This is a genomic window from Bacillus sp. NH11B, from assembly GCF_001884205.1.
Classification (GTDB): Bacteria; Bacillota; Bacilli; order Bacillales; family Bacillaceae_G; genus Bacillus_A; species Bacillus_A proteolyticus.
Genome location: NZ_MAOG01000138.1, coordinates 57672 through 112029 on the forward strand (window position 1 = coordinate 57672; position 54358 = coordinate 112029).

The following is a 54358-nucleotide window of genomic DNA, read 5'->3' on the forward strand; positions in this document are numbered from 1 at the left end:
TTGCTTGCCTCTTTCTAAACAGAATATTTTTAGTTCATTTGAATTAGGACAACATCACAATCCTTCATTTTCACAACAAAAATAAGGTCCTCCTGACTAGGAGAACCTTATTTCACACTTTTTTAATATTGGTAAATTACATAATAAATAAGTTTATTTGTAAAATTTTCAGCCCACTACCACTCCGACACTTTGCATATTCTCTGGCAGGAAAATTGTCGATTCACACCGAACATTCCTGATTATAACAATACTTATGGAGGCCAATATGAAAAGATTAGTCATCATCACAGTAGGAAAAACACACAGCGGAAAAACTACATTTGCAAAAGCATTAGAAAAAGAGTTACCCCACTCTTTCGTTATGGATCAAGATAACCAAGCCGAATTTATTAACACGCATTATGAAAAATTACAGCCGACTAAGGGCCCTAATACATTTAAGCATGGTCTTTCAAAATTCATCGTTGATTATGCAAAAGAATATACAAATTTACACCTTATCATTTGTAATTCCAATCGCAGTAAAAACGGAAGATTATATTTACTAAACGAATTATTTCCACAAAACGAATATGTACGTATATTAGTACATTTTGACATCCCAGATGATGTACTTTATGAAAGAGTGGCTCGAAGCACGCGAAGTACAAATATTTTTAGAGGTAACTATTCCAGCTTCAAAGAAGTTCTCAATCGCCAACAGGCTGAATCCCTTCATGAAGATGTAGTAGATCCTGTAGAAAACGAGGCTGATTATTTGTTTGTTATTCGCAATAATAAAGATGTAAACTCTACTATCGAAGAAATTGTTCATCTTGCTGAAGATTTATCCCCTATCCAAAAATAAGAGACTATAAGAATTACATAATCACAGATTATTATGCAAATACTTCCTCTAAGCGCCGAACATGGTATATAATGATATAATAATCTGCTTTTATATGCTCAATTTTACACAATAGAGTTTATTCATAGGAAAGAGGTACAAAAATATGAAAACAAAACAAACAATCGCTGCGTCTACACTAGCTTTAGCAATGATTGCGGGTTCTACCCCTACTCATGCAGAAGTAAATGATGCTACTCCCCAGCAAAGTACTGGAGATCGATTAGCTGAAATTAAGCAACAGAAACAAGAGTTAGATGCGAAATTGCAGCAACACAAAGAAAATGTGGATCAAACATTAAATGAACTTAACCAAGTTAAGGAAAATGTTGATACAAAGGTTAATGAACTACATGAACGTAAACAAGTTGCAGATGAAAAAATCGGCGAGATTAAGCAACAGAAACAAGAGTTAGATGCAAAACTTCAGCAAGATAAACAGATTGCTGAGGATAAAATTGCTGAAATTAAAGAGCATAAAAAACAAGTAGATGACAAAGTCGCTGAAATTAAAGAGCATAAGCAAAATATCGATACAAAGGTTAATGAGCTTAAGGAACATAAACAAACTGTCGATGAAAAAGTGAATGAAATTAAGCAGCATAAAGAAAACATCGATCAAAAGGTTAATGAGCTTAAGGAAGTAAAAAAACAAGTAGATGAAAAATTAGCCGAGTTAAAGAAAGCGAAACAAACTGCTGAGGACAAACTTGCTGAAATTAAAGAAAACAAGCCGAATGCAGGTAACACGTTAGAAGAACTTAAGAAAATCAAACAAAATTTAGATGGTCTTTCAGCTAACTTAGAACTAGCTAAACAAGATGTGAAAAACAAACTAGCTGAGTTACAAAAGGCTAGACAGGACTTAATAAATAAAATAAATGAAATTAAACAAGCAAAACAAACTGTTTCAGACGATTTAACAAAGAAAAAACAAGACCTAGATATTAAAATAAACGACTTTAAACATACTGAGAAGAAAATTGACGACAAATTAGCTGAGTTACATACAACGAAGCAAAATGTAGATAACAAAATTACTGAAGTATCACAACCTAAACAAACGACAGCGGATAATAACAATACTACTGTTCCAGCGAAAAACAATACTAGAGAACTTCCTAACGCTGGTAGTGAGCAATCAAGTAATATGGCTTTAGGAATGTTATCTATTCTAGGTGGACTTTTATTAGTAACACGCAATAAAATTAAAACGTTATTCTCAAAATAATGCTATTATAACTACCTTAAATTATTAATAAAAAGGACAACAGCGTTTATATGTACTGTTGTCCTTTTTCATTGTTTAATTTTGTATTAACTGTCCATCTCTAAGCGTCAATATACGATCACATACATCAAGCATTCTTTCATCGTGTGTAATCATAATTGCTGCTTTTTGACTTTCTTTCACTTCACGTTTCATCATTTCAACAACTTCACGTGCACGTTTTGAATCTAAGCTTGCAGTCGGTTCATCCGCTAATATTAAATCTGGATTGTTCATGAACGCACGAGCGATTGCTACCCTTTGTTTTTCCCCACCAGATAGTTGATTTGGATAATGATTTTTTCTTTCTCCTAATCCAAATGCTGCTAATAAGTGATCTGCACGCTTTTCAGATTCTTGTTTGTTGTCTTTTTTAAGCTTTGCAATATAAAGCAATTGTTCTTTTACATTTAAGTATGGAACAAGATTTGCGAATTGGAAAATGAAGCCGATTTTTTTCAAACGAATGTCTGTCATTTCCTTTTCTGATAACTTCGTAATATTTTGTTCACGAATGTAAATATCCCCTTTTGATGGTGATAATAAAGCACCCGCGATTGATAATAACGTACTTTTCCCTGATCCAGAAGGACCGACGATTCCGATAAACTCTCCAGCTTTCACATCAAGCGATATCGGATGAAGGGCCGTTACTTCAGTATTCCCTTCTCCGTACACTTTACTTACATTGTCTAATTTTAATAATGAAGTCATTACATCCCGCCTCCAATTGCTTCTAATGCATCAACTTTTAATACTTGATATAACGAAATAAGTGTTCCTAAAATACTAATTACGATAAAGATTGCTGCATATTGTGCAATCATCGGTGTTGTTAATAAGAACGGCATACCTGCTGGTAAAATTTGTTCTAACCCTTGTACAAGAACAATACTGATTATCATCGCCACAACTGATAAGAATAACGCCTGTACGACTAAGCTATTTGCTAAATAAGTGTTCTTTGTACCGATTGCTTTTAGTACACCTAATTGCTGTGTTTTTTGTAATGTAATTACGTAGAAGAATACACCAATTAGTAACGCAGCGATAACAAGTAAGAACGCAATGATCATCGTTAATGTTCCTTGTTCTTCTTTAAATCCTGGAATACTTTGTAATACTTCTTTTTTGTCGATAACATGTGCATTTTTAATGTCTTTATCTGTATTAAGTGCAATTGCACTATAATCTTTTTGGTTTGGTTGTGAAATAGCGCTCCATACATCTTCATTTACATAAACAACTGGTGTATGGCTAAACATTTGATCTTTCGTAAATCCAACGATTATAAATTCTTTCTTTGAAACAGGATCAATAATTGTATCCCCAATATCGATTCCTTTTTCTTTAATTGATTCATCAGCAACCATTTCATTGTTTGCTGTACCTAATTTCTCACCTTCTACAATTTTCGGTTCTAAAAATGAATCGCGTTCACTTGAGAAAATAGCGACATCAACTTTTTTCGAACTATCTTTCTTTTCATAAGTTGAAATTTTTACACGAAACGGAACGGCCTCTTTCTCGCCTACTTGATTTACTACGTTATCTACATCATCTTGCTTAATTTGTGAACGAAGTAATTTATTTTCCGCATCATCTGCTAAAACGAACTTATTTGCCTCCATATTTTGAATCGATGAAGCATTATCATATGATAATCCGTTTGCTAATCCTGAAATCACAAGGACTAAAAATGATAATAACACCATAATAAGTCCGATTAATCCGTATCTTAATTTTGATTGTTTCAATTCACGCAGAGCTAAAAACATTTCGCTCGCTCCTTCCTCTTACTTTCTATGCACTAATAATAAAAAAGAATTATGAACGGAATATGAACAGAAGATTACATTACAAAGATTAAATTTTCTGAAAGTATTGAAAATAAATAATATCCTTGATACAATTCAGTCAAATAATATTGACCGAGTAATTTAATTTGAGGAGTTGATCATTTTGAAGCCCATGTTAACACTAACTACTTATAACCAACTAAAAGCAATAAGCGATCCACTACGTGTCGAAATGATGATGCGTCTATGCGAACGTCCTTATACGGGACAACTACTATCTGAGAAATTCGGCATTTCAAGGGCGAAAATTCATTATCATTTAAAAGAATTAGAGAAAAATGGTTTTATAGAAATCGTTTATACAGAAGAAAAGAATGGCATCGTTCAAAAATTTTATCAATCTGTCGCTAAAGGCTTCACCCCTGCCGCAGATCTATTACCTCATTTAGAATTATTAAGCGAATCAGGTCGCCAAATCTTTTTACAAATGACGGAAATGACGAAAGGCCATATTCTCGCTGCACCAGAAGAAGCTTTTACATTACGAAAAGTAAGTAAAAATCCAGCTGAGTGGAATTACGTTTCATCCTGCTGGGAGTTTGATGCCACGCCAGACCAATTTCAAGTGTGGGTGAAAAAGTTTTATGAATTGATGGCTGAATTAAACGAGATCACAAAAGACGCGGAGAAAGATCCAAATAGTAAATCTTATTACATTTCTACTACTGCACTACAAATCGACGAACGAGCTATGCAGCGATTTGTAAAAAAAGAAGAAAAATCGTAATACGATTTTTTTTATATAAACGGTCAAATTTATTTTACCGAATAAATTTATTATAAAGGAGTAGATAAAATGGACATATTAAAAAACAGGAATTTCCTCTTATTATTTTTAGGAAGAATTTTCACCAACATAGGAGATAGCTTATACTATGTAGCCGCGATGTGGCTCGTATATGAGCTGAGTGGTAATCCTTTTTATTCTGGATTAGCAGGTTTTCTTACGTTATTACCTTCTGCACTTCAATTTCTTACTGGTCCATTCGTTGATAGATGGTCCATTAAAAACACCCTCGTTATCACACAAGTTTTGCAATGCATTCTTATATTAATCATTCCTATTACACACTACTTCGACCTATTAACAGTCCAACTACTACTCATCATTATGCCAATCGTAGCCTTTATCGAACAATTCGCCTACCCGGCACAGTCAAAAGCTTTACCACTTCTACTGCATAAAACACAATTATTAAAAGGAAATTCACTCTTCTCATTTGCATATCAAGGCATCGATTTAATTTGTACGACTCTTTCTGGAATATTAGTAGCACTATTTGGCGCCATTACTTTATATGTAATCGACTCTTTTACATTTGCGATTACTGCCCTTTTGTTCTTTTCATTAAAAATGCCAAAGCAAGCAGAAACCAATACATCACTTTCAACTAAACAATATTTCTCTGATTTAAAAGAGGGGTTTTCGATCGTCTTCCGTTCATTAATGGGCGTATTCTTAATTGGTTCAGTTGTTGCCAATTTTTCAATCGGTATGACGATGGCCATACTCCCTTCTTTCGCTGATTCTTTAGGAGGCGTGAAATCATATGGCTTCTTCTTAGCTGCTATATCAGCAGGTAGTTTAATTGGAGCAGTATTCAGTTCATGGGTTGGCAAACGTAACGTTGGCCGTGTCTCTATTATTGGCTTTGCGACTGGTGCTATCTTTTGGTTTCTCTCTACGGTTGTACCGTTTCAATGGTTGTCTATTTTTTTATTCGGCCTAGCTTGGGTACCGATTGGTGCAACCAACATATTATTTGCGACAATTAGTCAAATTGTAATTCCAAATCAATATATTGGACGCATCAACTCAGTTATGCGAAGTATGGGCACAATTGCGATGCCATTTGGTTCTTTAATTGGCGGATACACCGCAAATGTATTTAGTAGCCAACTCATTTTCGCACTCGCTAGCATTGGGATTTTCTTCATTTCTCTCGTATGGCTAATTCATCCGAAATTACGAGCATTGCCGAAAGCTGAAGAAATTACAGCGGATACTTTTGGGGTTCGGTTTAAGGAAGAGTGTGGGAAAGGTGCGGCTTTATAGTAGGAAGTCAGTACGTGAAATTTATATCGGCGATTTTTTAGATATATCAGCGATTTTCAAAATATATCGACTTTCCGACAAAAAAAGAGGCCGTTCCGTAACAGCCTCTTTCTTTCCATCTATTTCGGAAGCTCAACCTGAACGGTCGTCCCTTCCCCTTTCGTACTATACACTGAAACATTTCCATTATGCAGTTCCACAATCTTCTGCACAATCGATAATCCTAAACCACTACCTTCTACGTTTCTTGCTCTTGCTGTATCTACTTTGTAAAAACGATCAAATATACGGTCCATTTCTTCTCTTTCCATACCAATTCCATTGTCTGATATAGAGATCATCACGCTTGACTCTAATTCTTCTACAACAAATTCAATCGTTCCGCCGTCGTTTGAAAACTTAATGCTATTCGTAAAGATGTTACTCCATACTTGATGAAGTAAGTTTTCATCACCCTGTATTGTAATATCCGGCACATCAAATTCAACGGCGATATCTTTTTCACGCCATTTCCATTCAAGCATAAAAATAACGTCTTTAATTTGCTTTTGTAAGTGAAACTCTTTAATTTGTAGAACTTTCTCTTCTTTATCTAATGAAGCTAGCGTAAGTAACTGTTTACATAAACTAGACATTCGCTTACTTTCGCCCTCAATAATTCGTAAGTAATGATTTCTTTCTTCTTCACTCATCTTTTCTGTTTGCAATGTTTTCGAAAAACCTTGTATAGAAGAAAGCGGTGATTGAAATTCATGCGAGACGTTCGATACGAATTCCTGTCTCATTTCATCCAATTCTTTTATACTTTTCGTCATCTTTTGAAAGTTTGTAGATAACGTACCAATTTCATCTTTTCTTTTTACGTCCAATTCAATTTCATATTCACCACTCGCAATTTTTTGCGTAGCCTTCGTAAATTTACGAATTGGACGAACGATATAACCTGCTGCAATCGCTATAAAAATAATGCTTAATAACACGATAAAACCAAGTAATACCGCTAAGAAAATTCGCATCTCGCCAAATTGGTTTTGAATGTCAGGACGAATAAATAAAGCGTACTGTTTATCACCGTGCTGCACCGGTACACCGACACTATTTATTAATTCATTATCGAAAAAACCAGTAATAAATAGGCGGGTCGGATATGTGGAAACGCCATTAAATGTTTCGCCTTGCAATACTTTATGAACAGTATCATCACTAATTGTCGTCTTACGAAACGCATTACCGATACGTTTTCCATTCTTTTGGTCATCGACAATATAAATTTCATATCCTAATTTCGCAATTGACTGTAAATATGCCTCTTTATTCTCTTCACTTTGCTTTTCATATAATGATTTTACTTCCTCAGCATACATTAAAATCTTTTCACTATTGTACGGTTTTAACTTCACCTGATAATATACATTTGTTAATAAAAAGCCAATTATACTACTAAGTAGCATAATCCCAACCGTCATAAAAACAAATCTAGAATACAATGATTTCATCTTATTTCAACTCCAACTTATAACCGAGCCCGCGCACTGTTTTAATTTGAAAATCATCTGTTCGTTTTGAGAAACGGTCTCTCAGTCTCTTCACATGAACGTCGACTGTTCGTTCATCCCCTTCAAAATCCATTCCCCACACTAATTCAATTAGCTCTTCTCTTGAAAATGTTCTTCCAGGATAACTAGCAAGTTGTGATAATAATTCAAATTCCTTCAGCGGTAGTAAAATCGTTTGACCGTTACACTTTACTTCAACACCTTTACGATCAATTGTCGTTCCGTGAAGTGTAATAATGTCAGCGCTCAGCATTTGATAACGGCGTAATAAAGCTTTCATACGAAAAATCACTTCAGCTGGTTCAAACGGTTTTACAATATAATCATCCGTACCAGAAACGAACCCTTTTTCTTTATCGACTAGCTGATCTTTTGCAGTTAATAAAATCACCGGTATATCATGATACTTCCGGATTTCTTCACATAACGTATAGCCATCCACAAACGGCATCATAATGTCCACTATCGCAAGATGAATATTTTCCTTCTCTAACACGCCTTGCGCTACCTTTCCATCTTCCGCTTCAAAAACTTTAAACCCCTCTTTTTGTAAATGGTAATGTAATAACTCTCTAATATGCTTATCATCATCAGCTAATAAAATATGTATCATCTTCATTAAACCCTCTCTCGTTCATCCTTCTACATCCTTACATTAAGAAACAATTGTACTTTTTGCAAGAAAAAGAAAAACAATTACAGCATTAATTTTTTCATGGCAATGAGCTAAATTTTAAAATCCATTAAGTGAAATTATTGAGGTTATCAAAGATACTACGCATTAGAACCACAATACAGTACAACAGATTGTATGATAATGTAGCTTTGGAATAAAGGTTCATAAATAATACCTACAAGCCAATATTTTACGATAAATAAAAAGAATCCATTTTGAAATAGATTTTAAATAGACTAAACTAAGAAGAGGATATTACGTTCAATATATGAGCATATATCCTCTTTTCTTATAAACATTAGATTACTTATACAGATAATAAAAATAAAACTCTATATGTATACCGAATCCAGAAAAGTTTGTATAATTTAGATAACTAACGTATCTCGTAACGGAAAGCGTTGTGAGGTCTTTAGACTGAGCGTTAATTGCTTTAGGCGTACAGTGCTATGAGAGTACAAGAGGCTCTCATAGAGAATAACAACAAAGGATACATATTACTGGATCAAAAAGGATTCCCTATAATAAATCATTTAGGAGGTGACGATTATTAATGAAACAACAAGAACGTATTATCTTTCGTGAGGTTCAGCGACCACAACAAATTTGGGTATGGATACTCATATTGGGGATTTCCGCACTGATGTGGTATGGATTCATTCAACAAATTATCCTTGATACCCCGTTTGGAGATAAACCAGCTCCCAATGGTGTGTTAATTGCTTTGTGGTTGTTTTTTGGGATTGCCTTTCCTGTATTAATGCTTGGGGTATTGAAGCTAATCATAGAGGTCCGTGAAAAAGGTCTTTATGTTCGTTTTGTTCCTTTTCATTTTCAATATAAACAGTACCTTTTCAAAAATATACATCACTATGAAAGCATTACTTACAGTCCACTAAAAAGATTCGGAGGATGGGGAATTCGTTTTAACCTTAAGGGTGAAACGGCCTATAATATGAATGGAAAGAAAGGTATTGAGTTAAAGTTGAAATATAATACAGTGGTAATCGGCACTCAAAAACCGGACGAATTAAAAAAAGCATTGGACTCGGCACAAAAAGCATAATGAAAATTAATCGTCAACAAACGGGCATCATTGTGGAATAAGAAAGGACATTACATATTTAGTCATATAAAATATATAATGTCCTTGAATTTATTTGTTTTTTTAAATTTAGGTCTTGATAATTAAGTGATCAAAATAGATTCTCATATTTTCGCATTAAGATTATTTCAATAAAAAATATTGCTCATTTTCTGCCTTTTTAAAAACTAATTCTAATTCTTATTAAGCCTTAGAAATATCAACAAACCCTTCTCCAAACACATCACGAACATCGTGTATAGCGATGAACGCAGCCGGATCCGTAGTTTGAACAATCCGCTTTAGCTTCACTACTTCTTGCTTATTAATAACAATATAAAGAATTTCCTTCGGAGTTTTCGTGTAATAGCCATGACCTGAATACACAGTAACCCCTCTGCCCATTAAGGTAGTCACCTTCCCGGCAATTTCATTCGGGTTATCAGAAATAATCGTAATGGCCTTTTTCGGATTCAAACCTTCGATTACAAATTCCATTACTTTCGTTCCTACATATAGCATAATAATCGTCAGCATCAGCTTTTCTGCACCAATGATGAAATACGATGAAAAAGCAACGATTAAATCGAAAAACAGTAGACCGTAACTAATACTCCATCCTAAATACTTATGCGTCATTCTCGCTAAGATAGTAGTACCTGCTGTCGTTCCACCAACGCGAATGATGAGACCAATCCCGCACCCGATAAATATTCCACCGAAAATAGCATTTACGAGCATTTCATCTGAAGTAATCGTCCATCCTTCTGTCAAATGAAGAAATAGTGAGTTGGTAACTACAGCGATAATCGTATAAATTGTTGTGATCTTATTTAAAAATTTATAGCCGGCTATTAACAAAATCGCATTTAAAATTAGATTGACTAAACCTGGTGACCACTCAAATAAATAGTAGGTAATAATCGTGATACCTGTTACCCCGCCCTCACCAAATTCATTCGGAATAACAAACAAATTGACACCTAACGCAAAAAGAAATGCACCAATAATAATAAAAATAATGTCTGTCGTTCTTTTTTTCATAAAGTACCTCACTTCTTATGTAAATATTTCTTCAGATATAAACTCTCACCATTATATCGTGGAATATTCAAATCGAACAGTGGTTTATTTTTATTTTAATATAGGTTGATAAATCAACTTTTTCCTATTTCCACATGTAATTAAAAAAAGATAACAACTGTATTTATTATGTGCTACAAATAAAATTTTGATTTCACATGCAATTCACGCTAAAAAATGAATAGGAACACCTACTCGCGCAAACTTCGAATAAAAACATCACGCAATCCAAAATTCTACGGTAAATAAAAAGAGACCATTTTGAAAAAAATTAATCCAAATACTTTCTTTTTGCTTGGTTAATCATTTCTCTTTATTTCTTCCGAGCAATGAACTCTTTTCTTCAAACAAAAAAACTCCATTGAATTTGCATACTTAGTATGCGAATTCAGGAGTTTTTTTCATTTACTACTATTCAGATTCACTTCAAATGCATATAACTCATTTTTTATACCTTACTTTACTCATTCAAAATTAGCACGAGGTTCCTCTAACCCTTTCTTACTTCTCCAGTTAAATAAGCTTTCAGTCTTCGTTTGCTGCCCTGGTCTTACAAACAACATTGCCCCCATTGCAATAGCGGCCAAAATAGCAGCTACGATAAACATAGAAGGATAGCCATAACTTACAACTAAGTATCCAGTTAAAGTCGGGGCTAAGATTGTCGCGATATTAGCGATGAAATGCATAATTCCACTATATGTTCCTGAATAAGCAGGAGCTGTATCGACAATAATTGCCCAAAATAATGAACTCGGTAAAAAAGCAAACGCATTTCCAAGCGACATAAGCGCTAATACAGCTACATAATTGTCCATCGCGGGAATGAAACTAAAACAAATCGCTGTAAGTAATAAAGCAATAATCGGTAACCCTGTTCGAGCTAAACGAAGATTCCCTGTTTTACGTAAAATACGATCAGATAGCTTCGCCCCTAGCGGCAATGTTATACAAGCTCCAAGCCAAGGAATCATCCCAAGATACCAAAGGGAAGATAATTGAAAATGGAATACATCTTGCAAATATTTCGGTGTCCAAGTTAATATTAAAAAATTGATATATTGGAAACAAAAATATGCTATCGTAACCATAACGAATGTCGGAACTTTAAAAAAGGAGTACCATGGCTCTTTTGGAATTTCTTTCTCTGCTTTTACTGATTGAAGCACACCTTCCGTACTTCGTATTTCTGCTAGTTCTTCTTTTGTCACTCGTGGATGATCCTCAGGCATATTCGTAAAAGTAAAATACCAAATAATCGCCCATACAATCCCAATTGTACCAAGGATAAAAAACATTACTTTCCAACTAGTGAAAGATAGTAAGAAGACCGCTACAGGTGCAGTTAATACTGCTCCTAACGGAACGCCAACAAAACCAAGGGATGTTAGAAAAGCTCTTTCTTTTGGAGCTGCCCAGTTTGCTGCTGTCTTATTCGAAACCGCGAAAGATGGCCCTTCTGTTAATCCAAATAAAACGCGGAAGATAGCAAATCCTATTAAAGCAGACCCTCCAAAAACAGCAATCCCTATTTCTCCAGCAAAAGCGGTCGCAATTTCAAAAATAGACCAAGCGGTTGCTGCTATGATCCATACAAATTTCGGCCCCTTTTTATCTGAAAAAATACCTCCTAATAAAGAACCAATCATGTAACCGTAACCAAAATACCCTAATATAGCTCCCCACTCCTTCGGGTCAAAGCCATATTCTTTTATAATGAAAGACTGCGCATAAGCGATGGCCCCTCGATCAATATAATTCACCATCGTAATAAACGTGAGCATTGTAAAGACATAATAACGAAATTTATTCTTCATCAAAATCCCCACTCCCCCTCGTATTCTTTTGTTGTTCTCTCTAATCCTTTAATAGAATGACATGAACCTTTCCAGGGCCATGAACTCCAAAAGCTAATTCCATCTCAATATCACCTGTCCGGCTAGGCCCAGTGATAAAATTAATACAGGCGGGTAATCCATTCAAAACCTGTTCATGAACTCTAGTTACCCCTTCTGTTAAACGTCTATAAATTGTATGTTCTGAGAGAATCGCAACATAAACTGCTGGCAAAACGCTAACTAAACGTCCACGTCCACCACCATTCCATAAAACAACTGTTCCAGTCTCAGCGAGTCCCATTTCGGCATATGTAATTCCCATATCTACTTGAGCTGCATAATCCCGTAGTTCTCTTTCACCTTCTTTACTTTGCCAAATTCGATGAGAAACGAAATTTCCTGTTAAATGCTTTCCTATTTCAAGCTGATGTAATCTATCATCATCCCAATACAACGCAGATTGAACATTAAATTTATGTACAACGTACTGAAGTGCACTCTCTATTTCTGAACGGTATATATGACTTACTTCTGTATGTAAGGTATGCAAGTTTGTAATAAACTGCTCTATTAAGCTTTCGTGATCTATCTCTTTAGGAAAGTGGCTGAGTGGATCGTTTTTCCATCTGGGAGGAGTTACCCCCGAGCGACGTTCCCGGTTTAGTTTACGTGCGATATTGTTTAAAAAAGATTGTTGTACATCCGTATTCATATTATGAATCCCTCTTTTCTTTTTTCCACCAATCACGGAATGATTGTTTCGCAGGTTTTGGAAAATCTCTACTTTCTGTCCACCCTTTTAATGGGCCTGGGCCATTCGCAATATAGCCATCTTTTGCAAATATTGATAAACCTGTGTGTGCCATTTTAATAGCTTTCTCATAAACGAATGGATGACCCGCCATAAACGTGAAACCTTTAAAGGTCAGCTGCTCAAATTTCGTTATAAACCCTTGTTCCACCACATCTTTACGATGTACAATGAGAAGGTCATGTAATGGAATTTTCACGGGGCAAACATCTGTACATGCTCCGCACAAACTTGATGCAAAAGGTAATTCTTTTAATTCTTCATATCCTTCTAATAAAGGAGCTAGTACTGCCCCAATTGGTCCGCTATAAACACTTCCATAAGCATGTCCCCCAATATTACGATACACAGGACAAACATTTACACAAGCTCCGCACCTTATACACTTTAATACTTCTTCATAAGCAGTTCCTAAAATATCAGAACGACCATTATCTAGAATAATTAAATGAAATTCTTCAGGTCCATCCATATCTTCATGTAAACGCGCCCCATTAATTCCAGTTACATAAGATGTAATCTTTTGGCCTGTAGCACTTCTTGTTAACATTGAAACGACTACATCAAGATCTTTCCACGTCGGAACAAGGCGTTCCATCCCCATAATCGCAATATGAACTTTTGGCAATGTCGTAGTAAGGCGAGCATTTCCCTCATTACTTATAAGAACAACTGATCCAGATTCCGCTACCGCAAAGTTACAACCGGAAATACCAATATCAGCTTCTAAAAACTCTTTACGCAATTGCTCTCTAGCAAATTGTAGTAATTGATTCGTATCAACTGGGATCTTTCTTCCAGCTTCCTTAGAAAAAAGCTCTGCTACTTGTTCCTTCGTCTTATGAATGGCCGGAGCAATTAAATGGGATGGAGCTTCTCCAGCTAGTTGAATAATATACTCTCCAAGATCAGACTCTACTACTTTCACCCCTATCTCTTCTAAGTTTTTATTAAGGTGTATTTCTTCTGAAACCATGGACTTTGACTTAATTACTGATTTCGCTCCTTTTTTTCTTGCGATTTCAGAAACATAAGATACGGCATCTTCTGCTTTGAAAGCGAAATGAACATGCCCCCCCTTTTTTCGAACATTAGTAGCTAATTGTTCCAAATAACTATCTAAATTTTCAATTGTATGCATCCGAATTTCAGATGCTGCCTCACGCCATTCTTCAATATTCCCTAATTCATGTATAGCTTGTTCTCGTCCCATCCGAAGCCTATCTTGTGTAAATGGAACCGCACTTCTCATCTGCGGATTGTGCAACGCTTTATCTACTCTTTTCAAAAATCCTTGTTCCCCCGCCACACTCATTTATTCAGCCCCTTTGCCAGTACTTCTGCTACATGTAACACTTGAATATTTTTATTTTTCCTGCGCAATCTTCCTCCAATATTCATAAGACATCCCATATCTGCTCCAATTAAGAGATTTGCTTCTGCCGCCTCAATATGTTTTATTTTTTCATCAACCATCGTTTCAGAAATCGAGCTCATTTTTACTGCAAAAGTACCACCAAACCCGCAGCAATCTTGGCAATATGGTAATTCTTTTACATCTAGACCTTCTACTTGCGATAATAACTTCAGTGGTTCCTCTTTTATCCCGAGCGCACGACTCATATGACAAGATTGATGGAAAACAGCTTTCTCAACCAACTTAGATTTCAAATCACTTTTTCCAAGTACATTCACTAAAAAATCCGTCAACTCATACGTTCTATCCGCTAAATGAACCGCTTTTTCATACCATTCACTATCATCTTTAAACATCTCTTTATAATAAAGATGAACCATGCTAGCACAAGAACCTGAAGGAGTCACAATATATTCACTATGTTCAAACGCTTTGATCATTTGCTTTGCTGCTAGTTTTGCTTCTTCATGATATCCGCTATTGTAAGCTGGTTGCCCGCAACAAGTCTGTCCTTCAGGGAAATCTAGTTCCACTCCACATTGATTCATAATTTCTACGACACTCTTACCCACTTGAGGAAAAAACACATCTGATAAACAAGTAATAAATAACGAAACTTTCATAAAAATCCCCCCCTCAAAGCGATACAATCTATTTTTAAGTTATTCCTTTTCTAAACAGAATTTTAAATTTTTAGAATTTTCTATTTTTAAAACTTTTTGTTTATGATATCATGTGGGATATTATATGAAAACTATCTATAAGGTTGTTTTTGTATACAAAAATGGTATAGAAAGGGACTTTGACATGGATATAAGAAAACTTCGTTACTTTATTGTAATCGCTGAAGAAAAACAACTTACCCGTGCTGCCCACCGACTTCATATGGCACAACCACCTCTAAGTAGGCAACTATCGCTACTAGAACAAGAATTATCAGTAAACTTATTTGAAAGAAACGGTCGAAATATGCATTTGACTGAAGAAGGAAAAATTTTATATACGAAAGCCAAAAACATTATTCATCAATTAGAAGAAACCATTACGGAAATTAAAGATACCGGTGAAGGGCTAAGGGGCAATCTATCTATTGGAGCATTTCATTCATGTATTCCTTTTCTCTCTGAAAAAATCCGCTATTTTCAAGATAACTATCCAAATGTGAACTTAAAAATATGGGAAGGTGGCCCTTTATACTTAATAGAGCAATTAGAAAATCGGTATATCGAACTTGCTATCTTGCGTACACCCTTTAATAAAGATATTTTTTCTAGCATTTGTTTATCAAAGGAACCTTTCGTATTAGTCATGCCTGCTAAATGGGAACTATATCATTCACACCTTCCAATCCCTCTAACCGAATTAAGTCATATTCCCCTTTTACTTTTACATAAAGATAAAGAAAACAGCTATCATCAGCTCGTCATCGATGAATGCAAGCACCTTGGTATAACATTAAATATAGCATGTGAATGTCCTGACTCAGCATTTATTCTTATGCTTATCATGACTGGAGTCGGCGCCTCTATCTTGCCGAAAAGCGCTGTATCTCATATCCCGCAAGAATTTATAAAAATAGTAGATTTAATAGATTTCCCCTATCAGTCCGAATCATCGATTATATGGCTGAAGGATCGGAAGCTTTCTAAAAGAGCTCAACGATTTATAGACTGTACATGAATTCATTTTAGAGGTGTAGCGATGGATCCCTTCGCTTCTCTATCACTATTACCTCGTTTACAAGAATATTTCTCCTGTTATTATCATTGGACATGTTATATTCGCCGCTTATGTGAATATAGGAATGGCTAATTAATCCTTCTAAAAAGTAAAAACAAAGACGCGAAGTCATAGAAGAGACTTCGCGTCTTTGTTTATTTAAAGCAATTTATATGAATGTAAATCCCCAGTAAAGTCTTTACCACAACCGTCACACCTCACTGCTTTCTATCCCATTTTTCTAAACAGACGTAGAACAATACCCCCTCCTCAGTATTATTTTGAAAATAGAATGATCAAAACGGATTTACTTATCTTTCTCCATATATTCTTTAATCTTTCGTTCTTCCCACTCTTTTCCGAATATCCCAAATGGAAAAGTTGTCAAACCGTGTATAACGATGCCGATTCCCCAACCTCCAAGTGGATATAAAAACCATAATTTACTTGAATCAGAGCTTACATTTATAAAAAAAAGCATTAAGTTAACTAGTATATAAACCGTTAAATGAATGTAAAACGCTTTTAAATTTTCCACCCTTTTTTTAGCTCGTAAATAAACCTCATCTCGCTCCATATATAAACACCTCTTTCATTATTGTATTTTTTAAACTCGCTCTGATTTAAACATCATATTCTAATCGAAAATCCCTTATTCTCAAAAAAACACAAAATAAAAAATACCCATCAAATTGTCATACACATGATAATTTGATGGGTACTGCATGATACATTTAGTTTTTACATTTATTGTTTAGAGTAAATTGCAAATAACGACTTATCCTCGCCTTATTAAGACCAAATCCAAACATCATCATTATTTTCAACGTTGCTCTTTACCTCATAAACCTTTTCAATATGATCCGTTGTGTTCCAGTTAATAGAACTTCCGCCCCAACCTACATACTTCATATCAATTTTCATTTTCTCACCCGTATTAAATACTTGTCCCTTTGTTAAGAAAACATCAATAATAACTTTCTTCCCGTTTAGCGATGGATACTCAACTACGACATATTTAGTAGCGCCGTCTCCCTCATCTTCCATCGTTCCTACTTTTGATACTTCCCCAATTACATAATCAGGCGAACCGTCTTCTTTCATGTGCATACCTAACTTGTTTGATGTATTTTCAACTACGGTTGCAACCATATATTCTGTAAAATTACGCATCATAGGTCCAGTAGCTTTTACTTCATCTCCTACTTTCACGTTTGAAAGAGAATCTAGATACACACTAACAGGTTCTTCGTATTGCTTAGATTTTACGACAATCACACCGTTATCTACTTCTACTACTCGCCCTTCTAACGTCGGGAAATTCGATTCAATAAAAGCAGCACTCGCTTTTGCCAGTTCTAATCCTGGTAAATTCGTTCCTGATAATGCTGCGATCCCTAAAGCACCTGCTAAAATCATTTTTTTCATACCCATTATGTAACATCTACATTCATGATGATTTTATTTGTTTGATTGGATACGCCCAACCTGTAACCATTGTAGTTACAAATTATAAGAAATAGCAACCATCTTTCACATGCAATGTTGCATACTGTGATTTTCAAATTTAAATCGATTATTCCTATATTCAACACTAATGCCAAATCCTTGAATATCAGCAGGTATACGGATTGATGCTGAAGAAGTTAATTTCATGCAGCATATTTTTCAATGCTACAGTTTGTATAATCGTAGTCCATTAAATTATCTAGGAGCGGAGTTAAAATGTTAATTAAACCAAAAAGATTACAGCCAGGAGATATTGTGGCGACAGTAAGTGCTTCATGGGGAGGAGCAGGTGATTCTAAGCTACGATGGCGTTATGAGCAAGGAGTAAAGAGATTAGAAGAAGTTTTCGGCCTTAAAGTTATCCCCATGCCAAATAGTTTAAAAGGTAGCGAATACCTTTATAAAAATCCACAAGCTCGCGCGGAAGATCTAATGACAGCATTTAAAGATACGCGCGTTAAAGCAATTATTACGAATATAGGTGGAGAAGATAGCATCCGTTTACTTCCTTATATTGATTTCAATATTATACGTGAAAACCCAAAAATTTTTATGGGGTACTCTGACGATACCGTTTCACATTTGTTTTGTCATAAAGCAAGCCTTTCCTCTTTTTACGGTCCTGCAATTTTAACCGATTTTGCCGAAAATGTAGAGATGGATTCATATACAATTGCGACGGTAAATCGTACTCTCTTTTCAAATGAGATGATTGGCGAAATTCAACCAGCTAATGAATGGACGAGCGAGCGTTTAGAATGGATAGAATCGAATAAAAATCAAAGGCGTACGATGCAGCAGAACACTGGATATGAGGTACTTCAAGGCTCCACTACTGTACAAGGGCGTTTGATTGGTGGTTGTATTGAAGTACTGGAATTTGTAAAAGGAACGGAACTTTGGCCTGAGAAAAAACATTGGGAGAATAGTATCCTTTTCTTTGAAACATCTGAAGAACATCCAGAACCAAGTTATATAAAGTATTGGTTGCGAAATTATGCAGCTCAAGGCGTTTTGGAAAAAACAAATGGGATTATTTTTGGCAAACCAAAAGACGAAAAATATTATGAAGAATATAAACATGAAATACTGAAGGTTATGAAGGAAAATAATTTAGAACATTTGCCTATTCTTTATAATTTAAATTTTGGCCATACCGAACCAAAGTTTATTTTACCTTACGGTGCGATGGCAGAAATTGATTGTGAAAATAGGTCTTTCTCTATTTTAGAAAGTGGAGTGGAGTGAAACTTTAAATAAGTAGAGCCATAAGTTTTATAATTATGTTTTCCTGATCCTATTTTTCATTTTAGGGAGTATTTTATTTTGTTAGCTTGATAGCGATATGGCAGGAATCCAATAAATCAAAACACTCCTATGAGATATGACTCTGAATTGGTACTTTTTAAATGATATGGATATTACTTATCTAATGATAAAGGGGGATTTACGTGTATGGAAATAACATTTACAGTAAGTAAATGGGATGAAAAACCAATTGATGATACTAGAAAAGATTTCCCTATTAATATTGCTCATGTTGAATATGATATTGATGGTGAATTAAAAGGAAAAGCTTTTGTTGAATACTTATTATATTATTTAGACTCAAATATAAATGATGGTCATTTGGCTACTGCTAAAATTTCTGGATTTTTACACTTTGAAGGAATTTATAAGGGGCAACAAGGGACATTTACAGCTATAGAGCAAGGTATATTTGATAAAGGAAATTTAGATTCCCCAGGAACAATTATCAAAGCTACCGGTAACTTAGAAAGTCTGAGAGGATCCTATAATTATCAGTTTACAGGTCAAACTAGTAAACTGATTTTAGAGTTTGGATTTTAGCAAAATATCCTATGATTTAGTGGAAAGGACATTTCTTGTAATACTAGGAATGTCCTTTTTGTTGACGAGCTTATTCAACTATTTTCTAATAGTTAAGAAAAGAACAGAGTATATTACATAACGTCTTATTATCAGTATTCAACGATACATAAAATTTTCGTTATGGGGGAATTAAAACTCTAAGCCTGAGAGGCATGGCCCCCCACTTATTCATTACTTTTCCTACCAATTAAAGAATAATCCCCGAAAAACTCCCCTTCATTACTTCTTTTTCAAGTTGATTCTTACATGTAAATAGCGCAATAATTTTTGTGCGATTTTTTTCATCGGACTCAAATTGTTCAATGGTTACATCGCAACGAATGGTATCACCACTAAAAACAGGACGTAAAAATTCAAAATCCATCTTGCGAGCTAATACGTTATGATCACCACCGACTTTCGTAGGCAGTGTTGATGTTAAAAGTCCTTGTACAACAAATCGACCTTGTTCATCTGGTGTAACATGGTGGATTCCCTCATCCTTAGATACCTCTGTAAATAAAACAACATCTTCTTTTGTAAAAGTTCGTTCAAAGGTGATTTTTTCGCCTACTTGCAATTTCATCGATACTCCTCCTCAAAAACACTTTTAAAATAAGAAAAACCGAAACTAAAAATCATTTCGGTTTTTCACTCTAAAGAAGTCTATTTATTTTAATGAATGAACAAACAACCCACTACGCAGTTTCGGTTCAAACCACGTTGATTTTGGTGGCATAACTTCCCCTGCATCTGCGATTGCTAATAAATCATCCATTGACGTCGGATATAACGCGAATGCAGCTTTATATGCACCGCTGTTCACAAGACGTTCTAGTTCTTCTAGCCCGCGGATTCCACCGACAAAATCGATGCGTGAATCAGATCGCGGATCATGTATTTCAAGCACTTGGCTTAATAAATGATCTTGCAGGATAGATACATCTAAACCTCTAACGAGATCATTCGCATCAAATGTTTCCTCTTTCACAGTAAGCTTATACCACTTCTCGTTTATATACATGCCAAATGATTTTGGCTCATTTGGTTTATATGGAGAAACATTTGCTTCTTCTACATAAAAGTACTGCGCGATTTGCTTTAAAAACTGTTCTTCAGATAAGCCATTTAAATCTTTCACAACTCGGTTATAGTCCCAAATTGATAATTCATCGTGAGGGAATAAAACGGATAAGAAGAAGTTAAATTCCTCTTCTCCTGTGTAATTCGGATATTGTTCTCTTCGCATAAGTCCTACTTTTGCAGCTGATGCAGAGCGGTGATGTCCATCTGCAATATAAAGATTAGGAATATCTTCAAATGCGTTTACTAAATTCGCAATTACATCTTCATCTTCAATCTTCCAAGCAACATGCTCAACGCCATCTTCTGCTGTAAATGTATAGATTGGCGCATGTTCTTCTTTCCAGCTTGCGATGATACGTTTCACATCTTCTTTTGTACGATACGTTAAAAAGATAGGACCCGTATTTGCATCACACACATCTACGTGGCGAATACGATCTAGCTCTTTTTCATGACGCGTTCTTTCATGTTTTTTAATTGTATCATCTTCATACTCGTCAATAGATGTACAAACGACAAGGCCTGATTGTGTTCGTCCTTGCATCGTCAGTTCATAAATGTATAGTGCTGGCTCTTCGTCTTGAATGAACACTTCTTCTTGTATAAATCGATTTAGATTTTCACCTGCTTTTTCATATACGCGATCATCGTATGGTGAAAGTGCCGGATCTAAATCGATTTCTGCTTTATCGACATGTAAAAAAGAATATGGATTCCCTTTTACAACTTCTCTTGCCTCTTCACTATTTAATACATCGTAAGGTAAAGCTGCAACTTGCACTGCTTTTTCTTCTACTGGACGAATAGCCCGAAACGGTCGGATTTTTGCCAAGTTCCTCTCTCCTTTACACAATCATTCGAACGGCTACAACACCTGTAATTTTGCTTATATTTTCTACAATATTCTCTTTAATTATATCATCAATTCCGTTATCAATATCAATCATTGTGTATGCCCAAGAATGTTTACTACGATTAATCATATCGGCTATATTAATATGATGTTCTGCTAAACATCCTGTAATTTGTCCTACCATGTTCGGAACGTTTTGATGCATTATTGTAATACGTTTCTTTCCTATATACGGCAGTTCGACGTTTGGATAGTTTACTGAATTACGAATATTTCCTGTCTCTAAATATTCACGTAATTGACGTGCTGCCATGACCGCACAATTTTCTTCCGATTCAGATGTAGATGCACCAAGGTGAGGCGTCGCTGTTACATTTTTCATCTTTATAACATTTTCATTCGGGAAGTCCGTTACGTAATGTGTAATAATATCTTCTTCTAACGCTTTTTGAAGAACCTTTTCATCCACAAGTTCTCCTCTTGAGAAATTGAATAGACGCATACCTTTTTTCATCTTCTCTACAGCGTGTTCACCAATAATTCCCTTCGTTTGATTCGTAAGAGGAATATGCAGTGTAATATAATCACATGTTGCAAAAATTTCATCTAAACTAAATGCTCTTTGTACATGTGTAGAAAGGCGCCAAGCTGTTTCAACTGAAATGTAAGGATCATATCCGACAACGTCCATCCCTAAAGCTAACGCATCGTTTGCAACTAAAGCACCGATTGCGCCAAGTCCAATAACCCCTAAACGTTTCCCTGCAATTTCTGATCCAACAAATTGTTTTTTTCCTGATTCAACAAGCTGAGGTACTTCTTCACCCTCTAAATTTTTCGTCCAGCTTACTCCATTAATAATATTACGTGAAGACATAATAAGGCTGGCGATAATGAGTTCCTTTACTGCATTGGCATTAGCTCCTGGTGTATTAAATACTACAATCCCTTTTTCTGTACATCGCTCGACAGGAATATTATTTACACCAGTACCAGCTCTTGCAATCGCCTTTAAGTCTTTTGAAAACTCTTCTTGATGTAAAGAATAGCTGCGAAGTAAAATGCCATCTGGGTATTCCATTCTATCCCCTACTTCATAACGCTCTCCGCCAAGAACTTGCAAACCTTTTTCTGCAATTTGATTTAACGTTTGAACACGAAACATATCCCCATCTCCCTATCTATTCTCAAGCTCAAATTCCTTCATATAATTCACTAATTGCTGCACACCGTGTGCTGGCATCGCATTGTAAATACTTGCACGCATACCACCTACTGAGCGATGTCCCTTTAGCGTAACAAGGCCGCGTTCCTTCGCTTTTTGTAAAAACCGATTGTTAAGCTCCTCTGATGGTGTTGTAAACGGAATGTTCATAAGTGATCGATACGTAGGATCAACTGGTGAAGTAAACAATTTTGATTCATCTAAAAAATTGTAAAGAAGTGAAGATTTCATTCTATTTTGTTCTTCAATCGCAGATACGCCACCTTGCTCTTTCAACCACTCTAGTACAAGTTTCGTTACGTAAATACTAAAGGATGGCGGTGTATTATATAGGGAGTTATTTTTACTGTAAGTTTCATAGTTTAACATTGTAGGACAAAAACGATCTGCCCCACCAATTAATTCTTTTTTTATAATTACAATCGTTAAGCCCGCTGGCCCTAAATTCTTTTGCGCACCCGCATATATGAGGCCAAACTTCGTAACATCATATTGTTCTGATAAAATATTTGAGGACATATCCGCAACAAGCGACACTCTTTCTAAATGTGGAATATCCACATATTTTGTCCCCTCAATTGTATTGTTCGTTGTAATATGTACATAATCTAGTTCTTCATCATTTGGTAAATCATCCATTTTAGGAATCGTAGTAAACTTCTCTTTTGCAGAAGAAGCAATCACTTGTACTTCCCCTACTTTTTCGGCTTCTTGCAGCGCCTTTTTAGACCATGATCCTGTCAGTACGTACCCAGCTTTTTTATACGTACTCATTAAATTTAACGGTATCATTGAGAACTGTAATGACGCACCACCTTGTAAAAATAAAACTTCATACTCATCAGGAATGTTCATTAATTCACGAAGTAAGCTGCTCGCTTCATCAATAATACTTTGGAAATAAGAAGATCTATGGCTCATTTCCATAACAGACATGCCTGTCCCGTTATAATTTACAAGCTCCTTTTGCACTTTCTCTAAAACTGGCAAAGGGAGTATTGATGGTCCAGCTGAAAAATTATACACTCTCTCCATCACCCTAATAACCTCCCTATTTCTCATTCGATTATTTTTTAAACTTTCTGAATTATAACCCATATACAATATACGGTCAATTTGTTTTCCGTTATTATGGCGTAAGACGCAATGGAATCGCTTGCATGTGCACCCTATTTTTTATAAACATACAAAAAAGTGTTAAGTACATAATCATACTTAACACTCTAGTAATAAAGTATAATAGCTACTTACTCGTAAAGAACCGATCAAAAATTTGATAAATAGCTGAAAGACCAAAGAGCCAATAAATGGTATCCACAAGCGCCGGCATAGAACCAAACCATTCCTCAACTACATTGTAATCTAACGCCACAAACAACCAATTCAAACCGCCAAGAATCACCAGTATTACTGTAAGGTAAGACAAAAATTTCATTATGATTGCCCCCTAGGTGATAAGATGGTGAAAGGCCTTTCACTAAAATATATGTAATAGATTCTAAAACTTACCTATTTTATAAAAATTATTTTCGATACCATCCATTAATAACTGCCTCTGCTTCTTTACTATGTATTTGATACGAATGATTACTATCATTAGAGCCAATAAACCATATTGAAAACCCTTTAAAATACGGCTTCGGTTCTAATACATCACGGTAAGCACGCCACCCGTTAAGTTGTACATCTTTTGAAAACACATTCGTAACATCTGGGTTCCACGGATTTTGCAGTCCAAGTTCACGCGCTGGCACGTTAAATCCGCCAAAGTACACTGGCTTTCCTGTTGTTTTATGTAATTTCTCAAGTTGCTGAACGACATTTTGGCCACGATTATATACTGTCGTCGCAAATAAACTTTGTTTTACTTCTTCGTACGATGGATTTCTTTTTCCTGAAACTTCAAACCAACTATCAATACTTACGATGTCCACCTTTTTTAAATACGGACGATTTATTTTTTCCAGAAACTTCGCTTCATAAGATGGATCAAAGCTTGCAGTTAACCACCAGTTCATTTGATACAAAACATTTCCTTCATACTGTTTACGAACAAAATCAATTGTATCGCTCCAGTATCCTTCTGCATATTCCATATTCACGAAATTAGAAGCAATCTTGAGTCCATACACATTGTATTTACTAGTAATGGAATCAAAAATATCTTGTAAAACAACCGTTTTCCAATTCCAGAAGAAATCGTTAATATTACTCGGGTTCCATTCCGTCTCTCCAATATTTCCTTGCTGAATAAACGGGAACGGCTCCACTATAACTTGAATATTACGCTTTAATAATTCTTGAATTAAAATAATAGCTTGTTTCTTTTGCACCTGATTAATTACCATATTAGCAGAATTCACATTCGGAATATCAACTTGGATCGGTACATTCACCGTATTTAAATTCAAACGCTCCACATCTGCTAACACTTTCTCTACATTGCCTACTTCCCATACCGTTACGTTTCCTGATTTTATTTTTCCAGATTGAACAGTATTTACATCTGCCTGTACATTTCCCTGGAAACAAAAAGAAAACAACATGATACACACTCCTAAAAAACTTATTAAACTCTTATTTTTTTTCACAACTTTCCCCCATAATTTTTGACTTTCTTGATTATTTTATACAACATTTAACATATATTCCAGAAAAATTAAATACATTTCCATTAATTAAAGTGTTATCCATATAATCTCCCTAAAAATAGTAAGGTAAATAAAAAAAGAGACCCTTACATATAGTAAGAGTCTCTTCACACATCATCTCGGCTTTAAAGTTAATACTTTCCCTTCAATTCCGTCTGTATTTAAAGTAGTCGTATGATACTCACCATTTACCCAATCATCTATTTGATCATGATACCAATCACTTCTAAAATGTCCTGATTGTCCTGGACCTACGATATGGTAACCGTTTGACATATCTTTCGTATCAATTACGAATCGCCAAGAAGCTCCGTGATTGACAATACCGTTATCTCCGTAACTCGCTGCTTGAACGGTAACTTGACTTCCGCCTATTGGAACTGGTTTCTCACGATTAAATGCAAGTAATGCTAACATATGAGATGATTTTGAAATTGGATGTGTAAACGCAAGTTGATGGTAATCGCCCCACTTCCACTCTGCAACATCGGGTCCATATTCCTTCTGTAATTTCTTCATTACATTCTCGTACGATGTATGCACAACTTTCGTGAAACCTCCGTACTTCGTAAACCAAGCGCTATTTTCTCCCGCTACTTCTTTTCGAATCAATTCATCAACAACTTGTGACTTCCCTTCAAATAACTCCATCACATCTTTCGGTATTTCTTTTGAAAATAACGTATTTGAAATCTCTTTCATTAACAAATGGAAAATTAATGGTGCCGCTTTATCTTTACTATCGTAAAAATTCCACTTCGATAATTGTTTTACGCCTTCTTTCTCTACTTCATTTAAAGATGCTTTATTTAACTCTTTTAACAATATAGGAGTAAACTCTTTCCCATATAAATTCTTTTGATCCATCTGTAAATCTTCTAAATCTTTCACCGTATACTTTTCCTTCTCTTGCAAAAACTCTTGAATACGCATTTGCCTATATGGCTGTGCCCACGTATTACTAATATGGTACGGATAATTATCATCAACAATTTTATTATTCGCAGTTGAAATAAACCCTTGTTCTGGATTTATTACTTTTGGAAGCTGCTCAAATGGAATATACCCTTCCCATTCATACTCATCTGTCCATCCAGGAACTGGCAAACTACCATCGCCTTTTTTACGCACTGGTATATTTCCATTTGCTTTATAAGCAATCGTGCCCTCGTTTGATGCAAACACAAAATTTTGAGTTGGTGTATGAAAATCTTGAAGAGCTGTTTCAAACTCATTCCAGTTTTTTGCTTTATTCATATTTAATACTGCCTTTAATTCAGCGGAAGGCTCCAAAGCAGTCCATTTCAAAGCGAATACTGTTTTCGTTTTCTCTTTCCCTTTATCTGCAAACTCTGAAATGACTGGACCATGCCTCGTAACCGTCACGTTATACGGAATTGTTTTCCCGCCTTTTACTTTAATAGATTCATCAACAATAGTAGCCTTTTCCCACTTATCGTTATACAAAAATTCATTTTCATTATTAGGATTTCGCTTCTCAATATATAAATCTTGCACATCAGGACCTGTATTCGTAACGCCCCATGCTATTTTGTCATTGTGGCCTAATATAACACCTGGCACTCCGGCGAAAATAACGCCACTCACATTTAAGTCTTTCATTTCAAGTTTCGATTGATACCATATTGAAGGTGTCGCAAGAGATAAATGAGGATCATCCGCTAGAATCGGCTTACCAGACACACTCTTTTCACCGCTTATCACCCAGTTATTACTACCATTAAACTCTGGTGGAATGACCGTTTTTGCAAAACTTTGTGCTACGTCCACATTTGTATTTTTCAGTTCAGCTAGCAATCTAGGTGCATCTTTTGGATATGTAGGAAATAGCTCATTTGCTTGCTCTTTCGGTAGGTTTTTCAGCGCCCAATATCGAAATGCCTGCCCGTGCCAATGTCCCCCCAAATCAAACGCCATATACTTTCCAATCGTTAAAGAATCCACGATTGACCACTCAGCAGGCTCATAGCCTAATAAAGTAAACTCAACTGGCAATTTCTTTTCCTCTTTCGCCTCGCGTATAAAAGCGTTTACGCCATCAGCAAATGACTGCAGGGCATATTTCGCTTCTCCGTCATATTGACTAACAGACGCTTCTGCTGCTCGCCGTAAACCGAGCGTTCGAAACAACTTATCTCGATCAACAGCTGCCTCCCCTACAACTTCACTCAACATCCCAGAAGCTTGTCTTCTACTTAAATCCATTTGAAACAAACGATCTTGTGCTTGTACATACCCTTGCGAGAAATATAAATCATGCGCATTTTCTGCTTTAATATGCGGTACACCTTTACTATCTCGCTTTACCGTAACAGCATGTTGTATATCCTCTAGCTTTATCGTTCCATCTATCTTTGGCATAGATTTAAGCGTATATATGTTCAAAAAAATCGCTGTACAAATAACTAACAAAAGAACGATACTACTAGACCAAATAAAAATTCTCTTACCCCTAGTTCGTTTTTTCTTTATGACGACTTCCATATCCATATAACCCCTCCTTTCTCAAACTATTCGCTTCTATTTAAGGAAGAACCTTTTAGAAAAGTTGAAAAACCCCCTTCATTTTCCTACAAATGAAGGGGGAATTCTTAACGTTTGTTACGCCAGCTTTCATTATGACCAAGATTTGACTCGGTCGCTAATTGCACATCATATAATACTTCACTAAAGAAGCGCTTATCTACTTGTTTTGGTACAATGCGTCTCTCATCATCAATTTCGTCGTATTCATATGAACCGCGGTTCACAGTGCCCGCTTTATAAAATTGAATTTCAAATACACATACATCCTCTTCAACTTCATATCCAATCGACGCTCCGCTAAATGAAAGTTCCGCTCCTAATCCAGTTCGAGTATCTTCTTTATAAAATGTATAATAAACACCGCCATCTTGAACCGATCCGCGAGTCCATCCAAGTTTCGTCATCTTACCAAATAACGAGCGACCATTTAATAAAATACCGCCAAATCTCTCAACAGCAATCTCATCATTCTCTTCTACTACAAACACTGGACGTTCAATTTGTACAAACGGCTGAACAATTCCCGCAATTGTCAGTTGCCCTTTCCACAATTCCTTTTCCGCCTCGGATAATTCTAACGGATGAATTAAACCAATAACAGTTCCAGATGAAAGTTCATGATTCTCTCCTATCATTGAATAAAACGTATCATCCTCCGCATAACGGAACGTTTTCAGCAACTTTCCTTCCGTATATTCACCCCAAATAAGTGAAATGGCAAATTGCTTCATAATTGGATTTTCCAAAAATACCGGCTTCCACGTATCGTATGACCAATAGCGCTTTAGTGATAGAGCAGTTTCCAAGCGTTGTTTCTGCATAGAAAGAGCACTTCGGAGTTCCTTCTTTAAAGAGGATAACTCTTTCTTAGCCTCCTCAGCTTTTACTACATCATCTTTTGCATTCGGCTTCGGAAGTGACTTCATACGTTTTCCTTCTTCTGTCTCTAATTCAATTTTCGAATCTGAAGTTAAAATAGCAGTAAAAATTCGATTCCCAAAATCAATCGGCTTTTCACCACGTATAGTAAAACCAAGATCCGGTACTAGTTGATCTTCCAGCTCTTCTTCCGTTATACCACGTGTTTTCGCAGCAAGACTTAGTGCTTCTTTTGCCGCATTACGCACTAATTTATGCTTATATTTAAATGTCATCGCTTGAATAGACACAAGTGCAAGCTTAGATGAGGACAACCCTAGAGCCCGAACAGCATCTGCTGCAATCTTTCCTCTCATATGAAGCACCCATTCATCAATTTGCTTTTTAAGTATGCCGACCATTTTATCATCGCTATACATTCCATATAATGAAAGGATTCCGCGTTTCTTCACATCTGCATCTTGAGAAATCCATATTTGATATATTGTTTGCACATACTCTTTCAAGTCTTGCTCATTCAAAGTACCACCAATTACTTCAGCTGCCTCTTTCTTCTCAATAACAGAATCTGAAATATACTGTTGTAAATAGGCTAACGGAATTGTTGCATCTGCTATTTCATTTGAATTACGAAGACGGATTTGTGGTTCGTTCCCCATCCATTGCACAAATGAATTTCTTTTTTGTTCCGTTACTATACGACTGCAAAGTTCTTCTATATTTTCTGAATCTCCACCCACTTCAAGTAACGGAGCAAATTTCTCAACAAAAGAAGCATTCTTCTTTTCTTGTAAAGCTTCCTGTACAAGTTGCATATACTTTTCAATCTTATAATCTATTAGTATTTCCATCACATGTTCACGGACAATTTTCTTTTTATTATTAAGTTCGGCTGCTACATCTTCTGCCGACTCTACATCTTTCGAAAGCAGTCTCACTACAGACTCACGAATTTTTTTAGAAGAAGCACCTAAGCTTTTGATTAAAATCGGACGCATTTTAACCATGTTTCCCCTCGCTAATTCATCCAAAATATATGCTTTTGCCTGAGCAGAATACTCATCAAATCGTTCAATTATGTACGCTTGTTCTTTTACAATGACATGAACAAGCGCTTCCTTCGCCTTGTTTCTCTCTTCACTGTAGCATGCAGCTTGTTCAACTGCATAAGTGATAAGCTTTGCCTTACTTAATCCATACGAAAGAAGATCTTCTAATACTTGTTTCGGTTCTATCCCTCTGACAGAACATTCGTACAGAAGTTCGTATAAATTAACGTTATATTCATCTCCGAATTGCAGTGTAATTACAGCTTCCCTCTTCGCTACATCATCTACATCCCAAAGGAGTGTAACCTCTAATACTGGCATCCCCCAATACATACTTCTATACTTAGGATCTTTAAGTATTTGCTCCATATCCTCAAGTGACAATTTCCCTAGTAAATAATCACGATATGTATCACGTATTGTAGACAATTTAATTTGCAAAGCAGCGACAAAAAATTCTTCTCGCATTCTCCCTCTATTTAACTCATACCCTTTTCCAGCTAACGTTCGTGCGATAATGAGATAATTAATTTTACTTACATATTGCAAAGTACGTTGAACAAATTCAGGATTTTCTTCCGCCACGGAGCATAACATTTCATATTCATACGTCTTACAAAATCCTTCATTATTTAAATCATGTTGCCTCAGCCGGTGTGCAAAGAATCTTTCCTCAGAAATCCAAAACTGTTTACAAAAACTTTGAATTTCATCATAGGTTTTCTTATTTACACTCCCTGTTCGTTTATAGTTTTGAGGCTGATTGAGAGCTTGACACACGTAACGCGTAGCATGATTCATAAAACCCCAAACGTTTTTCTTCGCTAATATTTCAACATATCGCTTCGCAACATTTGAATACTGATGAATACTAAATAATAGCCGCCAAATGTATTCTGGTAAGCTTCCACCTAAAAATAATTCCCTATCACTTTCACCTTTTATATATCTTTCAACTGCTTCAATCTTTTCCTTTTCTCCATTCAAATTCAATATAAATTCAGCATGTTCTTTTAATCTCTCGTCCAATAAAGAGCTATATGTACAGAATCTCTCATAATCTACTTCAAACATTACGAGAAGTAACGATAATTGCTGCTGATTTGGTAAAATGTGTAATTGTTCCTCTATATAGTTCGGGTTCTCTTTTGTTAGCCCTTTAAGAAAAACATACGCTTCATCCACATAACTCGAAATATTAGTTAAATATTTACATGCACTTCCCACAAGTTTATCTAAAGGCAGTACACTTTTTTCTAAATAAATCTTCATATTAGCAAAATCCACATATTTAAACCTTATTATAAGAACATTTAACAATTGCTCCCCTAGCAAATAATAAAATAACCGAAAGAAAGCCGGATTTTGTTTATGCACTTTCCTAAAATCGTTTATAAATTGCTCCGCAAAATCGGCTCTCTTTTGATCTCTAATTGTCGTTAGTTGAATATCTTTTAAAATCGCTTCTTCTCTCGACTCTAAATATCGCAGTGATAATTGTTCCTGCTCTTCTGTCATATTCATATATTGAAACAACTTTGATGTACTAGTTATCAAACTCTGTTCCTCCCGCACCTTTTTATCTATTATAAAAGCAAAATACCCATATTTTTTCTCTATCATTCAAAAATAGTATAGCATACACCCCACCGAATACGAACGTATATTCTGTATTAAATTTATGCAAATTAAAAAACACTACTCAAAATACTTCTCCTTCGCTCTAAACTTCCTATTACACACTTTTCCTCACTAATATCCCCACACCAATTCCTCAAAATCCCCTTTACATAAGCGAACGTCCCCTTATTATTTTCAAACGCAATTTTAAGTGCCTCTATTACTCTATCTCCTGAAATCCTTTACATCCATTCCTTTAATTCCTTCGCGATATATGGAGATAGATTACTAATGTTTTGTTCGTAAAACTTATAAACTTCACTATGCGGAGTGGCATCCTCTACTCTTTCTACCTCTTCTGCCTCTTCCTTCTCTTGAATAATCGCTTGTTGCGAATTACTACTAACCTCTTCCTCTGGCATTCCAAAATGTTGAAGTAATAACGGAATCTTGCATTCTTCTTCAATACATTTACGTAAAAACATATGCAGGAACTCTTTACTTTTCACCATTTTCAGCTCACGTAATACACATTTCTCTATGTTCATATTAAAAATAGGATTATAGTGTAACCAATTTATAATGAATAACTCTTTCGTTTCCGCATCATATAAAATCTTCCCGTATTCCACAAACCGGTTCAATAACTTCTCAACCGTCTCCATACTGTAACCATTTTCAAGCTCTGCCAAACGCTTCGGTAATATATAAATACCACATTGCTTCGTTTTCGTACCAGTTAACAAATATATGTAAAAATAACGCTCTTCTGGCGTTAAATCTAAAATAAATTCATCTTGCCAAAAGTTCACCTGCACATTGCGGTACACCGCCATCAGTTTCCCCTCCGCTCTTTACTAGTAAAAAGGAAAATTCCAATCCTTCAATATAAATATAGGAATGAGCAAACGGTTTTGGCATTCGAGTTCCAAATTTTTTTACTACTACTACTACGCCGGTTTTATTTTTTCGCACTTGTTTTGTTCTTGTAATTGTTTTTGTTTTTGTTTTTGTTTTTGTTTTTTCTTAGTGATTTATTACTTGGTAGGTGCTTATGAGGGGCTTTGAAGGGGCTTATATAGTGTTTTCATTCCCCTCTTATCTAATATCTAATTACAAATGTCTCCAACAATCTTCATACATTGCAGACAACCATTATGATTCACCTGCTCATATTTACCCGAAAACAAAAAGCACTTGTTGCCTTCATAGACAATTCAGTGCTTAAGGTTGAAAGTTTATAAATAAGAGTGTCTATAATCAACATAGTTGATTGAAATATTTATTTTAGTAACGATAATATGATACATACCGTATTATCTACAACCGAACGTTCTGGGCGAGATTTCATTAACACTGTTAATCCAATTAATGAAGTGACTAGCGTTTGTGCTAAAGCTTTAGCATTCACATCACTTTGCAGTTCTCCAGACTGAATACCTTTGGCGATTAATTCTTGAAATATAATTGAAAGGTACATTTGATGTTCTCTAGTCAACACTTCAAATTTTTCATTATGAGGAGAAAGCTCAACCATTGTGTTAATACAAAAACAGCCTTTATTTGATTCTCTTTTATATTCCTCTTCCACCATATTTTCAAAAAATGTACGAATGGCCTCTTTTATAGATCGTTCTTTTTGAAGTTTTGTTCGAATGCTGGTCGCGTGTATATTTGTGTATCTCCGTAATGCAGCTTCAAACAGCCCTTCTTTATCACCAAATGCCGCATATAAACTCGGTCTTTGTATTTCCATTTTAGCAGTTAGATCACTTAATGAAGTAGCAGCGTATCCTTTTTCCCAAAAAAGTTGCATAGCAGCATCCAAAGCTTTTTCTTTATCAAATTCACGTAGTCGAGCCATTTAATCCCTCCTCTTTCTTCACCTGTTTTCTAAATTATAAATCACGTTTTTATGTACTAATCAGTATATTATATATCGTATTAAATTATAAATGATATGTCAAAATAAACTGAAATCAATTCACAATTCACTTGACACAATAATTTATCCCTGGTTATATTTTATTTAATAAATAACATACCGTTCGGTACATTATTTAAAAAACAAAAGGAGATGATATTATGGATGCTAAAGAACAAATGACAACTGCTCTTACACAGAATAATGATCAGTTCCAATCAACTATCAATACAATCATGCCCCGCTATATAACTCTATTATTTTCAATAGCTTGCGGGATGGCTGTGGCGAATATATACTTCGCTCACCCTCTACTTGATTCTTTATCAAATGAGTTTAAGATCAACCATTCAACTATTGGTGTCGTTATTACTATTACTCAAGTTTGTTATGCACTCGGATTACTTTTATTAGTTCCACTTGGTGATTTGTTAAACCAAAAAAGACTTATTATTGTTCAAATGCTTTTATCCGTTTTCGCTTTAATTGTAATCGGAGCCGCTCCTTCAAGTACCGTACTTTTTATAGGTATGGCCTTAGTCGGAATTCTTGCGACTGTTACACAGACACTCGTCGCATACGCATCCATTTTAGCTAATCCAAAAGACCGTGGGCGAATAGTAGGTTCCGTCACGAGTGGTGTCGTAATAGGAATTCTACTTGCACGTACATTTTCCGGAACATTAACAGATCTAGCCGGATGGCGTTCCGTTTATCTTACCTCTGCTGTACTTATGCTCTTCGTAATTGGTTTGTTATATCGTAATTTACCTAATTTTGAAAATAAAAAAACAGCTATGACCTATCGTAAATTATTACATTCCGTTCTCTTATTATTTGTAGAAGAGCGCCACTTACGCATTCGCGGAATATTAGCATTGCTCATTTTCACTTCATTCAGTATTTTATGGACTTCATTAGTTTTACCTCTAAGTGCTGCACCATATAATCTATCACATACAGCTATCGGAGTATTTGGTCTTGCTGGAGTTGCAGGTGCATTAGCTGCCAATAAGGCCGGACAACTTGCTGATCGCGGATTCGGAGAAAGAACTACTGGCATAGCCTTATCCTTATTATTACTTTCATGGATCCTAATTAAATTAATGAACCATTCTCTATTCCTACTAGTTATCGGCATTATCCTTTTAGATTTAGCTGTGCAAGCTGTACATGTAACCAATCAAAGTATGCTGTTCACAGTGCGTCCCGAAGCAAGAAGTCGACTCACTGCCAGTTACATGATTTTTTATTCTATCGGTAGTGCAACAGGTGCAATTCTTTCAACAAATATGTATGCAAAATATGGTTGGGATGGGGTATGCATATTAGGTGTATCTGTTAGTGCTTGTGCTCTTTTATTTTGGATAATTACCTTTCGGCGATCATCACAGCTGAACGAAGAATAATTCATTTATGTTAAATACGTGTTTTTCTACAAGACTATAAAATAGTATTTACTTTTTAACACAAATCAACGGCATTTTTATATAAAAAATGCTGTTGATTCACAATTTCATGATAAGAGATCCTATACTATCGAAATACATCTATTACAAACTCCCTTTAACGTTTTCGACAATCTCATTTATTGTATTTCGATCAAACTTATCACTAATTTCGTATGTATCACGATCTCCTACTAGTTGTACGCCTACGATATCGTTGCGGTCCTTACCAAATTGCACTTCAATAATAGACCCCTGCTCTATCTGTTTCCAAATGTAACCTGCTTCATCTTTATTATCCAAAATAATACAGTCCTCAATATTTTCATCAATTCCAATTAACTTGTTATCATCTATAAACCCAACCTCATATTGTTGACGTTCTTTCGCTTTGCCGCTTACTAATATACCTTTGCTACCATATGAATAATCCATATAGTTCTTTTTCTCAGATTGTACCGCTTTCGTCTCTTGTGCTTTAGTTTTTTCAGCGTTCCCACAACCCATGATAAGACTAATTGGCATCACCAAAGTTAGTACTACTCTAGTAAATTTCTTTATCATTTAGAATCAACCTCACATATTTAATGCAAAACTCCATTTATTACCTTATTAAAGGATAACATGATACTACAGCAAAAGCGTCAAAGAGAAAGCATTATTTACATCCCCTCACTATGTGAAGAGCCATACATCCGTATTATTTCTTCCCCCTTTTATCTTAATGTTGTATCTTCACAACAATAAATAACTAACTGAATTATCAATAAATTACAGAATGTAGACATCCTACTCACATAAGATTTAAAATTGGAAAGTATGGAAGACATGATAAAAGATATAGGCTAACTCGCAATTAAAATGGTCTTTATATTAAGGAAAAAAGTGCACAGCTTTGGATTTTAAAACAGTTATGCAAGAGCTTGAAGCCCTCGGTAAGGAATGAACGAAAAAAATATACATATCTAACGGTGCACATGAGCCAATTTTCGGCGTAGCTACGGGCGCTATGAAACCAATCGCTAAGAAAATAAAATTAAATCAAGAGTTAGCTGAGAAACTTTATTCCACAGCTAACTACGATGCTATGTACTTTGCAGGTATTATTGCCGATCCAAAAGCTATGAGTGAATCGGATTTTAATCGTTGGATGGATGGGGCGTATTTTTATATGCTATCTGATTATGTTGTGCAGTAACTTTATCGGAGTCAAATATTGCACAAGACGTTGCTGATACATGGATTGCAAGTGGGGACGAGCTTAAAATGTCTGCAGGCTGGCGTTGCTACTGCTGGCTTTTAGGCAATCGTAAAGACAATGAATTTTCCGAAAGCAAAGTTTCCACTATGCTTGAAATGGTGAAAAATACGATTCATGATTCGCCAGAACGAACAAAATCCGCTATGAATAATTTCCTAAACACTGTAGCAATTTCATATGTGCCACTACACGAAAAAGCAGTCGAAATTGCAAAAGAAGTTGGTATAGTTGAAATAAAACGTGAAAATAAAAAGAGCAGTTTGCTAAATGCTACAGAGAGTATTCAGAAAGAACTTGATAGAGGAAGACTTGGTTTCAAACGTAAATATGTTAGATGATCAAAAAGGTGTCAATCTAAGCAAGATTGACACCTTTTTGATGAGAAAAACGAATGAACTCCCCTAGGAAATTATTCATCCCCCCTGTACACCTTATCCGTTAAAAACTTCTTCATTCAATTTATAAACCCTATCTCTTTTCTCATCACTTTTGACAAAAATAAGCTTTCCTTCTTTAACAAAACCTTCTAATAGTAAGCATACTTGTCCATATGCTTTCGGCTTATTCGTAGTGAATCTTTCATCGGGTATTTTACCAGCTCGTATTAATTGTTCGCACAGCTCCAGTGCACTGATTTCTTCAGAATTAAATAATCCTAATATATCTTGTTGCAATGGCGATAAAGGTACTGGTATTTCAGCTACCTCCACCTTTTCTTTTTCTTTTTCTTTTTCGTTTTCTTCTTCAAATAAATCTTCAAATGAAATTTGATTCATTACTTCTTTTCCTTTCTAACGATTGATTTGTATAACATGAACTGAATCCTATAAAGAGTAGTTATTGTTATGTATTACTTACCTTATTACATAAATCTCAAACTCATGTACATCGTTTCATATAGTATGTTTTGATTATACCAAATATACGTTCTGTCTTCTATCGTAGATTGAAAAAAGAAGCATTTTACTGTCCACAAATAGCGAAAAGGTATTTAGATGTTTTTGTTGAATGGATTTATAAAAGTAAATTAAGCAAAAATAACTTCAAAATCAACTTTTATTGTATATTTTTGAGTTACTTTACATTTCACTCTATATACCATTTTTAAATAGAGATGAATATTTATAGATATTATGATTAAGTTTCATGCAGATTAGTAAAATAGATATTTATTCCATAGAAATTTATGGTAAATACTTATCGTTTATATGTTATAATCACGATGTAAATATTTAATATAACAGGGGGGTTCCAAAATGGGCTTTAAAACAAGTAAAGTTAAAAATTTTTTCGGATTAGTAATAGCTGCAGCACTAGCAACTACAACGATGGTAGGCACAGTAAATGCAGAAACAACTACGAAAACAAACTTTAATGAAAATAGCTATAAGGTAGTTAGCAATAATGACACTGTATTTACAGATGTACCAAAGGACCACTGGTCAAAAGATGCTATTGATTACTTAGCGGCAGCAGGGCTTTTTAAAGGATATGGAAATGGGAAATTTGGTTTTGGGGACAATGTTACTAGAGGACAGGTAGCTTCTTTAGTCAATCGACATTTAGGTTTAATAGCAGACGATAAACAGGCGAATATGTTTAGTGACATTACAAATCATATGTTTGAAAAGGATATTAAAGCCATTGCGCAAGCTGGAATTATGAAAGGTGATGGAACAGGTACATTTCGTCCAGATGATGTATTAACTCGGTATGAGATGGCAGTAGTGTTACAAAAAGCATTTCAATTAAATTCAAAAGGACAAGAGAACTTTAAAGATGTACCAAAAGGTCATTGGGCCTACGAATCTGCCAATGCACTGCGTAGTAACCGTATAGCACAAGGTGACGAGGCAGCTAATTTTAATGGCAACATGCTTGTGAAGCGTGAACAGTATGCACAATTTTTCTATAATGCAATAGCAAAGAACAGATCTTATAATTTCAACATCAATTCAAAAGAAGAACTGAAACAAATGTTAACAACAGCTTTACAGAATGGGACGTTTGGTCCATTTAAATTAGATGCACTAGGTAAAGATATATCTGAGGTAAAAAAAGAATTTGGAGCGCCTGATGTTTGGAAGCAAGCACCATGTACAGAATGTGATGCACCTAATACAGCGGTATACGGAGATTATAATATTGATATGTACCCTTCGGACGCTAGATATATATGGGTGAAAATGGATATCTCTATCAACGAATTAAAAGAGTGGTTTGGTGAACCAGATGGAATCGGAGAGGATATGACTAGTGAAGGCTTTATATATAATCGAGGAAGCTATTCTCTTTATTTCAGCTTCTCTGATGGTTATATTCAACGCGCTGAAATTTCTAAAATTGAACATCATTAATACGTTACAAGCAATATAAAATATATACCGCATAAAAAACCCCTTCAAGAACACCCTTATTCTTGAGGGGGGTTATTTTGTTCCTATCTATTTTACATAATACAAAGCTATAAAAACGCCCCAAAGAACGCGATCAAGAGTAAAATTGGTCAATCTCAAGAATATCTACTATTTCATTCAACCAATCTATTATTAATAAAATATCTCTTCACCCTACTCAGCTCCTAAATTTTTTTCCTACACCAACTATTTCATCTTAATAGATTTCTTAATATTCTAATAAATAAAAAAATACTACCAATCGCAGTATTTGGTCTACCTCTACATTTCTATCAAGCTAAGAAAATCCAGCATCCAAAACAAAATAGATAGCAAGGTTAATATTGTAGCATCTGTAAAACAGGCAGTCTCTAAAGCCTAGTTAAGCAGATACAGTAAGCAAGTATTCTATGTTACGAATGAAAAAGGATCTGATATGAATATCAGATCCTTTTTCACTGCTTCTTTTATAGATTTAAGTTCTTGATACATATATCGGTTCATACGTGCTTACATTATCATACACAGTTTTCGCAATACTAGGAGAAAGATTAACACATCCTCCAGATCCACTGGCTTTTTAATAGAATCAAAGTGTATTTTTATTTGTCGGACTTAATTTTTTCGCAATACTCTTCTAAAGTTAATCCCTTTTCTTTTAGATAAATAGCAACTTCTTTTCCTACATAACGATAGTGCCATGGCTCATACTTAATGCCAGTAATATTCTCTTTATCTTTTGGATAGCGGAGAATAAACCCATACTCTGCAGCATTCTTATCTAACCATTTGAATGCATCGGTAGTTTCAAATTTGGCATTTAAATCTTCTACAGTATTCTGCCATTCAACTGAAATAATGTCTAACGCTAATCCAGTATGATGTTCACTTGCACCAGGATACTGAAGATATTCCAATGCCTTAGCACTAGCCTCTTTATCCGACAAACCTTGAGATTTATAGCTTTTAACTGAAGCATCATAATAAGTTTGTTGTAATTTTATAGCTCGATAACCTGACCTTAAATAAAGATTGATTCCCTCTTTTTTTGCAGCTGTTACCATATCCTGATAGGAAGTTGCAATTCTACTATCTATTTTCATATTGGGCTTAGCATTTTGGGTAATACTTGTTAATTCAATCCCTAGTTCCTTTGGTAACATTTGTTCTCTATTTACAAGAATAATTCTCCAATCATTAGGATCAGAGATAGGTAAAACATCTTTTTTATTCGCATTTATCTCTTTTTTATTTTTATCGTTATTATTAGTAGTTTCCTGAGATGTTTGTTTTCCGCTACAAGCAGCAAGGCTCCATCCCAATGCCAATACCAATGCTAAAATTATAAATTTTTTAATTGTATCTCATTCCCTTTTTGTTTATTAGTCTTTATACCAATTTCCCAACACATCTCTAGGAATATCCTTGAAATTCTCTAAAGAAACGGGGCCAACAAATTTTTTAATCCCATGATTTTTAGAATCTTCATCCGAATAATCTTTTAAAAATTGAATTTTAAAATGTGTCTTACCATCAGCATAGTCAGTTACTGTCGGTACGAACGCCGCTTGTCGTATACCAAAAGTTTCATCTTCATACTTGACAAATTGTATATAAGATAGTCCTCCAACCAATGTTTCTAATTTTTCTTGAGCAGAAATAAGATTTCCAAGAGAATAATAGATTAGTGTTTGATGTCCATCTTTATTTTGTTTCCACTCAATTGGTTGAATTACGTGTGGATGATTTCCAATTACTACATCTACACCTAAATCTGTTAAATATTGAGCAACTTCTTTTTGTTGCTTTGAAGGTGTAGAGGTATATTCTACTCCCCAATGCACCATAACAATCACCATATCAGAGCTACTCTTTGCCTTTTCCACATCATTTTGTATCGCTTTTTTATCAATTAAATTTAATGCCCAAGACTTATCAGCTGGAATTTTAATTCCATTCGTACCATATGTATAATTAAGTAACGCAAAGCGAATACCATTTTTGGTAATCGTTTTTATTTCATTACGCTCGTTTTGACTCTCATTAATACCTACTGGGATAACATCCGGATATTTCTTCCAGTATTCTCTTGTATTCAAAACACCTTTGATACCCATATCCATAGCGTGATTTGTCGCTTGAGTCACTATATTGAATCCAGTGTCCACTAAAGATTGACCTACTTCTTCAGGTGTATTGAAAGTAGGATATCCCTGTACTTTTAGATTATTTCCTGCAATTGGAGTCTCCTGGTTCACTATAGCAAGATCACTTGATTTAACAGCTTTTTTGATATTTTCATAAATATAGTTATAATCATATGAACCGTCTTTTTGTTTGCCATCTTTAATTACTGCGTCATGATATAAATTATCACCCGTTGCTAATAAATTCACTACCGATTTTACTTTTTTATCTTCAATAAAATTAGGAGACTTTTGAATAGGACTTTTATCTACCCAATTCGGTGTTTTTAATGATTTATCTGTATTTGATTGAGCCGGTGGTAATGATGCTTTAGATGTCTTAACATCTGTTTTATCACAAGCGGTTAAAATCACTAAAAAAATAAGACATAATAAAAAAAACTTTTTATTTCTCTGTAAATTATGTAACATGTAATCCTCTTTTCTGTTTTATTACTTATAACCAATTCTAACAAATAACTTTTTAAACAGTGTATTTTGGTTTTACACTTTCTAACAACCTATCGTTTCCATCAGAATTAATAGATTGCTAGAAAAACATTATCCAACAGGATGTTAAATTTGATATACCAGTTCCAATTGTAGTAGCTGGTTAATCTAAACAAGAGAGGAGAATAGCTCATATAGCCTCCTCTCTTGTTTTACGTTTGTGAGTGGCTCCAAAAAGAGGGAATCGCTGCCGTCCCCTCTTTAGATAGTGCGAAATCTGTGTAACTAATTTCTTTAAGTTGAGCGACAATCATTATTCTGATAACAACAAGTAAGACCCAAGAACTTATTTTATCAATATACGAATAAAGTAGCAATCTTTTCTCCACCCAATATAAAGAAGCCGATTAGGAGCAATAAAAAAGGAAGTAGCATTTTATATTTGTTGTTTCGTACTGTGAATTGTACATAAATTTTAGCAAAAACAATAAATAAAGGCTCTGTTGCAAAGTTTTATTTTTAATTTATTATAGTAGCTCTAGAATCAATGCCCGTACAACTAATTTCTTTTCGTTCTTCCTAAAAAATATCCGTTCACTCTATTCAATTCCTAATCTCCCTATTTCTTCATTGATCAATAAAGTGAAACTTTAATCAGCCCTCACCAATCGGGCTGCCCGTTAATGTGGGATAAAAAAACAAGCCATCCAACTCAAATGAACTGGATGGCTCTATACCGTAAAGAAAATCTGTTATTAAATTACTTCAATTTCCCCTCAAAAACAATTTTTCTACCACACGGTTCAACTTCTGTTTTCCCGCCTTTCTTCACTTCATGAAAGATTGGCTCTTCCATGCGACGAGATGGTGCATATCCTTCTTGTTCCATACGTGCTAAACAGTCTGTAATTGTTTCATTTTCGAGAACTTCAAATTTCTTTTTATTAGGTTGTTTTGTCATGCCCTAACCTACTTTCTATTTTTCTTGATGCGAATTGATTCTTCATGTAAATAATATATAACATTGCGAGAATACCCATTATAATCATAACCGCAATAAAAAAGCTTGTATACTGTATTTTCTCTATAAATACGCCTCCTAATACAGGGCCCATAATACTCCCTATACTAAAGGCGATTCCTGATAATATATTACCTGCTGGTAGTAAGTGTCTCGGTAATAAATCTGTCATGAATCCAAGTCCTAATGAGAAGCACGATCCAATGACCATACCGGCTAAAAGCATACAGGCAAAGACGATCCAGTAATATTGATTAAATACTGCTGCAAGCAGGAAAATGCCAGTACTTATGCTGAATGTCCATGTTAAAATACGGTCTCTTCCGTATTTATCACTCAATATACCGAGCGGAATTTGTGTAATAATACCCCCAATCGCGAATGCTGGTATTAAGAAAGAAACATCTGATACAGACCACCCTTTGCGAAGGGCGTATACTGGTAAATTACTATTTAGCATTGCTTCAAGCACACCATATGCAAGTGGACCAATAAGTGCAATCCAAGCTAATCCCACGACTTGTTTATAACGAGAAAAGGATGATTCACTTTCAGTTTTCGTTTCATCTTGTGCTGGGAATGCATTTTTCGTTGGTAAAAGTAAAATCCAGCCTATTAAGCAAAGTATAGTAGATATGATAAATGGCGTTGCTAGACCATACTGAACTGTACTTGCCAGATAAGGGCCAATTGCAAAACCAATTCCGCAGAATACGCCGTATATCGATACTTGCCTACCTATTTTACTAGGGTCTGTCGTTGTTGTAATCCACGTTTGTGTTCCGACATGAAGCATATGATCTCCAACGCCAACTAAAAATCTAAGAATAAACCATACCCAAAATGAAAATGTTTGTGTAAAAAAGAGTAATGAAATAATAACGAGAAAAACACCAATTACGATAATTGGTTTCATTCCAAATCTTTGCATCGGTTTTTCAAGAAATGGTGAAATAAATAATATCCCGATGTATAATGCCGTCGCATGAATACCGTTAATAGTTGAACTAACTCCTTCTTGTTCAAAAATCATGGCGATTGTAGGTAGTAACATTCCTTGTGATAAACCGGAAATTGCAGCAACTCCAGCCATAATCCAAAAAGTAAAACGCATTGACATCCTTTTCCCCCTCCTTCTCACACTTTCCACTTTTCATTATAAACGGTTTCTTTACATGCGTGTACGAATATTCACAATAAAAAAGAAGCTAAAAAATATAGTTTTTAGCTTCTTATCCTTCCCAAACTTGCGCTTTCACATGGTAATGAAAATGTTTAAAATATGGATTTTCATAAAATGAAGGACCATATAAGTATTGATGTGAATGAACTATTGGTTGCTGCTGCACTTGTAAAGGAACTACAACTGGTGAAACTTGCATATACATCGGATCAATAATAATTTTTATATATTGATGATTATATGGAGAATGATATATTAAAAATGGATTATGCATTGACTCTCTCCCCTTATACATACAAATGCTATAGTATATGCAAGTTTTATATTTCGGGAATTATTTATTGTCTAACCAATCCTCTACATGCTGTATAAATACATCTAAACAATCAATAAACGGTGAATGCCCGCAATCTTCTAACACCTTCAACTCCGCATTTGGCAAATGTTTCGCTAATTCCTCACCAACTACTTGTGGTACGACATAATCACGGTCACCTTGTATGACGAGTGTTGGAGCTTGGATACGGTGAATGTGTCCATTTCCTCGCACAACACCATTATGTTCATCTGAAATATTAAATGTAACTAATGAATAATTCACATCAACGAAATTGCGCTGTGTTAACATATCATCTAAATACTTTTCATAACGATCCGGTTCAGGTTGATTATGTGTATATATTAATAGATTCCACACTGTACGGTAGTATACTTTATTCATATTTTTTATTGCATCTAGTACTGGTGCAATTTGCACTGGGTCTAGCGCAATTTCTTCTTTCGTTTTTAATAAACTCGATCCAATTGGTTGCCCGTTAATATCTTTTTTAAATATCGGGTACCCTTTCATCCCTACCGATTCTACTAATATTAGTTTTTCTACAAAAGTTGGGTAGCTCGCTGTAAACTCCATCGCAACACCACCGCCCATTGACCATCCCATTAACGAAAACTTCTCTAGCTTTAATTGATCGATAAATAGTTTTACATCTTCTGCGAAGTCTTGTAATGAATCTATCGGCTTATTATACGTCGATTGTCCAAATCCTCTTAAATCAATTGCGTAAATATGATATTGCTTTTGTAGTTTCTCAATAACTAAATCAAAGTGTTGTGACGATGTCATATTCCCATGAATGAGTACGAGCATTTCTTCATTTTGCCTTCCAACTTCTTGATACGCAATCGTTTCTCCATTCGATAGTGAAACAAACTCCATTGTTGCAGGCTTAATCATCACAATTTCCCCCATTCTTTTTAATAGAAAGAAAATTCTTTACTTACTTAAAGAATACCACGCAGAATGTATGTTCTCAACAAAAAACTATACGAAATTTTTACATAATACAACATGTCTATTACTAGACAATTATAATAAAAAAGTATATAGTTAGCTAGGTAACTAATTTGAAAGGATCCAAATACATGGACGAAAAACAACATTTTTTCCACATTGTCAGTCAAACTTCTCGTAAGTTTACGAAGAAATTTAATGAACGTGTATCTCCAACAGGATTATTTAGTGCGCAGTGGGCTGTTATTTTCCGCATCAATCAAAGTGGATCTTGTACCCAAACAGAATTATGCCAGTATTTAAATGTTGAATCACCAACGATGACTCGCACATTAACTCGTATGGAAACGATGGGCTGGATTATTCGTACAGAAGGAAAAGATCGCCGTGAGAAGCTCATCTCATTATCGGAAACAGCACTAGAAATGATACCAGTATGGCAAGAAGAAGTTGATTCTTTTGAAGAAAAAACGCTAGAAGGTATTAAAGAAGAAGACTTACATCAAGCTTTTCAAGTGTTACAACAAATTATTAAAAATTTAGATTAAATTGGAGGGATGACGATGCAAAGTGAAAAACTTTGGACGAAGGATTTCCTCGGAACTTGTTTTAGTAGTCTATTTCTCTTTTTAACATTTTACATGCTTATGACTACTCTGCCCGTCTACGTTATAGACGGCCTAAAAGGGAAACCTGAGGAAATTGGTTTAGTTGCAACTGTTTTTCTTATTTCATCTGTTTTATGTAGACCATTCACAGGAAAATGGCTCGATGATTTAGGAAGAAAAAAAATATTATTCATTTCACTTTCACTATTTTTAGCCGCTACTGTTATGTATTTCGGTACGCAAAGTTTATTTTTATTACTTGCCCTTCGCTTCTTACATGGTATTGGATTCGGAATGGCAACAACAGCAACTGGAACAATTGTAACTGATGTCGCACCAGCTCATAGACGCGGTGAAGCACTTGCTTATTACGGTGTATTTATGAGTCTACCGATGGTAATTGGTCCTTTTTTAGGTTTAACAATTATTTCTCATTTTTCATTTACTGCATTATTTATCGTTTGTTCGGTATTTTCATTACTCGCATTTTTATTAGGATTAATAGTGAATATTCCTCATGAAAAACCAGTAAGTAAACAAACACGAGAAAAAATGAAATGGAAAGACTTAATTGAACCATCTTCTATTCCGATTGCTCTAACAGGATTTGTTTTAGCCTTTTCTTATAGTGGTATTTTATCCTTTATTCCTATTTATGCAAAAGAACTCGGTTTAAGCGAAGTTGCTAGTTATTTCTTTATTTTATACGCACTTGTTGTTGTAATTTCTCGTCCATTCACAGGAAAAATCTTTGATCGTTTCGGTGAAAATGTGCTTATTTATCCAGCTATCATTATTTTCACAATTGGAATGTTCATTTTAAGCCAAGCGCAAACTTCATTTTGGTTCCTTGGCGCAGGTATGCTAATCGGTTTAGGATACGGAACATTAATTCCAAGTTTCCAAACGATCGCGATTTCTGCCGCTCCAAACCATCGACGTGGTTCTGCGACAGCTACTTACTACTCATTCTTTGATAGCGGCATTGGCTTTGGTTCTTTCATTTTAGGTATAGTCGCTGCCAAATCAAGTTATCATAATATGTATTTTATCGCAGCTATTATCGTTGCGTTCACTTTACTTCTTTATTATGGATTACACGGACGAAAACAAAAATTCAAAAAGCAAAGTACAGATGGACAAATATCTGCTTAACGTTCATAAGGAAAGTAAACTTACCCGTTTACTTTCCTTATTTTGTATTTCTTTTACGACGAGCGTATACTTATAATAGAAACTAAAGGAGGTACATGCATGAATGTAAAGAAATCTCCCCTGCTATTATTGCTATTAATATTACTATTCGTAGTTACAGGGCTTGGATTTACTTTTTTCAAAAATAATAAAGCAACTCCAACTAAAGATAATGTCACTAAGGAAAATTGGTTAAGTGATCCATACTTACGTTGGTCGTATACACATATGAAAGAATTTACTTTAATTAATGAAGTAAAAAACAATCCTGACCAAATTGCTCACTTCCCTACCGCGTTACAAAACTTAGACGATTTTGCAATTGAACGTGGATTTGGAAATACGACTCCTTTAAAGAAACTTTTAGATAAAAACAAAACAGATGCTTTTGTCCTTGTACATAATGGACAACTTGTTTATGAACGATATTTCAATGAATATAACGAAAGCGAGCCTCACGGAATGGCATCGTTAGCAAAAGTGTTTACTGGTGCAATCATACAATCTCTCGCTGATGAAAATCGTATTGATGTAAAGAAAACAGCTGATACTTACATAAAAGAATTAAAAAATACACCGTTCGGCAAAGCAACACTTCAGCAATTAATGGACATGCAAGTTTCTGCAGAGTACCCTACTCACGGATATATGCAGCCAGGACTAGAAAATCAAGATGCTCAATTATATTTAGCTAGTAATATTTTACCCCGAGGTAAAAATTACGAGGGGCCAATGAAAATTTATGATATGTTACTAGAAGCAGAAGAAACCGCACCGCCTGGTTCAGCTTTTTCTTACAATAACGGATCAACTGAAACACTCGCTTGGGTTATTCGAACAATCACTGGTAAATCGTTAGCTGAAAATGTAAGCGAACGAATTTGGTCTCAAATTGGTATGGAAGAAAATGCTTATTACGTAACAGATGAAACAGAAGTAGAACAAGCAAGTGCTGGTTTAAATGCAAATGCTAGAGATATGGCGAGATTCGGTCAACTATTATTAAATAACGGGCAATATAATGGAAAGCAAATCATCCCTTCTTCTATAACAGAAAGTGTGAAAAATGTACAAGATGGTGAACTTGCAATCGGCGATGGCGCTTCTATTTCTTATCATAATCAATGGTGGATTCCGCACAATGAACAAGATGCTTTCGAAGTGTTAGGCAGTTACGGACAAACGCTTTACATCGATCCGAAAGCAAATATGGTAATTGTCCACTTCTCTTCTAACGCTGCGCCTAGTAATGAAATCCATTCGGTTTATTCCGATATGTATATTGATATTGCACATCATTTGGAAAAGCTTCCACAGTAGTGGAGGCTTTTTTTATTTACACAAATCCTATTCCAGTTATCACTTGGTTATTAGAAGTTACCGAAAGAATTACTATGTGAGCCACGCCTAAACCCTATTTATCGTGATAATATTTTATAAATTTGAAAACACTAGTGCTTAGGAAAGGAGGGTTTGTGAATGTCTGTGAAAAAGAAATTAACTGGATTGATCATTTCACTTGCGATGATTATAGTTATGACAGCTCTAGGATCACTCAATATATTTGCCGAATCCGACGTTGTGAGACAGCCTATTGAGGTTGAATTGAATGATGATTACTTTAATCCGAATGTCATCACTGTTCCGGCTGGGAAAACGACAACGTTACTATTGAAAAACAAAGGAAATAGAGATCACACCTTTACGGTAAAAAAACTCGGAATTGACGCCGAGATCCCGTCAGGAAAAGAAAAAACAATTACCGTAAAGCCTGAAACTCCCGGTACATATGAACTAATATGTCGGTTCCACTACTTGAAAGGAATGGATGGAAAAGTAATAGTCAAATAAAAAGCAATGCCAATCAACCCTTTCTTTTTTTATAACGTGAAACTCAGATCTAGGTGGGGGCCATCCCCCCACACTGAGTGTTAGCCCTCACTAGTCAGTTTTTTACGGATAGCATAAAATCGTTACGTTGTCGTAGCGTAAGAAATTTGTGTTTTGTTGGTGCTACCCCATCGCTATCAAGCTAAAGAATCAAAATCCCCCATAATGAAAATTCTATTCATTATTGACTACCTATAATGAGACGTTATGGTAACTTTACATGAATATCATATTCAAATTTAAAAATTATGTTAGAAAGAAATGGACAACTATACAAGAAAAAAACTCATTTTGCATCTAATATATTAAATCTTACTAAAAAGGAGTTTGATTATTCTTGTATTTAAATAGTGTAAGAAACTTCATACCTTGTGTGTTTCCTGTTTCAGAACCCATATTTATACCTCAATTAGGCTTTCGAGCTATTAATAGAGCATTTGAACAAAGTGTAGGTCCAGCTAATCTGACTTTAATTTCATATCCTAATGAAATATTTGATTTAAACAATGAATATAATCCCATTACTTCAACTTTTACTCCAAAACAAAATGGAGTATATCTAATCATAGCAAGTATTGGTTTTTTCCCTGATGTTCCTGCAAGTTATAGCGCAAGGATATTTATCACAATAAACGGAGAAGCTGTAGTTGCTGATAATGATTTTTTAAGCGAAGAATTGGAGATTGTTAATCTAGTGAGTGTTTCCACTATCTTAAATCTAATGTACAAGTTATTGCCCAAGCTACCACAGATGGTAAGACTGTTCCTGAACCACTTTTAGGTACCGTAGATTTTATTCACTTTGAAGCGGCAAGATTCCCTTCTCCAACATAATAAAACAAGTCTATTCTCTTAACTTCCTATAACGAATTTTGCGCCAACTAGCCCATTATGTATCTAAAGATACATGTATTCTCCATCAAAGTAGAAAAGGAGAAGTGTATACTTTTCTGCTTTTGCGTAGTTTATCAAAATCACTTACCAGAACCTCCACCACGGCTTTTTCTTCTCTTTTGCAGCAGCAACTTCCTCCCGATATTCCTGCATTAATCTCTTCGTTTCCTGCATCTCACGTAGTGTCTTCATAAGCGTCTCATCTCGTGCTTCTAATCGTTTTTCCACTCATTCATTGTGCTGCTCTATACTCGCTTTGATTTCCTCGTTGCTTTGCCTGCTCACTTAATCGCTTTTCCATTGATGCTATACTATGATTCATTTCTTGCGCCATAACGCTGTACTGTTGCGGCAGTTGTTCTTGAATGTGGAATGGTATTAAATCTCTTTCTTGAGGTTCTTCATCATTAATCAAATCTGGATTGATACTTTCCAACTTCTGTGCAATCATCTTCGCTGCCTTCTCTAGCGTCATACCATCATGCTTGCTAATTTCAATTAATCTTTCAATAACCATAATGTCACTGTCTGTGTATTCTCGTCTGCCGCGCTTATCTTTCTTTACTGCGAATCCCTCTCGTTGTAACACTTCCATATACTTTCTGAGCGTACTATCGGATATTCCTAGCCTTTTGTATACTTCACTAATGGTCAACAGCATCCAATATGGTATGGTATGGCAGGGCTGGAAGTGTTGGAAGTACTACGGGAACAGTTAGGCATTATTAATAAGAGCCCAATAAAAAATTCTCTTGGATGCAAGAGGATTTTTTTATTGGGAATAGTAAGGGTGAGAGGAGGTGCATTACATATGGGAAAAGGTAGAAGTAATAATGCTGGTAAAAAGCAACCGAATTTCGATGATTCATCTAATTTCGCTAAGCAAAGCCAACCGACAGAAAAGAAGAAGAAATAAGAAAATGGGCTCTCTTTATCAAGAGAGCTCCTTTTTAGGATATAATGAAGGATTTCGCTTTCCATTTTTGGCAAATATCAACTACCGCGGCGTTGAAAATAAGACATATACCTCAACATCATCAAAAGAACAAAAAATGGATAAATTATTAAGCGAAATGGGTAAATAGATAAAAAGGCTTCATTTGCAGTTATATAGTATGTTTTTCCTTTGCTACTACGAAATATACATTCAAAAAAGCGTACTCCAAAATAAGAGATTTTTTAAAATCAGAACGTTTTTCTTCAACAAGTGTTTGTTGATCAATATCATAACCAGTAGTTCTCTCCACTCTCCCTTGAAAATTAGCATAGTTTGTATGAATTCTATATCTAGTAGAAAGCACTCTATCATATAAAAGTATGATGATTGGTGGAAATCTAAAGAAAAGCACCATTGTGATGATGATTGGAAGTTTAAGAGAAATAAGTGTCGTTGTAAATGTTTCTTTATTTGTTGTCATTGCAAAAGAAAACATTGGTAAGATTTTCAGTGTCAACTTAAAGGCAAAGAACATGTCTTTGGGACTGATAAATACTAGATTATAGTATACAAAAAGCTGACTAAGTATAGTCAGCTTTTTGTCAATGAAAACCTAGAGATTTAATCTGGCATAAATACTTACTGGTTGGGTGGGATATTGAGAAAAAATAAACTAACTCTTATAAAATTTTTCCTATTATATATATAAATCATGCTTAGTTAAATTGGGTTGATCTTATAAGGAGCCAAAAACCTCTAAATGTTTATTTTATAATTACATAAATAATCCTAACATCTCCAAAAATTGATATAATGATACAGTTATTAATAGCAATTAGGGAGATATACAGCATGAACTATACACATATGCCAAAAGAAATAGGAATGATTAAGCGGACTCCATTCGCTTCGATACCGAAGAAATTCATCGGTATTGGTAAGATTGTTAAAAAACAAATAAAAGTGGAGCGCCCTACATTAACCCAAGACGAACAAGAAATTATTGAAAACAAGTTATTATGTTCATTTCTTTCTGAAGAGAAGATATTGATTACTTATTATAGAGATGGTCATTTGCTTACTAGATATGTGACTGTAACTGACATAAATCCAATAAAGAATTTAATAGCTTGCACTGATGCATCTTATAACAGAATTTTCCTTAAATTTATAGATATAATTGATTTAAGATAAAAAATATACAGTTTTTCAAATATGTCCGGGAATAAAAATGAAAGAATCTTGTATTCTAGGTTAAGATGGAGAAAAAGTGTAGGTTCTTGTGAGAGTTAGCAAGATAAAGGCTGTTTGTTTATGTTTTGGATTGTCTGTTATGGTTATCGAATTTACAAATACAAACGAGGAACAGAACTCAATAGAGAAAGCTAAGGAAGCATTTAGATAATAGTTGAAGACGCCCGATTAAGGACGGCTTCAACTATTATCTCACTTTGATATATTCATACCACCATTTACCACCTGGTCTAGTATCCATCCACCAAGTAATCTTATCTAACTCTGCATTAGGTAGGACATCGATTTGGATATAACATAGTCCAGAAAGTAGATCAACATTAACGCTACCTTTTATTCCTCGTTCTGCCATAGCTTGAATAGCTTCATCTAAGGAGTTAGTACCGAATCCACCTGACTTAACGTATTGATATCCACCATTCCCAACAGTTTGTCCCGTTAGAGCGTATACGTTAGGAAGTAACTCGTCATAACTCCTCCTTATGGTAATTCCTTTTGTAAATCTTTTTATTTAAATGTATAATTGTATAAAAAGTTCTAAAAATTTGAACCGAGGTGAAAATCATGAGAAGTTTTGGCTCATTACTGACCTCTACTATCTGCTCAGTAATCCTTATAATTTGGAATGCCTATTCCTTCTATGATGGATTCACAATGGGACATACGTACTACTGGGTTAATGGCATCGCAGCTGTTATCTTCTTTCTATTCTTTTTCGTAAACATGCGAGAGATCAACAAGAAAAACTATAGAACCTCAGAACAATAGGAGTTGATACATATGTGGAAAAAAATTAAGAGTTATAGATTGAGCTTAAAAGATTTGAAGTTCATGTTATGGCTGTTCGGTATTACATGCTTTATATACAGCTACAATTTCATTGTAGGACTTGCTTTTGTCCACAAATTCCAAGTTTATGATTTAGGTGGTGCTATAGCGACATTCGCCGCATTTATGGATACTAGAAATAGGATTAAAAATAAAAATTATAAAGCAGCTTAATATAAAAGGAATCCTTTGCAGTTTCCTTTTTTTGTATGAAAATAAAAAGCAGCTGTTAAGCTACTTTGAATTCTTCTTATCCCCAAATGAAATGATATATATATTCTCTCGTTACACGTTCATTAATTCCAGCAATCCTAGCGAATCTCATTAAGTCCGCCCCTTGAAGAAAATACACCGAGATCGTAACTGGTACTTGTGACCACATGAATTGATAAAGCTCATTCACTCTCTGATTCGTCGAAACGATTAAATCATTTACAGGCCCATGATTCCATGCAGAGGTTTGAACTGAAGTGAACGGAAGGTCTTTCCCATTAACCACTATTCTTGCCACACTTTGAGTTATGTCCACAACAATCCCCTCCGTCATTACAAAAATCAGACCTCTTTCTATACTCATATTCTTGATTATAATTAAATGCTTAAGGCAAACCCCTATTTTCATTTCTACTCAGAAACAATTTATTTTATAAAATAAAAAGTAGCAGATTCGCTACTTTAAAATCTACATAATCCCCTTTTCTTTCGCTCTTTCATAAAGAACAGTACGGCTTACACCAGTTACTTCACATATTTTCTTAACTGTATATCCGTTCTCTTCACGATTGGCAAGCAGCTCTAAAGCATGCTCCATTTTAGGGTTTTTATCACCGTATTCTTTAGGCCTTCTCTTTGACGCATCTTAAGTAAATCCCTTTCTAACTGGTTAACACCAGCCATTACAGTGAGTAGAAAAGTACTGTATGGATTATCACTCGTACTCGTAGTATCAAGCCATGTATCTTTTATAGATTTAATTGAAGCTCCTTTACTCTTAATAACCTCAATTAGTTCAAATAAATCCTTTGTGCTACGACTAATACGAGTTAAATCAGTAACAACAATCGAGTCACCTTCTTTTAAACTATCGAGCATCAATTGTAGTTCTTCTCTGTTTGTTGTTGCTCCGCTTGTTTTCTCTTCATACACATGATCACATCCATAATCATTTAGCTGTTTCAACTGCCTAGCTAAATTTTGTTCTTGTGTAGAAACACGAGCATAACCAATTATCATAATATCTTCCCCTTCGTCCGTTAACGTGTTCGGAAATTAATTCTAAGTACATAACACCATTTATTTTCCGTATATGTAAACAGGACGTTAAGAAGTATGATAAATCCGTTCACTCTTTTACGTCCGTATAGGGTAGACCTAAACAGGACATTTAACTATCTCTATTTTCGTTCGTTGTCTTCGTTTGTTTTGTTAGACCTTAAATCGAATTGCAACTACATTCTTCGTATTTAATACGTATTAATTTAGAAAACCCATAAACAAAAAAAGAGTGCTGTGAAGAAGCACACTCATTCAAAGGAATTTACCAATCTCGACGATTATCGCGATCACAGTCACAGTCACGATCATGATTACGTCTGCGACGGCATTCATCACAATCGCAGTCACGGTCACGTCTACAACGACGGTCATCACAATCTCTATGTCTGCGTCTGCAAAACATTAAATCATCCCAAAATCTATTACAATCTCTGCAATGTCTGAAATTACAATTACATCCCATAAATATAATTACCTCCTCTCAACTCTAGGATTCATCATATTCTATGCTAAAAAACAAAAACAGCTTGTTTACTAGTCTATTTTCTGCATTTTAAAGTAACAATATTATTATCTAATCTTTAAGTTTCAAATCTATTTCACCCCTTATCTTTCCTTAACAACAAACAAGACGCTACCCAGATTACGGCAGCGCCTACGATAATTGCTATACACTTAATCAAACACATGTATCCTCACATTATTTATTTCTTTGCTTCCATACCCCATTCTCTTTACGATAAGTATTCTTGCCATTCATGAAGTC

General features: G+C 35.0%; 51 protein-coding genes and 5 pseudogenes. 20 read left to right on the forward strand and 36 right to left on the reverse strand.

The window, feature by feature from the left end:
* Positions 1-256 precede the first annotated feature (256 nt).
* Positions 257-850, forward strand: a complete 594-nt coding sequence (locus BAU27_RS26070) for an ATP-binding protein (RefSeq protein ID WP_139254690.1) — start codon at positions 257-259, stop codon at positions 848-850.
* Positions 851-995: 145 nt separating this feature from the next.
* On the forward strand, positions 996-2120 hold the full coding sequence (locus BAU27_RS26075) for an LPXTG cell wall anchor domain-containing protein (RefSeq protein WP_071772449.1): 1125 nt from the start codon (positions 996-998) through the stop codon (positions 2118-2120).
* A 75-nt stretch (positions 2121-2195) separates the two neighbouring features.
* On the opposite strand, the gene BAU27_RS26080 is transcribed toward BAU27_RS26075, so the two are convergent.
* Complete coding sequence (locus BAU27_RS26080; protein ID WP_000202615.1) at positions 2196-2873, reverse strand: ABC transporter ATP-binding protein; 678 nt, start codon at positions 2871-2873, stop codon at positions 2196-2198.
* A complete protein-coding gene (locus BAU27_RS26085) occupies positions 2873-3937 on the reverse strand; it encodes an ABC transporter permease (protein ID WP_071772450.1) in 1065 nt (354 codons plus the stop codon). The genes BAU27_RS26080 and BAU27_RS26085 overlap by 1 nt, the downstream gene beginning before the upstream one ends.
* A gap of 184 nt (positions 3938-4121) precedes the next feature.
* Here BAU27_RS26085 and BAU27_RS26090 point away from each other — a divergent pair, with 184 nt between their 5' ends.
* Both BAU27_RS26090 and BAU27_RS26095 read left to right on the forward strand, forming a co-directional pair.
* The gene (locus BAU27_RS26090; protein ID WP_071772451.1) at positions 4122-4745 is read left to right on the forward strand and encodes an ArsR/SmtB family transcription factor; all 624 of its coding nucleotides are present in this window, start codon (positions 4122-4124) and stop codon (positions 4743-4745) included.
* A gap of 69 nt (positions 4746-4814) precedes the next feature.
* Positions 4815-6074: an MFS transporter gene (locus BAU27_RS26095; RefSeq protein WP_071772452.1), complete on the forward strand. Its 1260-nt coding sequence runs from the start codon at positions 4815-4817 to the stop codon at positions 6072-6074.
* 119 nt (positions 6075-6193) lie between these two features.
* Here BAU27_RS26095 and BAU27_RS26100 read toward each other — a convergent pair whose 3' ends face one another.
* On the reverse strand, positions 6194-7570 hold the full coding sequence (locus tag BAU27_RS26100) for a sensor histidine kinase (protein WP_071772453.1): 1377 nt from the start codon (positions 7568-7570) through the stop codon (positions 6194-6196).
* Between the two features lies 1 nt (position 7571).
* Positions 7572-8249, reverse strand: a complete 678-nt coding sequence (locus BAU27_RS26105; protein WP_083596170.1) for a response regulator transcription factor — start codon at positions 8247-8249, stop codon at positions 7572-7574.
* 610 nt (positions 8250-8859) lie between these two features.
* On the opposite strand from BAU27_RS26105, the gene BAU27_RS26110 reads away from it, so the two are divergent.
* Complete coding sequence (locus BAU27_RS26110) at positions 8860-9372, forward strand: DUF6141 family protein (protein WP_071772454.1); 513 nt, start codon at positions 8860-8862, stop codon at positions 9370-9372.
* A gap of 222 nt (positions 9373-9594) precedes the next feature.
* Here BAU27_RS26110 and BAU27_RS26115 read toward each other — a convergent pair whose 3' ends face one another.
* The 5 genes from BAU27_RS26115 to BAU27_RS26135 form a co-directional block, all read right to left on the reverse strand.
* On the reverse strand, positions 9595-10434 hold the full coding sequence (locus BAU27_RS26115) for a YitT family protein (protein ID WP_071744206.1): 840 nt from the start codon (positions 10432-10434) through the stop codon (positions 9595-9597).
* A gap of 503 nt (positions 10435-10937) precedes the next feature.
* Positions 10938-12290 (reverse strand): MFS transporter, encoded by a 1353-nt coding sequence (locus tag BAU27_RS26120; protein WP_083596177.1) that lies wholly within the window; start codon positions 12288-12290, stop codon positions 10938-10940.
* A gap of 40 nt (positions 12291-12330) precedes the next feature.
* Positions 12331-13023, reverse strand: coding sequence for a LutC/YkgG family protein (locus tag BAU27_RS26125; RefSeq protein ID WP_071772456.1), 693 nt, complete (start codon positions 13021-13023; stop codon positions 12331-12333).
* A 1-nt stretch (position 13024) separates the two neighbouring features.
* Positions 13025-14437 (reverse strand): LutB/LldF family L-lactate oxidation iron-sulfur protein, encoded by a 1413-nt coding sequence (locus tag BAU27_RS26130; protein ID WP_071772457.1) that lies wholly within the window; start codon positions 14435-14437, stop codon positions 13025-13027.
* Positions 14434-15162, reverse strand: coding sequence for a (Fe-S)-binding protein (locus BAU27_RS26135; RefSeq protein ID WP_071772458.1), 729 nt, complete (start codon positions 15160-15162; stop codon positions 14434-14436). The genes BAU27_RS26130 and BAU27_RS26135 overlap by 4 nt, the downstream gene beginning before the upstream one ends.
* Positions 15163-15346: 184 nt before the next feature.
* Between BAU27_RS26135 and BAU27_RS26140 the strand changes: the two genes are divergently transcribed.
* Positions 15347-16219 (forward strand): LysR family transcriptional regulator, encoded by an 873-nt coding sequence (locus tag BAU27_RS26140; protein WP_071772487.1) that lies wholly within the window; start codon positions 15347-15349, stop codon positions 16217-16219.
* Positions 16220-16565: 346 nt separating this feature from the next.
* Here the strand turns inward: BAU27_RS26140 and BAU27_RS26145 are convergent, their stop codons facing one another.
* Both BAU27_RS26145 and BAU27_RS26150 read right to left on the reverse strand, forming a co-directional pair.
* A complete protein-coding gene (locus BAU27_RS26145) occupies positions 16566-16835 on the reverse strand; it encodes a 2TM domain-containing protein (RefSeq protein ID WP_071772459.1) in 270 nt (89 codons plus the stop codon).
* A gap of 215 nt (positions 16836-17050) precedes the next feature.
* Entirely contained in the window at positions 17051-17692 is a 642-nt protein-coding gene (locus BAU27_RS26150; RefSeq protein WP_071772460.1) for an ATP F0F1 synthase subunit alpha, read from the reverse strand.
* A 291-nt stretch (positions 17693-17983) separates the two neighbouring features.
* Between BAU27_RS26150 and BAU27_RS26155 the strand changes: the two genes are divergently transcribed.
* Positions 17984-19015, forward strand: a complete 1032-nt coding sequence (locus BAU27_RS26155) for a S66 family peptidase (RefSeq protein WP_071772461.1) — start codon at positions 17984-17986, stop codon at positions 19013-19015.
* Positions 19016-19222: 207 nt separating this feature from the next.
* Positions 19223-19618: a DUF3224 domain-containing protein gene (locus BAU27_RS26160; protein WP_071772462.1), complete on the forward strand. Its 396-nt coding sequence runs from the start codon at positions 19223-19225 to the stop codon at positions 19616-19618.
* A gap of 229 nt (positions 19619-19847) precedes the next feature.
* Here BAU27_RS26160 and BAU27_RS26165 read toward each other — a convergent pair whose 3' ends face one another.
* The 10 genes and pseudogenes from BAU27_RS26165 to BAU27_RS26215 all read right to left on the reverse strand — a co-directional run bounded on the left by BAU27_RS26165 (position 19848) and on the right by BAU27_RS26215 (position 33413).
* On the reverse strand, positions 19848-20225 hold the full coding sequence (locus BAU27_RS26165; RefSeq protein WP_071772463.1) for a hotdog family protein: 378 nt from the start codon (positions 20223-20225) through the stop codon (positions 19848-19850).
* Between the two features lie 84 nt (positions 20226-20309).
* Positions 20310-21557, reverse strand: coding sequence for a DUF1015 domain-containing protein (locus BAU27_RS26170; RefSeq protein WP_071772464.1), 1248 nt, complete (start codon positions 21555-21557; stop codon positions 20310-20312).
* Positions 21558-21570: 13 nt separating this feature from the next.
* Positions 21571-22743 (reverse strand): 3-phosphoglycerate dehydrogenase family protein, encoded by a 1173-nt coding sequence (locus BAU27_RS26175; RefSeq protein WP_071772465.1) that lies wholly within the window; start codon positions 22741-22743, stop codon positions 21571-21573.
* Positions 22744-22755: 12 nt separating this feature from the next.
* Entirely contained in the window at positions 22756-23838 is a 1083-nt protein-coding gene (serC, locus tag BAU27_RS26180; RefSeq protein WP_071772488.1) for a 3-phosphoserine/phosphohydroxythreonine transaminase, read from the reverse strand.
* Positions 23839-24046: 208 nt separating this feature from the next.
* Positions 24047-24238: a DUF378 domain-containing protein gene (locus tag BAU27_RS26185; RefSeq protein WP_000670797.1), complete on the reverse strand. Its 192-nt coding sequence runs from the start codon at positions 24236-24238 to the stop codon at positions 24047-24049.
* A gap of 88 nt (positions 24239-24326) precedes the next feature.
* The gene (locus BAU27_RS26190; protein WP_071772466.1) at positions 24327-25394 is read right to left on the reverse strand and encodes a glycoside hydrolase family 113; all 1068 of its coding nucleotides are present in this window, start codon (positions 25392-25394) and stop codon (positions 24327-24329) included.
* A gap of 174 nt (positions 25395-25568) precedes the next feature.
* On the reverse strand, positions 25569-27959 hold the full coding sequence (locus BAU27_RS26195) for a penicillin acylase family protein (protein ID WP_071772489.1): 2391 nt from the start codon (positions 27957-27959) through the stop codon (positions 25569-25571).
* A gap of 107 nt (positions 27960-28066) precedes the next feature.
* A complete protein-coding gene (locus BAU27_RS26200) occupies positions 28067-31447 on the reverse strand; it encodes a DUF4132 domain-containing protein (RefSeq protein ID WP_483295357.1) in 3381 nt (1126 codons plus the stop codon).
* A 170-nt stretch (positions 31448-31617) separates the two neighbouring features.
* Positions 31618-32385 (reverse strand): annotated as a pseudogene (locus tag BAU27_RS26205) (DnaD domain-containing protein).
* Between the two features lie 446 nt (positions 32386-32831).
* Positions 32832-33413 (reverse strand): TetR/AcrR family transcriptional regulator, encoded by a 582-nt coding sequence (locus tag BAU27_RS26215; RefSeq protein ID WP_071772468.1) that lies wholly within the window; start codon positions 33411-33413, stop codon positions 32832-32834.
* A gap of 221 nt (positions 33414-33634) precedes the next feature.
* Here BAU27_RS26215 and BAU27_RS26220 point away from each other — a divergent pair, with 221 nt between their 5' ends.
* Positions 33635-34882: an MFS transporter gene (locus BAU27_RS26220; protein ID WP_071772469.1), complete on the forward strand. Its 1248-nt coding sequence runs from the start codon at positions 33635-33637 to the stop codon at positions 34880-34882.
* Positions 34883-35026: 144 nt separating this feature from the next.
* Here the strand turns inward: BAU27_RS26220 and BAU27_RS26225 are convergent, their stop codons facing one another.
* Positions 35027-35485, reverse strand: coding sequence for a hypothetical protein (locus BAU27_RS26225; protein WP_071772470.1), 459 nt, complete (start codon positions 35483-35485; stop codon positions 35027-35029).
* A gap of 391 nt (positions 35486-35876) precedes the next feature.
* Between BAU27_RS26225 and BAU27_RS26230 the strand changes: the two are divergent.
* Positions 35877-36520: pseudogene (locus BAU27_RS26230) on the forward strand (DNA alkylation repair protein).
* 93 nt (positions 36521-36613) lie between these two features.
* On the opposite strand, the gene BAU27_RS26235 reads toward BAU27_RS26230, so the two are convergent.
* The gene (locus BAU27_RS26235) at positions 36614-36958 is read right to left on the reverse strand and encodes a DUF3895 domain-containing protein (protein ID WP_071772471.1); all 345 of its coding nucleotides are present in this window, start codon (positions 36956-36958) and stop codon (positions 36614-36616) included.
* A 480-nt stretch (positions 36959-37438) separates the two neighbouring features.
* Between BAU27_RS26235 and BAU27_RS26240 the strand changes: the two genes are divergently transcribed.
* The gene (locus BAU27_RS26240) at positions 37439-38539 is read left to right on the forward strand and encodes an S-layer homology domain-containing protein (protein ID WP_071772472.1); all 1101 of its coding nucleotides are present in this window, start codon (positions 37439-37441) and stop codon (positions 38537-38539) included.
* Between the two features lie 641 nt (positions 38540-39180).
* Here the strand turns inward: BAU27_RS26240 and BAU27_RS26245 are convergent.
* The 7 genes from BAU27_RS26245 to phaZ all read right to left on the reverse strand — a co-directional run bounded on the left by BAU27_RS26245 (position 39181) and on the right by phaZ (position 44655).
* Positions 39181-39912 (reverse strand): M15 family metallopeptidase, encoded by a 732-nt coding sequence (locus BAU27_RS26245; protein ID WP_071772473.1) that lies wholly within the window; start codon positions 39910-39912, stop codon positions 39181-39183.
* 48 nt (positions 39913-39960) lie between these two features.
* Complete coding sequence (locus tag BAU27_RS26250; RefSeq protein WP_071772474.1) at positions 39961-41196, reverse strand: CapA family protein; 1236 nt, start codon at positions 41194-41196, stop codon at positions 39961-39963.
* A 230-nt stretch (positions 41197-41426) separates the two neighbouring features.
* Positions 41427-41591: a hypothetical protein gene (locus tag BAU27_RS32515; RefSeq protein WP_175546565.1), complete on the reverse strand. Its 165-nt coding sequence runs from the start codon at positions 41589-41591 to the stop codon at positions 41427-41429.
* Between the two features lie 383 nt (positions 41592-41974).
* Positions 41975-42175: an NETI motif-containing protein gene (locus BAU27_RS26255; RefSeq protein ID WP_071744187.1), complete on the reverse strand. Its 201-nt coding sequence runs from the start codon at positions 42173-42175 to the stop codon at positions 41975-41977.
* Positions 42159-43355 carry an MFS transporter gene (locus BAU27_RS26260; protein ID WP_071744186.1) on the reverse strand — a complete coding sequence of 399 codons (1197 nt, stop codon included), beginning with the start codon at positions 43353-43355 and terminating at the stop codon, positions 42159-42161. Before BAU27_RS26260 ends, BAU27_RS26255 begins: the two co-directional genes overlap by 17 nt.
* A 112-nt stretch (positions 43356-43467) precedes the next feature.
* Positions 43468-43692: a hypothetical protein gene (locus BAU27_RS26265; RefSeq protein WP_071772475.1), complete on the reverse strand. Its 225-nt coding sequence runs from the start codon at positions 43690-43692 to the stop codon at positions 43468-43470.
* Between the two features lie 60 nt (positions 43693-43752).
* Positions 43753-44655 carry an intracellular short-chain-length polyhydroxyalkanoate depolymerase gene (gene phaZ / locus BAU27_RS26270; protein ID WP_071744184.1) on the reverse strand — a complete coding sequence of 301 codons (903 nt, stop codon included), beginning with the start codon at positions 44653-44655 and terminating at the stop codon, positions 43753-43755.
* A gap of 188 nt (positions 44656-44843) precedes the next feature.
* Between phaZ and BAU27_RS26275 the strand changes: the two genes are divergently transcribed.
* The 5 genes from BAU27_RS26275 to BAU27_RS26295 all read left to right on the forward strand — a co-directional run bounded on the left by BAU27_RS26275 (position 44844) and on the right by BAU27_RS26295 (position 49185).
* Positions 44844-45260, forward strand: coding sequence for a MarR family winged helix-turn-helix transcriptional regulator (locus BAU27_RS26275; protein ID WP_071744183.1), 417 nt, complete (start codon positions 44844-44846; stop codon positions 45258-45260).
* A 15-nt stretch (positions 45261-45275) separates the two neighbouring features.
* Positions 45276-46475 (forward strand): MFS transporter, encoded by a 1200-nt coding sequence (locus BAU27_RS26280; RefSeq protein ID WP_071772476.1) that lies wholly within the window; start codon positions 45276-45278, stop codon positions 46473-46475.
* Positions 46476-46574: 99 nt separating this feature from the next.
* On the forward strand, positions 46575-47834 hold the full coding sequence (locus BAU27_RS26285; protein ID WP_071772477.1) for a serine hydrolase domain-containing protein: 1260 nt from the start codon (positions 46575-46577) through the stop codon (positions 47832-47834).
* Between the two features lie 159 nt (positions 47835-47993).
* A complete protein-coding gene (locus BAU27_RS26290; protein WP_071772478.1) occupies positions 47994-48365 on the forward strand; it encodes a cupredoxin domain-containing protein in 372 nt (123 codons plus the stop codon).
* A 376-nt stretch (positions 48366-48741) separates the two neighbouring features.
* Positions 48742-49185 carry a hypothetical protein gene (locus tag BAU27_RS26295; RefSeq protein ID WP_254798012.1) on the forward strand — a complete coding sequence of 148 codons (444 nt, stop codon included), beginning with the start codon at positions 48742-48744 and terminating at the stop codon, positions 49183-49185.
* A gap of 197 nt (positions 49186-49382) precedes the next feature.
* Here BAU27_RS26295 and BAU27_RS26300 read toward each other — a convergent pair.
* A pseudogene (locus tag BAU27_RS26300) lies at positions 49383-49959 on the reverse strand (DUF3967 domain-containing protein).
* A gap of 259 nt (positions 49960-50218) precedes the next feature.
* On the opposite strand from BAU27_RS26300, the gene BAU27_RS32520 reads away from it, so the two are divergent.
* A complete protein-coding gene (locus BAU27_RS32520) occupies positions 50219-50383 on the forward strand; it encodes a hypothetical protein (protein WP_175546566.1) in 165 nt (54 codons plus the stop codon).
* 21 nt (positions 50384-50404) lie between these two features.
* Here BAU27_RS32520 and BAU27_RS32060 read toward each other — a convergent pair whose 3' ends face one another.
* Positions 50405-50731, reverse strand: a complete 327-nt coding sequence (locus BAU27_RS32060) for a hypothetical protein (RefSeq protein ID WP_071772479.1) — start codon at positions 50729-50731, stop codon at positions 50405-50407.
* Positions 50732-51087: 356 nt separating this feature from the next.
* On the opposite strand from BAU27_RS32060, the gene BAU27_RS26310 reads away from it, so the two are divergent.
* The gene (locus tag BAU27_RS26310) at positions 51088-51429 is read left to right on the forward strand and encodes a YolD-like family protein (RefSeq protein WP_071772480.1); all 342 of its coding nucleotides are present in this window, start codon (positions 51088-51090) and stop codon (positions 51427-51429) included.
* Positions 51430-51676: 247 nt separating this feature from the next.
* Here BAU27_RS26310 and BAU27_RS26315 read toward each other — a convergent pair.
* A pseudogene (locus BAU27_RS26315) lies at positions 51677-51940 on the reverse strand (N-acetylmuramoyl-L-alanine amidase C-terminal domain-containing protein); the annotation flags it as partial.
* A gap of 113 nt (positions 51941-52053) precedes the next feature.
* Between BAU27_RS26315 and BAU27_RS33055 the strand changes: the two are divergent.
* Positions 52054-52257: a hypothetical protein gene (locus BAU27_RS33055; protein ID WP_071772481.1), complete on the forward strand. Its 204-nt coding sequence runs from the start codon at positions 52054-52056 to the stop codon at positions 52255-52257.
* Between the two features lie 12 nt (positions 52258-52269).
* Positions 52270-52491 (forward strand): hypothetical protein, encoded by a 222-nt coding sequence (locus tag BAU27_RS26325; RefSeq protein WP_071772482.1) that lies wholly within the window; start codon positions 52270-52272, stop codon positions 52489-52491.
* Positions 52492-52567: 76 nt separating this feature from the next.
* Here the strand turns inward: BAU27_RS26325 and BAU27_RS26330 are convergent, their stop codons facing one another.
* The 3 genes and pseudogenes from BAU27_RS26330 to BAU27_RS26340 all read right to left on the reverse strand — a co-directional run bounded on the left by BAU27_RS26330 (position 52568) and on the right by BAU27_RS26340 (position 54055).
* A complete protein-coding gene (locus tag BAU27_RS26330) occupies positions 52568-52939 on the reverse strand; it encodes a hypothetical protein (RefSeq protein ID WP_071772483.1) in 372 nt (123 codons plus the stop codon).
* Positions 52940-52999: 60 nt separating this feature from the next.
* A pseudogene (locus tag BAU27_RS26335) lies at positions 53000-53550 on the reverse strand (recombinase family protein).
* 304 nt (positions 53551-53854) lie between these two features.
* The gene (locus BAU27_RS26340) at positions 53855-54055 is read right to left on the reverse strand and encodes a hypothetical protein (RefSeq protein ID WP_071772484.1); all 201 of its coding nucleotides are present in this window, start codon (positions 54053-54055) and stop codon (positions 53855-53857) included.
* Positions 54056-54358: the final 303 nt, after the last annotated feature.

What these genes read in the sequence shown, in the direction of transcription:
- BAU27_RS26070 (WP_139254690.1), top strand. Translation starts at nt 257, where the DNA reads ATGGAGGCCAATATGAAAAGATTAGTCATCATCACAGTAGGAAAAACA.
- BAU27_RS26075 (WP_071772449.1), top strand. Translation starts at nt 996, where the DNA reads ATGAAAACAAAACAAACAATCGCTGCGTCTACACTAGCTTTAGCAATG.
- BAU27_RS26080 (WP_000202615.1), bottom strand. Translation starts at nt 2,873, where the DNA reads ATGACTTCATTATTAAAATTAGACAATGTAAGTAAAGTGTACGGAGAA.
- BAU27_RS26085 (WP_071772450.1), bottom strand. Translation starts at nt 3,937, where the DNA reads ATGTTTTTAGCTCTGCGTGAATTGAAACAATCAAAATTAAGATACGGA.
- BAU27_RS26095 (WP_071772452.1), top strand. Translation starts at nt 4,815, where the DNA reads ATGGACATATTAAAAAACAGGAATTTCCTCTTATTATTTTTAGGAAGA.
- BAU27_RS26100 (WP_071772453.1), bottom strand. Translation starts at nt 7,570, where the DNA reads ATGAAATCATTGTATTCTAGATTTGTTTTTATGACGGTTGGGATTATG.
- BAU27_RS26105 (WP_083596170.1), bottom strand. Translation starts at nt 8,249, where the DNA reads ATGAAGATGATACATATTTTATTAGCTGATGATGATAAGCATATTAGA.
- BAU27_RS26110 (WP_071772454.1), top strand. Translation starts at nt 8,860, where the DNA reads ATGAAACAACAAGAACGTATTATCTTTCGTGAGGTTCAGCGACCACAA.
- BAU27_RS26115 (WP_071744206.1), bottom strand. Translation starts at nt 10,434, where the DNA reads ATGAAAAAAAGAACGACAGACATTATTTTTATTATTATTGGTGCATTT.
- BAU27_RS26120 (WP_083596177.1), bottom strand. Translation starts at nt 12,290, where the DNA reads ATGAAGAATAAATTTCGTTATTATGTCTTTACAATGCTCACGTTTATT.
- BAU27_RS26125 (WP_071772456.1), bottom strand. Translation starts at nt 13,023, where the DNA reads ATGAATACGGATGTACAACAATCTTTTTTAAACAATATCGCACGTAAA.
- BAU27_RS26130 (WP_071772457.1), bottom strand. Translation starts at nt 14,437, where the DNA reads ATGAGTGTGGCGGGGGAACAAGGATTTTTGAAAAGAGTAGATAAAGCG.
- BAU27_RS26135 (WP_071772458.1), bottom strand. Translation starts at nt 15,162, where the DNA reads ATGAAAGTTTCGTTATTTATTACTTGTTTATCAGATGTGTTTTTTCCT.
- BAU27_RS26140 (WP_071772487.1), top strand. Translation starts at nt 15,347, where the DNA reads ATGGATATAAGAAAACTTCGTTACTTTATTGTAATCGCTGAAGAAAAA.
- BAU27_RS26145 (WP_071772459.1), bottom strand. Translation starts at nt 16,835, where the DNA reads ATGGAGCGAGATGAGGTTTATTTACGAGCTAAAAAAAGGGTGGAAAAT.
- BAU27_RS26150 (WP_071772460.1), bottom strand. Translation starts at nt 17,692, where the DNA reads ATGGGTATGAAAAAAATGATTTTAGCAGGTGCTTTAGGGATCGCAGCA.
- BAU27_RS26155 (WP_071772461.1), top strand. Translation starts at nt 17,984, where the DNA reads ATGTTAATTAAACCAAAAAGATTACAGCCAGGAGATATTGTGGCGACA.
- BAU27_RS26160 (WP_071772462.1), top strand. Translation starts at nt 19,223, where the DNA reads ATGGAAATAACATTTACAGTAAGTAAATGGGATGAAAAACCAATTGAT.
- BAU27_RS26165 (WP_071772463.1), bottom strand. Translation starts at nt 20,225, where the DNA reads ATGAAATTGCAAGTAGGCGAAAAAATCACCTTTGAACGAACTTTTACA.
- BAU27_RS26175 (WP_071772465.1), bottom strand. Translation starts at nt 22,743, where the DNA reads ATGTTTCGTGTTCAAACGTTAAATCAAATTGCAGAAAAAGGTTTGCAA.
- serC (WP_071772488.1), bottom strand. Translation starts at nt 23,838, where the DNA reads ATGGAGAGAGTGTATAATTTTTCAGCTGGACCATCAATACTCCCTTTG.
- BAU27_RS26185 (WP_000670797.1), bottom strand. Translation starts at nt 24,238, where the DNA reads ATGAAATTTTTGTCTTACCTTACAGTAATACTGGTGATTCTTGGCGGT.
- BAU27_RS26195 (WP_071772489.1), bottom strand. Translation starts at nt 27,959, where the DNA reads ATGGAAGTCGTCATAAAGAAAAAACGAACTAGGGGTAAGAGAATTTTT.
- BAU27_RS26200 (WP_483295357.1), bottom strand. Translation starts at nt 31,447, where the DNA reads ATGACAGAAGAGCAGGAACAATTATCACTGCGATATTTAGAGTCGAGA.
- BAU27_RS26215 (WP_071772468.1), bottom strand. Translation starts at nt 33,413, where the DNA reads ATGGCTCGACTACGTGAATTTGATAAAGAAAAAGCTTTGGATGCTGCT.
- BAU27_RS26220 (WP_071772469.1), top strand. Translation starts at nt 33,635, where the DNA reads ATGGATGCTAAAGAACAAATGACAACTGCTCTTACACAGAATAATGAT.
- BAU27_RS26225 (WP_071772470.1), bottom strand. Translation starts at nt 35,485, where the DNA reads ATGATAAAGAAATTTACTAGAGTAGTACTAACTTTGGTGATGCCAATT.
- BAU27_RS26235 (WP_071772471.1), bottom strand. Translation starts at nt 36,958, where the DNA reads ATGAATCAAATTTCATTTGAAGATTTATTTGAAGAAGAAAACGAAAAA.
- BAU27_RS26240 (WP_071772472.1), top strand. Translation starts at nt 37,439, where the DNA reads ATGGGCTTTAAAACAAGTAAAGTTAAAAATTTTTTCGGATTAGTAATA.
- BAU27_RS26250 (WP_071772474.1), bottom strand. Translation starts at nt 41,196, where the DNA reads ATGTTACATAATTTACAGAGAAATAAAAAGTTTTTTTTATTATGTCTT.
- BAU27_RS26255 (WP_071744187.1), bottom strand. Translation starts at nt 42,175, where the DNA reads ATGACAAAACAACCTAATAAAAAGAAATTTGAAGTTCTCGAAAATGAA.
- BAU27_RS26260 (WP_071744186.1), bottom strand. Translation starts at nt 43,355, where the DNA reads ATGTCAATGCGTTTTACTTTTTGGATTATGGCTGGAGTTGCTGCAATT.
- BAU27_RS26265 (WP_071772475.1), bottom strand. Translation starts at nt 43,692, where the DNA reads ATGCATAATCCATTTTTAATATATCATTCTCCATATAATCATCAATAT.
- phaZ (WP_071744184.1), bottom strand. Translation starts at nt 44,655, where the DNA reads ATGATTAAGCCTGCAACAATGGAGTTTGTTTCACTATCGAATGGAGAA.
- BAU27_RS26275 (WP_071744183.1), top strand. Translation starts at nt 44,844, where the DNA reads ATGGACGAAAAACAACATTTTTTCCACATTGTCAGTCAAACTTCTCGT.
- BAU27_RS26280 (WP_071772476.1), top strand. Translation starts at nt 45,276, where the DNA reads ATGCAAAGTGAAAAACTTTGGACGAAGGATTTCCTCGGAACTTGTTTT.
- BAU27_RS26285 (WP_071772477.1), top strand. Translation starts at nt 46,575, where the DNA reads ATGAATGTAAAGAAATCTCCCCTGCTATTATTGCTATTAATATTACTA.
- BAU27_RS26290 (WP_071772478.1), top strand. Translation starts at nt 47,994, where the DNA reads ATGTCTGTGAAAAAGAAATTAACTGGATTGATCATTTCACTTGCGATG.
- BAU27_RS32520 (WP_175546566.1), top strand. Translation starts at nt 50,219, where the DNA reads ATGGGCTCTCTTTATCAAGAGAGCTCCTTTTTAGGATATAATGAAGGA.
- BAU27_RS32060 (WP_071772479.1), bottom strand. Translation starts at nt 50,731, where the DNA reads ATGTTTTCTTTTGCAATGACAACAAATAAAGAAACATTTACAACGACA.
- BAU27_RS26310 (WP_071772480.1), top strand. Translation starts at nt 51,088, where the DNA reads ATGAACTATACACATATGCCAAAAGAAATAGGAATGATTAAGCGGACT.
- BAU27_RS33055 (WP_071772481.1), top strand. Translation starts at nt 52,054, where the DNA reads ATGAGAAGTTTTGGCTCATTACTGACCTCTACTATCTGCTCAGTAATC.
- BAU27_RS26325 (WP_071772482.1), top strand. Translation starts at nt 52,270, where the DNA reads ATGTGGAAAAAAATTAAGAGTTATAGATTGAGCTTAAAAGATTTGAAG.
- BAU27_RS26330 (WP_071772483.1), bottom strand. Translation starts at nt 52,939, where the DNA reads ATGAAAATAGGGGTTTGCCTTAAGCATTTAATTATAATCAAGAATATG.
- BAU27_RS26340 (WP_071772484.1), bottom strand. Translation starts at nt 54,055, where the DNA reads ATGGGATGTAATTGTAATTTCAGACATTGCAGAGATTGTAATAGATTT.